Origin of the sequence: Pseudomonas spelaei (assembly GCF_009724245.1) — a bacterium.
GTDB classification, from domain to species: domain Bacteria; phylum Pseudomonadota; class Gammaproteobacteria; order Pseudomonadales; family Pseudomonadaceae; genus Aquipseudomonas; species Aquipseudomonas spelaei.
In genome coordinates this window covers 115,069-172,739 of record NZ_WNNK01000007.1, presented here as the reverse complement: position 1 = coordinate 172,739, position 57,671 = coordinate 115,069, and the positions used below count along the sequence as shown (strand labels likewise).

General features: G+C 59.7%; 47 protein-coding genes (2 of these 47 only partly in view). 22 read left to right on the top strand and 25 right to left on the bottom strand.

Translation table 11 applies throughout. The annotated features are described in order from the left end of the window. Positions 1-697, bottom strand: partial view of a phosphoadenylyl-sulfate reductase gene (locus GNF76_RS10580; RefSeq protein WP_155583108.1) — the 5' portion only. 38 nt of this gene lie to the left of the window's left edge; only the first 697 of its 735 coding nucleotides appear in the window; the start codon lies at positions 695-697; its stop codon lies off the left edge, out of view. Positions 698-847: 150 nt separating this feature from the next. Here GNF76_RS10580 and thrH point away from each other — a divergent pair, with 150 nt between their 5' ends. Continuing rightward, complete coding sequence (gene thrH, locus GNF76_RS10575) at positions 848-1,465, top strand: bifunctional phosphoserine phosphatase/homoserine phosphotransferase ThrH (protein ID WP_169355697.1); 618 nt, start codon at positions 848-850, stop codon at positions 1,463-1,465. Positions 1,466-1,498: 33 nt separating this feature from the next. On the opposite strand, the gene GNF76_RS10570 is transcribed toward thrH, so the two are convergent. The 6 genes from GNF76_RS10570 to rloA all read right to left on the bottom strand — a co-directional run bounded on the left by GNF76_RS10570 (position 1,499) and on the right by rloA (position 6,936). Continuing rightward, the gene (locus GNF76_RS10570) at positions 1,499-1,858 is read right to left on the bottom strand and encodes a helix-turn-helix domain-containing protein (protein ID WP_155583107.1); all 360 of its coding nucleotides are present in this window, start codon (positions 1,856-1,858) and stop codon (positions 1,499-1,501) included. Further along, positions 1,858-2,160: a type II toxin-antitoxin system HigB family toxin gene (locus tag GNF76_RS10565; RefSeq protein WP_155583106.1), complete on the bottom strand. Its 303-nt coding sequence runs from the start codon at positions 2,158-2,160 to the stop codon at positions 1,858-1,860. The genes GNF76_RS10570 and GNF76_RS10565 overlap by 1 nt, the downstream gene beginning before the upstream one ends. 282 nt (positions 2,161-2,442) lie before the next feature. Further along, complete coding sequence (gene pabB, locus GNF76_RS10560) at positions 2,443-3,786, bottom strand: aminodeoxychorismate synthase component I (protein WP_155583105.1); 1,344 nt, start codon at positions 3,784-3,786, stop codon at positions 2,443-2,445. 89 nt (positions 3,787-3,875) lie between these two features. Next, entirely contained in the window at positions 3,876-4,862 is a 987-nt protein-coding gene (locus GNF76_RS10555) for an alpha-L-glutamate ligase-like protein (protein WP_155583104.1), read from the bottom strand. Beyond that, on the bottom strand, positions 4,862-6,394 hold the full coding sequence (gene rloB / locus GNF76_RS10550; RefSeq protein WP_155583103.1) for an osmotic stress tolerance membrane protein RloB: 1,533 nt from the start codon (positions 6,392-6,394) through the stop codon (positions 4,862-4,864). Before rloB ends, GNF76_RS10555 begins: the two co-directional genes overlap by 1 nt. Positions 6,395-6,399: 5 nt before the next feature. After that, on the bottom strand, positions 6,400-6,936 hold the full coding sequence (gene rloA / locus GNF76_RS10545; RefSeq protein WP_155583102.1) for a retropepsin-like aspartic peptidase RloA: 537 nt from the start codon (positions 6,934-6,936) through the stop codon (positions 6,400-6,402). Between the two features lie 272 nt (positions 6,937-7,208). On the opposite strand from rloA, the gene GNF76_RS10540 reads away from it, so the two are divergent. The 6 genes from GNF76_RS10540 to prpD all read left to right on the top strand — a co-directional run bounded on the left by GNF76_RS10540 (position 7,209) and on the right by prpD (position 15,597). Then, a complete protein-coding gene (locus GNF76_RS10540; RefSeq protein WP_155583101.1) occupies positions 7,209-7,904 on the top strand; it encodes a GntR family transcriptional regulator in 696 nt (231 codons plus the stop codon). 11 nt (positions 7,905-7,915) lie between these two features. Beyond that, on the top strand, positions 7,916-8,809 hold the full coding sequence (gene prpB / locus GNF76_RS10535; protein WP_155583100.1) for a methylisocitrate lyase: 894 nt from the start codon (positions 7,916-7,918) through the stop codon (positions 8,807-8,809). A 40-nt stretch (positions 8,810-8,849) separates the two neighbouring features. Further along, a complete protein-coding gene (prpC, locus tag GNF76_RS10530) occupies positions 8,850-9,977 on the top strand; it encodes a bifunctional 2-methylcitrate synthase/citrate synthase (protein ID WP_155583099.1) in 1,128 nt (375 codons plus the stop codon). A 209-nt stretch (positions 9,978-10,186) separates the two neighbouring features. Continuing rightward, positions 10,187-12,781: a Fe/S-dependent 2-methylisocitrate dehydratase AcnD gene (acnD, locus tag GNF76_RS10525; protein WP_155583098.1), complete on the top strand. Its 2,595-nt coding sequence runs from the start codon at positions 10,187-10,189 to the stop codon at positions 12,779-12,781. Positions 12,782-12,823: 42 nt separating this feature from the next. Continuing rightward, on the top strand, positions 12,824-14,014 hold the full coding sequence (prpF, locus tag GNF76_RS10520; RefSeq protein ID WP_155583097.1) for a 2-methylaconitate cis-trans isomerase PrpF: 1,191 nt from the start codon (positions 12,824-12,826) through the stop codon (positions 14,012-14,014). A gap of 98 nt (positions 14,015-14,112) precedes the next feature. Next, entirely contained in the window at positions 14,113-15,597 is a 1,485-nt protein-coding gene (gene prpD, locus GNF76_RS10515; RefSeq protein WP_155583096.1) for a 2-methylcitrate dehydratase, read from the top strand. A gap of 181 nt (positions 15,598-15,778) precedes the next feature. Here prpD and GNF76_RS10510 read toward each other — a convergent pair whose 3' ends face one another. From GNF76_RS10510 to GNF76_RS10480, 7 genes are all read right to left on the bottom strand, one after another. Next, the gene (locus GNF76_RS10510) at positions 15,779-17,101 is read right to left on the bottom strand and encodes an ABC transporter ATP-binding protein (RefSeq protein ID WP_155583095.1); all 1,323 of its coding nucleotides are present in this window, start codon (positions 17,099-17,101) and stop codon (positions 15,779-15,781) included. A gap of 14 nt (positions 17,102-17,115) precedes the next feature. Next, positions 17,116-18,861 carry an ABC transporter permease gene (locus GNF76_RS10505; protein ID WP_155583094.1) on the bottom strand — a complete coding sequence of 582 codons (1,746 nt, stop codon included), beginning with the start codon at positions 18,859-18,861 and terminating at the stop codon, positions 17,116-17,118. Positions 18,862-19,104: 243 nt separating this feature from the next. Beyond that, positions 19,105-19,833 carry an alanyl-tRNA editing protein gene (locus GNF76_RS10500; protein ID WP_155583093.1) on the bottom strand — a complete coding sequence of 243 codons (729 nt, stop codon included), beginning with the start codon at positions 19,831-19,833 and terminating at the stop codon, positions 19,105-19,107. A gap of 2 nt (positions 19,834-19,835) precedes the next feature. Beyond that, the gene (locus GNF76_RS10495; protein ID WP_155583092.1) at positions 19,836-20,828 is read right to left on the bottom strand and encodes a serine O-acetyltransferase; all 993 of its coding nucleotides are present in this window, start codon (positions 20,826-20,828) and stop codon (positions 19,836-19,838) included. Positions 20,829-20,850: 22 nt separating this feature from the next. Next, positions 20,851-21,765 (bottom strand): PLP-dependent cysteine synthase family protein, encoded by a 915-nt coding sequence (locus tag GNF76_RS10490; RefSeq protein WP_155583199.1) that lies wholly within the window; start codon positions 21,763-21,765, stop codon positions 20,851-20,853. Between the two features lie 24 nt (positions 21,766-21,789). Next, positions 21,790-23,652 carry a molybdopterin-synthase adenylyltransferase MoeB gene (gene moeB, locus GNF76_RS10485; protein WP_155583091.1) on the bottom strand — a complete coding sequence of 621 codons (1,863 nt, stop codon included), beginning with the start codon at positions 23,650-23,652 and terminating at the stop codon, positions 21,790-21,792. A gap of 1 nt (position 23,653) precedes the next feature. Beyond that, the gene (locus GNF76_RS10480; protein WP_178123281.1) at positions 23,654-24,547 is read right to left on the bottom strand and encodes a DMT family transporter; all 894 of its coding nucleotides are present in this window, start codon (positions 24,545-24,547) and stop codon (positions 23,654-23,656) included. Between the two features lie 150 nt (positions 24,548-24,697). Between GNF76_RS10480 and GNF76_RS10475 the strand changes: the two genes are divergently transcribed. Beyond that, on the top strand, positions 24,698-26,122 hold the full coding sequence (locus tag GNF76_RS10475) for an aminotransferase-like domain-containing protein (protein WP_155583089.1): 1,425 nt from the start codon (positions 24,698-24,700) through the stop codon (positions 26,120-26,122). Between the two features lie 126 nt (positions 26,123-26,248). Here GNF76_RS10475 and ppsR read toward each other — a convergent pair whose 3' ends face one another. Next, a complete protein-coding gene (gene ppsR / locus GNF76_RS10470; RefSeq protein ID WP_010176424.1) occupies positions 26,249-27,067 on the bottom strand; it encodes a posphoenolpyruvate synthetase regulatory kinase/phosphorylase PpsR in 819 nt (272 codons plus the stop codon). Positions 27,068-27,245: 178 nt separating this feature from the next. Between ppsR and ppsA the strand changes: the two genes are divergently transcribed. The 8 genes from ppsA to GNF76_RS10430 all read left to right on the top strand — a co-directional run bounded on the left by ppsA (position 27,246) and on the right by GNF76_RS10430 (position 35,390). Continuing rightward, positions 27,246-29,621, top strand: coding sequence for a phosphoenolpyruvate synthase (gene ppsA / locus GNF76_RS10465; RefSeq protein WP_155583088.1), 2,376 nt, complete (start codon positions 27,246-27,248; stop codon positions 29,619-29,621). 100 nt (positions 29,622-29,721) lie between these two features. After that, positions 29,722-30,711 carry an alpha/beta fold hydrolase gene (locus GNF76_RS10460; protein ID WP_155583087.1) on the top strand — a complete coding sequence of 330 codons (990 nt, stop codon included), beginning with the start codon at positions 29,722-29,724 and terminating at the stop codon, positions 30,709-30,711. Between the two features lie 244 nt (positions 30,712-30,955). Continuing rightward, positions 30,956-31,447, top strand: a complete 492-nt coding sequence (gene rraA, locus GNF76_RS10455) for a ribonuclease E activity regulator RraA (protein ID WP_155583086.1) — start codon at positions 30,956-30,958, stop codon at positions 31,445-31,447. A gap of 25 nt (positions 31,448-31,472) precedes the next feature. After that, positions 31,473-32,468: a zinc transporter ZntB gene (locus tag GNF76_RS10450; RefSeq protein WP_155583085.1), complete on the top strand. Its 996-nt coding sequence runs from the start codon at positions 31,473-31,475 to the stop codon at positions 32,466-32,468. Positions 32,469-32,554: 86 nt separating this feature from the next. Next, positions 32,555-32,800, top strand: a complete 246-nt coding sequence (locus GNF76_RS10445; RefSeq protein WP_029298275.1) for a hypothetical protein — start codon at positions 32,555-32,557, stop codon at positions 32,798-32,800. Between the two features lie 2 nt (positions 32,801-32,802). After that, complete coding sequence (locus GNF76_RS10440) at positions 32,803-33,627, top strand: mechanosensitive ion channel family protein (protein ID WP_155583084.1); 825 nt, start codon at positions 32,803-32,805, stop codon at positions 33,625-33,627. Positions 33,628-33,714: 87 nt separating this feature from the next. Beyond that, the gene (sigX, locus tag GNF76_RS10435) at positions 33,715-34,305 is read left to right on the top strand and encodes an RNA polymerase sigma factor SigX (RefSeq protein WP_155583083.1); all 591 of its coding nucleotides are present in this window, start codon (positions 33,715-33,717) and stop codon (positions 34,303-34,305) included. A 107-nt stretch (positions 34,306-34,412) separates the two neighbouring features. After that, positions 34,413-35,390, top strand: a complete 978-nt coding sequence (locus tag GNF76_RS10430; protein WP_155583082.1) for an OmpA family protein — start codon at positions 34,413-34,415, stop codon at positions 35,388-35,390. A 59-nt stretch (positions 35,391-35,449) separates the two neighbouring features. Here GNF76_RS10430 and cobA read toward each other — a convergent pair whose 3' ends face one another. The 8 genes from cobA to GNF76_RS10390 all read right to left on the bottom strand — a co-directional run bounded on the left by cobA (position 35,450) and on the right by GNF76_RS10390 (position 46,863). Continuing rightward, complete coding sequence (cobA, locus tag GNF76_RS10425; RefSeq protein ID WP_155583081.1) at positions 35,450-36,193, bottom strand: uroporphyrinogen-III C-methyltransferase; 744 nt, start codon at positions 36,191-36,193, stop codon at positions 35,450-35,452. Between the two features lie 11 nt (positions 36,194-36,204). Next, positions 36,205-38,919: a nitrate reductase gene (locus GNF76_RS10420; protein WP_155583080.1), complete on the bottom strand. Its 2,715-nt coding sequence runs from the start codon at positions 38,917-38,919 to the stop codon at positions 36,205-36,207. Then, a complete protein-coding gene (nirD, locus tag GNF76_RS10415) occupies positions 38,919-39,236 on the bottom strand; it encodes a nitrite reductase small subunit NirD (protein ID WP_155583079.1) in 318 nt (105 codons plus the stop codon). The genes GNF76_RS10420 and nirD overlap by 1 nt, the downstream gene beginning before the upstream one ends. Beyond that, positions 39,233-41,686, bottom strand: a complete 2,454-nt coding sequence (gene nirB / locus GNF76_RS10410; RefSeq protein WP_155583078.1) for a nitrite reductase large subunit NirB — start codon at positions 41,684-41,686, stop codon at positions 39,233-39,235. The genes nirD and nirB overlap by 4 nt, the downstream gene beginning before the upstream one ends. Before the next feature lie 232 nt (positions 41,687-41,918). After that, complete coding sequence (locus GNF76_RS10405) at positions 41,919-43,589, bottom strand: bifunctional protein-serine/threonine kinase/phosphatase (protein ID WP_155583077.1); 1,671 nt, start codon at positions 43,587-43,589, stop codon at positions 41,919-41,921. After that, positions 43,589-44,800 carry a nitrate/nitrite transporter gene (locus GNF76_RS10400; RefSeq protein WP_155583076.1) on the bottom strand — a complete coding sequence of 404 codons (1,212 nt, stop codon included), beginning with the start codon at positions 44,798-44,800 and terminating at the stop codon, positions 43,589-43,591. The genes GNF76_RS10405 and GNF76_RS10400 overlap by 1 nt, the downstream gene beginning before the upstream one ends. 245 nt (positions 44,801-45,045) lie before the next feature. Further along, a complete protein-coding gene (locus tag GNF76_RS10395; RefSeq protein ID WP_155583075.1) occupies positions 45,046-45,621 on the bottom strand; it encodes an ANTAR domain-containing response regulator in 576 nt (191 codons plus the stop codon). A 15-nt stretch (positions 45,622-45,636) separates the two neighbouring features. Continuing rightward, the gene (locus GNF76_RS10390) at positions 45,637-46,863 is read right to left on the bottom strand and encodes a CmpA/NrtA family ABC transporter substrate-binding protein (RefSeq protein WP_155583074.1); all 1,227 of its coding nucleotides are present in this window, start codon (positions 46,861-46,863) and stop codon (positions 45,637-45,639) included. Between the two features lie 321 nt (positions 46,864-47,184). Here GNF76_RS10390 and sctC point away from each other — a divergent pair, with 321 nt between their 5' ends. The 4 genes from sctC to GNF76_RS10370 all read left to right on the top strand — a co-directional run bounded on the left by sctC (position 47,185) and on the right by GNF76_RS10370 (position 50,750). Beyond that, a complete protein-coding gene (sctC, locus tag GNF76_RS10385) occupies positions 47,185-48,603 on the top strand; it encodes a type III secretion system outer membrane ring subunit SctC (RefSeq protein WP_246211894.1) in 1,419 nt (472 codons plus the stop codon). A gap of 157 nt (positions 48,604-48,760) precedes the next feature. Further along, positions 48,761-49,171 carry a winged helix-turn-helix domain-containing protein gene (locus GNF76_RS10380; protein ID WP_155583072.1) on the top strand — a complete coding sequence of 137 codons (411 nt, stop codon included), beginning with the start codon at positions 48,761-48,763 and terminating at the stop codon, positions 49,169-49,171. A gap of 1 nt (position 49,172) precedes the next feature. Next, positions 49,173-49,637 (top strand): transglycosylase SLT domain-containing protein, encoded by a 465-nt coding sequence (locus tag GNF76_RS10375; RefSeq protein ID WP_155583071.1) that lies wholly within the window; start codon positions 49,173-49,175, stop codon positions 49,635-49,637. 90 nt (positions 49,638-49,727) lie between these two features. Next, positions 49,728-50,750: a quinone-dependent dihydroorotate dehydrogenase gene (locus GNF76_RS10370; RefSeq protein ID WP_155583070.1), complete on the top strand. Its 1,023-nt coding sequence runs from the start codon at positions 49,728-49,730 to the stop codon at positions 50,748-50,750. Positions 50,751-50,869: 119 nt separating this feature from the next. Here GNF76_RS10370 and rmf read toward each other — a convergent pair whose 3' ends face one another. Then, entirely contained in the window at positions 50,870-51,085 is a 216-nt protein-coding gene (gene rmf, locus GNF76_RS10365) for a ribosome modulation factor (protein ID WP_002553055.1), read from the bottom strand. Positions 51,086-51,615: 530 nt separating this feature from the next. Between rmf and rlmKL the strand changes: the two genes are divergently transcribed. Together rlmKL and GNF76_RS10355 are read left to right on the top strand one after the other, a co-directional pair. After that, the gene (gene rlmKL, locus GNF76_RS10360) at positions 51,616-53,880 is read left to right on the top strand and encodes a bifunctional 23S rRNA (guanine(2069)-N(7))-methyltransferase RlmK/23S rRNA (guanine(2445)-N(2))-methyltransferase RlmL (protein WP_155583069.1); all 2,265 of its coding nucleotides are present in this window, start codon (positions 51,616-51,618) and stop codon (positions 53,878-53,880) included. 141 nt (positions 53,881-54,021) lie between these two features. After that, positions 54,022-56,421, top strand: coding sequence for a sensor domain-containing diguanylate cyclase (locus GNF76_RS10355; RefSeq protein ID WP_155583068.1), 2,400 nt, complete (start codon positions 54,022-54,024; stop codon positions 56,419-56,421). A 42-nt stretch (positions 56,422-56,463) separates the two neighbouring features. Here GNF76_RS10355 and dacB read toward each other — a convergent pair whose 3' ends face one another. Continuing rightward, on the bottom strand, positions 56,464-57,671 hold the 3' portion of the coding sequence (gene dacB, locus GNF76_RS10350) for a D-alanyl-D-alanine carboxypeptidase/D-alanyl-D-alanine endopeptidase (RefSeq protein ID WP_155583067.1). 253 nt of this gene lie beyond the right edge of the window; the window shows 1,208 of its 1,461 coding nt (coding positions 254-1,461); its start codon lies beyond the right edge, outside the window; its stop codon occupies positions 56,464-56,466.

The window sequence follows — 57,671 nt, the reverse complement described above, 5'->3', positions numbered from 1 at the left end:
ATTCTTTCTGGGTGGCTTCTTCCCACCACCAACGGCCTTCGCGCTCGTGCTGGTTCGGCAGTACCGGGCGGGTGCAAGGCTCACAGCCGATGCTGATAAAACCGCGCTCATGCAGGCTGTTGTACGGCAACTCCAGCATGCGGATGTAACCCCAGATCTCTTCGCTGGTCATTTGCGCCAGTGGGTTGAACTTGTACAGGGTGCGTTCCGGCGTGGAGAAGGCCGTATCGACTTCCAGTACCGCCACTTGGCTGCGGGTGCCGGGGCTCTGGTCGCGGCGTTGGCCGGTAGCCCAGGCGTTGACGCTGGACAGTTTGCGGCGCAGCGGCTCGATCTTGCGGATGCCGCAGCACTCGCCATGGCCGTCCTTGTAGAAACTGAACAGGCCTTTTTCCTTGACGAAGGGTTCCAGTGCGCGCTGGTCCGGCGAGATCAGCTCGATGTCGATCTTGTAGAACTCGCGCACCTGCTCGATAAACCGGTAGGTTTCCGGGTGCAGGCGGCCGGTGTCGAGGCTGAACACCTTGACGTTCTTGTTCAGCTTCCAGGCCATGTCCACCAGCACCACGTCCTCGGCACCGCTGAAAGAGATCCACAGGTCGTCGCCAAACTGGCTGAACGCCAGCTTGAGGATGTCCTGGGCGGATTTGTTGGCATAAGTCGCGGCGAGCTCAGCGACGTCGAAGGCTTGGTTCATCAGGACGGTTCCTACAGGTCAGTGGCGCTGAGCGCTCTATAGGGGGGTGATGGTAACAAAATCCGGCCTGCGTTGCGGTGGCTGGAATGAGTCGCTAGAGTTCGGCAGTCCTTTTGCTCGCTCAACTAACAACATTAATGGGAGTGTCTTGTGGAAATTGCCTGTCTCGACCTGGAAGGGGTGCTGGTTCCGGAAATCTGGATCGCCTTCGCTGAAAAAACCGGTATTGAATCCCTGCGCGCCACCACCCGGGACATTCCCGACTACGACGTGCTGATGAAGCAACGCTTGCGGATCCTCGACGAACACGGCCTCACGCTTGGAGACATCCAGGAGGTGATTGCTACCCTCAAGCCGCTGGACGGCGCCATTGAGTTCGTCAACTGGCTGCGCGAACGCTTCCAGGTGGTGATTCTGTCGGACACCTTTTATGAGTTCTCCCAGCCGCTGATGCGCCAGTTGGGCTTCCCGACATTGCTGTGTCATCGGTTGATTACCGATGAGACGAATCGCGTCGTGAGCTATCAACTGCGTCAGAAAGACCCAAAGCGTCAGTCGGTATTGGCCTTCAAGAGCCTGTACTACCGGGTGATTGCAGCCGGGGACTCCTACAACGACACCACCATGCTGGGTGAAGCGGACCAGGGCATTCTGTTCCATGCGCCGGAGAATGTGATCCGCGAGTTCCCGCAGTTTCCGGCGGTGCATACGTTTGAGGATTTGAAGAAAGAGTTCATCAAGGCTTCGAATCGGCCGTTGAGCCTGTGATTCTCGGGTGAACGAAGTCGTGGGCTCCGCTAATCAGCTGGCGCCCGCGAGTAAACTGTCATAAGGAATTCGCAAGCCTTCGTGCAGGCGCTTGATCATCGACAAGCTCAGCTTACGCTTGCGGTTGAGTACTTCGGATACGCGGCCGCTGGTACCAATAAACGGCTCCAGGTCGCGCGCTGTCAGGCCTAGTTGCTCCATACGAAATCGAATCGCCTCAATCGGGTCGGAAGGTGGCATTGGAAAATGCTGCTCTTCGTACTTTTCAATCAGGAGTGCAAGGATTTCCAGCTCATCACCCTCCGATGAGCCGATTTGCGCGCCCCAAAGCTGCTCCACGCGCGCAAGCGCCGCAGCCAGGTCCTCAGGGGTGCGAACAGGTTTGATATTCATCACACGATCTCCGCGTTGATCTGATCGTACTGGGCATGAGTCCCCACGAATCTTATGAAGCCCAGCTGTCTTGGGTAGTCGATTGCCATGACCACTCGATATTTATTACCGCCGACGTTGAACACCACCCTGCTGCCTTTAAGGATGCTGGCTGTTCGCAGCTCAGCCTTCAGGCTCTGAGGTGTTGGGTAAAAAGCCTTTTCCATGTGTCGGTACCACTCAACCAGTGGTGTTTCGGCATCGGCGCAAGCGGGGCTGTTCTCCCAGAATGCCCGTAAGGTTGCCCGCGCAATTATTCGCATCGTGCCAACCTCCCAATATGGGAGATATTAGGCTGCGCTTTACGCGGATGCAATCTCTGAAATAATTTGTGAACAGTAAATAATGAACTCAGTCCGAGTGGCATGAGCAATAAAACGGTTAAGGCAATCAGTAGTCGTTCCATGTGATCCCTCACAAACGGCCCGGTGGAGTATCGGAGCTGGACGCTATCTTCGAGTCCCGACCCCGGTCCACAACCACTCTGATTCAGCTTCTTTCCAGGGTGACATTTGTCTCGCTGAGAGTCAGGTGCGGCCCGGCGTCTACAACCCTTCCAAGGTTTGTAACAACACCCGCACCTTGGTCATCGACTCCTGATATTCCGCCTGCCACTCCGAGTCCGCGACAATCCCGCCACCGCCCCAGCAACACACCTGCCCATCCTTGACCAGCAAGCTGCGAATGGCGATGGAACTGTCCATCTCGCCGCGCACGTCCAGGTACAACAACGAGCCGCAGTACAACCCTCGCCGTGTCGGCTCCAGTTCATCGATGATCTGCATTGCGCGAATCTTCGGCGCGCCGGTGATCGAGCCGCCGGGGAAGCTGCCGGCGATCAGGTCCAGGGCATCTTTGTCATCCGCCAGTTCGCCGGTGACGCTGCTGACCAAGTGGTGCACGTTGGGGTAGCTTTCCAGGCTGAACAACTCCGGCACTTTCACCGAGCCGATGCGGCAGGTGCGGCCCAGGTCATTGCGCAGCAGGTCGACGATCATCAGGTTTTCGGCACGATCCTTGGGGCTGGCCAAGAGTTCGGCGGCGTTGGCCGCATCTTCCGTTGCCGTCGCGCCACGAGGGCGGGTGCCTTTGATCGGACGGGTTTCCACCTGGCGCTGGCTGATTTTGACGAAGCGCTCCGGCGACAGGCTCAACACCGCGCCATCGTCGGGCAGGCTCTGGAACCCTGAAAACGGTGTTGGACAGGCCTCGCGCAGGGCGCAATAGGCGACCCACGGATCGCCGATGCAGGGTGCACGAAAGCGCTGGGCGAAGTTGACCTGGTAGCAGTCGCCGGCCTGGATGTAGTCCTGAATCCGCGCCAGGGCCTGCTGATAGGCTTGTGCAGTCAGATCAGGTGCCATTTTGCCGTGCAGTTTGAACGTCGCGGGAGCGCTCGGTGTTGGATGGCTGAACAGCGTGATCAGGCGTTGCCGTTCGCTTTCCACCAGTTTGGGGTGGAATACCAATTGGCTGGTCTGCGCCTGGTGATCGCTGATCAATGCCCAGGCATACAGGCCGAAGCGTGCATCCGGCAGGCGCAGGTCGTCTACGGCCAGGTGCGGTAGCTGTTCCAGATGCCGACCGAAGTCGTAGCTCAGGTAACCGATCAGGCCGCCGGCAAATGGCAGTTCATAAGGTGCAGGCAGCGCGGCATCACCGAGTAGCGCCAGATTCTCCCGTAACCGCTGTAGAAAATCGCTGCCACTTTCATCCGGCCAGACCGCCAACGTTGCTTCAGGCCAGGCGCTGAGCAGGTCATAACGGCCGCGCTCGGCAGCCGGACGACCACTGTCCAGCAGCACCGCACCGGGGGCGTGGCGAATCGCCGTAAAATACTCGGCAGGGTTTGCCCGGTAGGGCAGCGGGTGAACGGAGCAGGTCGACATGCGGGATGGATCAGCTATTGGCGCGGGGGAGGCGATTGTAGTCCCCTGTAGGATTTGCTCCTAGAGGGGATGTCGGGGATAGGCAGGTGTCAGCCTTCAACAGCGGTAACGTGCCCAAACATTTCCTGTACGAACTTCACGCGTTCTTCCGGCGTTTCCGTCACACCGGCCGCTTTCAGTTCTTCCAGCCGAGCTTCCACCGCATGGGTGCGCAGGGTCAGGCCGCAGTCGTTGGCGATCTGGATATTCAGCCCCGGCCGGGCATTGAGCTCCAGGATCAGCGGGCCTTTCTCCTGGTCCAGCACCATGTCCACACCGATATAACCCAGGCCACACAGTTCAAAGCAGCCGGCGGCGAGTTTCATGAAGCCGTCCCAGTTGGGCAGTTGCACGCCATCCACCGCGTTGGTGGTGTCCGGGTGTTTGGTGATGATGTTGTTCAGCCAGGTGCCGCGCAGGGTCAGGCCGGTGGCCAGGTCCACACCGACGCCGATGGCGCCCTGGTGCAGGTTGGCCTTGCCGCCGGACTGGCGGGTCGGCAAGCGCAGCATGGCCATTACCGGGTAGCCCATCAGCACGATGATGCGGATGTCCGGCACGCCTTCGTAGCTGATGCTTTTGAAAATCTGGTCAGGCACTACGCGGTATTCGATCAACGCCCGGTCACGGTGGCCGCCCAGGGAATACAAACCGGTGAGGATGCTGGAAATCTGGTGCTCGATTTCTTCATGGCTGATGATCTTGCCGGAGACCGTGCGATAGCGCCCTTCAAAGCGGTCGGCTATCACCAGGATGCCATCGCCACCTGCGCCCTGGGCGGGTTTGATCACGAAGTCGTTGCGGCCTCCGATGATTTCGTCGAGCTTGTCGATTTCCTTCTCGGTGGAAATCACCCCGTACATTTGCGGCACATGAATACCGGCAGCGATGGCCCGCTCCTTGGTGATGATCTTGTCATCGACGATCGGATACAGGCTGCGCTTGTTGTACTTGAGCACGTAGTCGGCGTTACGCCGGTTGATGCCCATGATCCCCCGCGCTTCGAGGGCCTTCCAGGTCTTCCAGAAGCCGAACATTATGAGTCAGCCTTGAGGAAGGCCTTGAAACGCACCAGCTCGGTCAGGCGATAGCCGCGATAGCGACCCATGGCCAGCATGAAACCCACCAGGATTAGCAGGATCGCCGGGAAGGTGAAGACGAAGTAGATCAGCTCCGGCACGCTCATGATCAGGTGCGCCAGGGACGCGGCGAACAGCGTACCGATTGCTACTTTCATGGCATGGCCGCCACCGCGCTCTTCCCAGGTGATGGACAGGCGTTCGATGGTCATGGTCAGGATCACCATCGGGAACAGTGCCACCGACAGCCCGCGCTCCAGGCCCAGCTTGTGGCTGAACAGGCTGATGGCGGCGATCAGCACCACCACGAAGGTCAGCACCACCGACAGCCTTGGCAGCATCTGCAGCTTCAAGTGTTCCAGGTACGAGCGCAGCGATAAGCCGAGCGCCGTAATAATGGTGAACAACACGATCCCGAAGCCCAGTTGCGTCTCGCGGAACGCCAGGGCAATCAGCACCGGCGTAAAGGTGCCCAGGGTCTGCAGGCCGATCAGGTTGCGCAGGATCAGGATCACCAGCACGCCAATCGGGATCATCACCATGATCATGAAGGTCTGCTGGGTTTGCAGCGGCAGGCCGTACAGCGAGTATTCGAGGAAGTTGGCGTCGGTGTTCTCGTCGGTCAGCTTGGCCAGGCGAATGGCGTTCATTTCGCTGTTGTTCAGGCTGAAAGTCACCATGGCCTTCTTGCCGCCGTCGACGGTGATCAGGTTTTCATCGCCGGTCCACCACAGCAGGCGGTCGGACGGCAGGCCCTGTTCGCCGGTGTCCGGGTTGAAGTACAGCCAGTCGTTGCCATTGAAGCTGCGCAACCACAGTTCCGGGGTTTGCGGCTGGTCGGCCACCAGGCGGATGGTGTGGACCTTTTCCACTGGCACGTGGGCGATGGACAGCAGCAACTCGACGATCTTCGCCTTGTGCGGCGTCGACGGGTCTCCCGCCAGCAGCAGCTTGACGTTGTCGTCGTTGAGGTTGTTGGTGCGCTTGATGGCTTCGCTGATAAAGGTCTCGACGTCTGCCGAATGCTGGCGGATCGGCGCGAGCAGGGCTTCGGCGGCGATTTTTTCCGGGCCGTCCACGGCAATGCTGTCGCGGAAGGTCGGGCCCTTGAGCTTGGCCTTTTCGCCGCTGTAGCGCTTGGTCAACACCAGGCGGTAGTAGAGCGTCTGGTTGCCCTTGGCACGGCGCGCCGACCAGGTGACCTTGCGGTTGCCATCGATGCGGTTGACGCTCACCCCGTAGTTATTGGAGATAAAGCTTTCATTAAGGCTGACGAAGTCGCGGCTCAGGGGCGGCACGAACATCTGGATTTTTACCGGGTCCTTGGCGCTGGCGACGAACTCGACTTTGGCGTCGATGTTCCACAGGTCGTCCGTGGCGTCTTCGGTGACGGGAATCCCCAGCACGAAAATCTGATAGGCGGTGACCGAAATGCCCAGCACCACCAGAATGGTGATCAGGATTTTCAGGTGCAGATTAAGAGAGCGCATTGAAATTACTCAGCGGTATGAGCGTCAGTGGCGCAGGCAGGTTTGCCCGCCGCGTATTTGAGACTGGGGTCGACCAGCGCATCAAAGCGTTTCAAGGCTTCGGAGCCAATCAGCAGCGGGTATTGGAAAGTGCTGCGGTCAGTCAAGTTCACTTCGATGCTGCGTAAAGCGGTACCCATGCAGATGTCGAGGGCAATCACCGGGCGCGCGGTGTACTGCTTGCCCGCATCGGCGTCGTAGTCGTCGGCGCGGCGCTTGATCTTGCTGACGCGCTCCAGGGGGCGTTCGATGGGGTGAGAATGTGCGGTGTCGATGGCCAGGTAGAAACGCACCCAGGATTCGCCGTTACGCTTGAAGCGCTTGATGTCTCGGGCGCTCAGCGATGCCGTTTTGGCGCCGGTGTCGAGTTTGGCGGGCACTTGCAGGTCAATGCCGGCCAAATGGGCGTATTCGTTGAGGCCATACACGGTCTTCTCGGCAGCGAAGCCAAGACCGGGCAGCAACGATAGGCAAAACAATAGGGAGAAGGGCTTGAGTCTCATAAATCCTGACGCGGTGCAGTGCGATGTTCAATTCAAGGCGACTGGCATTGCTGCGCAAGCTCCCTCGTGCGCCTTTTCATCCAATGATGTCAGGCAAAAGCGGCGGGCATTCTAACATGAAGGTTTTCTGACGCCAGCGCTGGCAGGCGGCCATGACCTCTGGCGGTATACGGGTGGTTATTAGACGATTGTCGACAATATGTATTTATTCTTTGACTATTAAGGGCTGATTGGCTAGTTTTTGCGACATTGCTTTTAAAGGTGTCGACAATATGCTGGATCAATCGGAAGCCCCGGTGGCGACATCGGATGAATCCAAGACCATGTCGGAGAACGTCTTTCGCCGCATTCAGGCCGCCATCGTCAAGGGCGAAATCGCCCCCGGCAGCAAGATTTCCGAGCCGGAACTGGCCCGCACCTATGGCATCAGCCGTGGCCCGCTGCGCGAGGCGATCCATCGCCTGGAAGGCCAGCGCCTGCTGGTGCGCATCCCTCACGTTGGCGCGCGGGTTGTTTCCCTCAGCCATGCCGAACTGATTGAGCTTTACGAAATTCGCGAATCCCTGGAAGGCATGGCCTGTCGCCTGGCCGCCGAGCGCATGACCGATGAAGAAATCGAGGAACTGCGCCAGGTGCTGCACACCCATGAGCGCGATGCCGCGTTCCAGGCCGGCGTCGGCTACTACCAGCAGGAAGGCGACTTCGATTTTCATTACCGGATCATTCAAGGCGCCGGCAACCGCACCTTGACCCAAATGTTGTGCGGCGAGCTGTATCAACTGGTGCGCATGTACCGCATCCAGTTTTCCGCCACGCCCAATCGTCCACGCCAGGCCTTTGCCGAACATCACCGGATTCTCGACGCGATTGCCGATCGCGACGGAGAACTGGCCGAGTTGTTGATGCGCCGCCATATCGGCGCTTCCAAACGCAATATCGCGCGTCACTTTCCAGAGTGCGCCCCCTAGAGAGGTGAGTCATGAGTTCCAATAACAACAGCACTCCAGGCCAGCGTTTCCGTGACGCGGTCGCCAGCGAACAGCCGTTGCAGGTGGTTGGCGCGATCAACGCCAACCACGCCCTGCTGGCCAAACGCGCCGGCTTCAAGGCGATTTACCTGTCCGGTGGCGGGGTGGCCGCAGGCTCCCTGGGCGTGCCGGACCTGGGCATTACCGGCCTGGATGACGTACTGACCGACGTACGCCGCATCACGGACGTGTGCGACCTGCCGCTGTTGGTGGACGTGGACACCGGTTTCGGCTCCTCGGCGTTCAACGTGGCGCGCACCGTCAAGTCGATGATCAAGTTCGGCGCCGCCGCGATCCATATTGAAGACCAGGTGGGTGCCAAGCGTTGCGGCCATCGTCCTAATAAAGAAATCGTGTCGCAGCAGGAAATGGTCGACCGCATCAAGGCGGCCGTCGATGCCCGCACCGATGACAGCTTCGTGATCATGGCCCGCACCGACGCCCTGGCCGTCGAAGGCCTGGAATCGGCCCTGGAACGTGCCGCCGCCTGCATTGAGGCTGGCGCCGACATGGTGTTCCCGGAAGCCATCACCGAGCTGGAGATGTACAAGCTGTTTGCTGCCCGCGTGAAGGCACCGATCCTCGCCAACATCACCGAATTTGGCTCCACACCTCTGTACACCGTCGATCAACTGAAATCTGCCGATGTTTCTATCGTGCTGTACCCGCTCTCGGCCTTCCGCGCCATGAACAAGGCTGCCGAAAACGTCTACACCGCGATCCGTCGCGACGGTACCCAACAGAATGTGATCGACACCATGCAAACCCGCATGGAGTTGTACGATCGTATCGACTACCACACTTTCGAGCAGAAGCTCGACGCGCTGTTCGCCGCCAAGAAGTAAGGCGCGCGGCTCCCAAATAAATTCAAGATTGGAGAAGACAATGGCCGAAGCAAAAGTACTGAGTGGAGCTGGCCTGCGTGGCCAGGTAGCCGGGCAGACCGCACTGTCCACCGTGGGCCAGGCCGGTGCCGGCCTGACCTATCGCGGTTATGACGTGCGCGAGCTGGCTGCCGATGCGCAGTTTGAAGAGGTTGCCTACCTGCTGCTCTACGGCGAACTGCCGACTCAATCCGAGCTGGCGGCCTACACCGCCAAGCTGAGCAAGCTGCGTGACCTGCCCCAAGCGCTGAAAGAGGTGCTGGAACGCATCCCCGCCGACGCCCACCCGATGGACGTGATGCGCACCGGTTGCTCGTTCCTGGGCAATATCGAACCGGAGAAGGATTTCTCCGCCCAGCACGACGTCACCGACCGCCTGCTGGCCGCGTTCCCGGCGATCATGTGCTACTGGTATCGCTTCAGCCATGACGGTAAACGCATCAACTGCGTGACCGACGAAGCTTCCATCGGCGGCCACTTTCTGCACCTGTTGCACGACAAGAAACCGAGTGAATTGCACGTCAAGGTGATGAACGTCTCGTTGATCCTCTATGCCGAGCATGAATTCAACGCTTCGACCTTCACCGCACGGGTGTGTGCTTCTACCCTGTCGGACCTGTATTCCTGTGTCACTGCGGCCATCGGTTCCCTGCGCGGCCCGTTGCATGGCGGCGCCAACGAAGCGGCAATGGAGATGATCGAGCGTTTCTCGTCACCGGAAGACGCGGTGAAGGGCACCCTCGGCATGCTCGAGCGCAAGGACAAGATCATGGGCTTCGGTCACGCGATCTATAAGGACAGCGACCCGCGTAATGAAGTGATCAAGGGCTGGTCGAAAAAACTCGCGGACGAAGTGGGCGACAAAGTGTTGTTCGCGGTCTCCGAAGCGATCGACAAGACCATGTGGGAGCAGAAGAAGTTGTTCCCCAACGCCGACTTCTACCATGCCTCGGCGTACCACTTCATGGGCATCCCGACCAAGCTGTTCACACCGATTTTCGTCTGCTCGCGCCTGACTGGCTGGGCGGCGCATGTGTTCGAGCAGCGTGCCAACAACCGCATCATCCGTCCGAGCGCCGAGTACGTCGGCGTTGAACAGCGCAAGTTCGTGCCAATCGAACGTCGCTGAGCAGTGGGAATCTGAGGCGCCGGCTTTCATGTTTGAAACCGGATCAATGTGGGAGCCGGGCTTGCCCGCGATAGCGGTATCACTGTCGACAAAAGTGTTGAAAGTGACTCAGTCATCGCGGGCAAGCCCGGCTCCCACAGGGACCGTGTTCATTCAGGCCAATGCCGCAGGTTTTTGCCGTACACCTTACCGTGATCGAGTCCCAGTCCATGAACACTGAACACCGCAAACCCCTGCCCGGCAGCCGACTGGATTTCTACGACGCCCGTGCGGCTGTCGATGCAATCACTCCCGGCGCCTACGCGACCTTGCCGTACACCTCCCGCGTGCTGGCAGAAAACCTGGTGCGCCGCTGCGACCCGGCGACCCTCAATGCGTCCCTGAGCCAACTGATCGAACGCAAGCGCGACCTCGACTTCCCCTGGTTCCCGGCGCGCGTGGTGTGCCACGACATCCTCGGCCAGACCGCCCTGGTGGACCTTGCCGGGCTGCGCGACGCCATTGCCCTGCAAGGCGGCGACCCGGCCCAGGTCAACCCGGTGGTGCCGACCCAACTGATTGTCGACCACTCCCTGGCCGTGGAAAGCGGCGGGTTTGATCCGGATGCGTTCGAGAAAAACCGCGCCATCGAAGACCGCCGCAACGAAGACCGTTTCCACTTTATCGAGTGGACCAAAAAGGCCTTCAAGAACGTCGACGTGATCCCGCCGGGCAACGGCATCATGCACCAGATCAACCTGGAGAAAATGTCTCCGGTGATTCAGGTACGTGACGGCGTGGCGTTCCCTGATACCTGCGTCGGCACCGACAGCCACACCCCACACGTTGACGCCCTGGGCGTGATCGCCATTGGCGTCGGTGGCCTGGAAGCCGAGAGTGTGATGCTCGGCCGCGCCTCGTGGATGCGCCTGCCGGAAAGCGTCGGCGTGGAGCTGACGGGCAAGCTGCAGCCGGGCATCACCGCCACCGATATGGTGCTGGCGTTGACCGAGTTCCTGCGCCAGCAAAAAGTTGTCGGCGCGTGGCTGGAGTTCTTCGGTGAAGGTGCTTCAAACCTGACCCTTGGCGACCGTGCGACCATCTCCAATATGGCCCCGGAATACGGTGCCACGGCGGCGATGTTCTACATCGACCCGCAGACCATCGCGTACCTGAAACTCACTGGCCGTGAAGACGAGCAAGTGGCGTTGGTGGAGCAATACGCCCGCCACACCGGCTTGTGGGCCGATGACCTCAAGGGCGCGCAATACGAGCGTGGCCTGACCTTCGATTTGTCCTCGGTGGTGCGCAACATGGCCGGCCCGAGCAACCCGCACGCCCGTGTCGCCACCAGCGATCTGGCGGCCAAGGGCATTTCTGGCCAGTGGGATGATGTGCCAGGGCAAATGCCTGACGGTGCCGTGATCATCGCCGCCATCACCAGTTGCACCAACACCAGTAACCCACGCAACGTGATTGCCGCCGGCCTGCTGGCGCGCAACGCCAACAAACTGGGGTTGACCCGCAAGCCGTGGGTCAAGTCGTCCCTGGCGCCGGGTTCGAAAACCGTGGCCATGTACCTGGACGAAGCCGGGTTGACCACGGAGCTGGAGCAATTGGGCTTTGGTGTCGTGGCGTTTGCCTGCACCACGTGCAACGGCATGTCCGGCGCGCTCGACCCGGTGATCCAGCAAGAAATCATCGACCGTGACCTGTACGCCACCGCCGTGTTGTCGGGCAACCGCAACTTTGATGGGCGTATTCACCCGTACGCCAAGCAAGCGTTCCTTGCGTCGCCGCCGCTGGTGGTTGCCTATGCGATTGCCGGCACCATCCGTTTCGACATCGAAAAAGACGTGCTGGGACTGGATGCGAATGGCAAGGAAATTCGCCTGAAGGACATCTGGCCGAGCGACGAAGAAATCGACGCAGTGGTCAAGGCGTCGGTCAAGCCGGAGCAGTTCCGCAAGGTCTACATCCCGATGTTCGCCATCCATGAAGACACCGGCCCGAAAGTCGAGCCGCTGTACGACTGGCGTCCACAGAGCACCTACATTCGCCGTCCGCCGTACTGGGAAGGTGCGCTGGCCGGAGCGCGGCCGCTCAAGGGCATGCGCCCGCTGGCGGTGCTGCCGGACAACATCACCACGGACCACTTGTCGCCCTCCAACGCAATCATGTTGGACAGCGCCGCCGGCGAATACCTGGCGAAAATGGGCTTGCCGGAAGTCGACTTCAACTCCTATGCGACGCACCGTGGCGACCACCTGACCGCCCAACGCGCCACCTTCGCCAACCCGAAACTGTTCAACGAAATGGTCGTGGAAAACGGCAAGGTCAAGCAGGGTTCGCTGACGCGTCTTGAGCCGGAAGGCCAGGTCACGCGGATGTGGGAAGCCATCGAAACCTACATGGAGCGCAAGCAGCCGCTGATCATCATTGCCGGCGCCGACTACGGCCAGGGTTCGTCCCGGGACTGGGCAGCCAAAGGCGTGCGTCTGGCGGGTGTGGAAGCGATTGCCGCCGAAGGCTTCGAGCGTATTCACCGCACCAACCTGGTGGGCATGGGCGTGTTGCCACTGGAGTTCCTGCCGGGCACCGACCGCAAGACCCTGAAGATTGACGGCAGTGAAACCTACGACGTGATCGGTGAGCGCACCCCGCGTGCGGCGCTGACCCTGGTGATCAACCGCAAGAATGGCGAACGTGTCGAAGTGCCGGTGACCTGTCGCCTGGACACCGCCGAAGAAGTGTCGATCTACGAGGCGGGCGGCGTATTGCAACGTTTTGCCCAGGACTTCCTGGAATCGGCAGTGACCGCCTGATAACTGTGGCCGGGGCGTGCGCCCCGGCCCATGAGGAAAACCATGGCACACGTACCTCAGATCAAGATTCCCGCCACTTACATGCGTGGCGGTACCAGCAAAGGCGTGTTTTTCAGCCTCAAGGATTTGCCCGAGTCGGCCCAGGTTCCGGGTGCCGTGCGGGATGCCTTGCTGCTGCGGGTGATTGGCAGCCCCGATCCCTATGACAAGCAAATCGACGGCATGGGCGGCGCTACGTCCAGCACCAGCAAAACCGTGATCCTGGCCAAAAGCACCCGCGCCGATCACGACGTTGACTACCTGTTTGGCCAAGTCTCCATCGACAAGCCGTTCGTGGACTGGAGCGGCAACTGCGGCAACTTGTCGGCGGCGGTGGGGTCCTTCGCTATCAGCAACGGCTTGGTGGATGCAGCGCGTATCCCGCAAAACGGCATCGCTGTGGTGCGGGTCTGGCAGGCCAATATCGGCAAGACCATCATCGCCCACGTGCCGATCACCGACGGTGCGGTACAGGAAACCGGCGACTTCGAACTGGACGGCGTGACCTTTCCGGCCGCTGAAGTGCAGTTGGAATTCATGGACCCGGCGGCGGAAGAAGAGGGCGGTGGTGGTTCGATGTTCCCCACCGGCAACCTGGTGGATGACCTGGAAGTACCCGGTGTGGGTACCTTCAAGGCAACGCTGATCAACGCCGGGATTCCTACCATTTTCATCAACGCCCAGGACCTGGGTTACACCGGCACCGAGTTGCAAGGCGCGATCAACAGTGATCCGAAAGCCTTGGCAATGTTTGAAACCATCCGCGCTCACGGTGCGTTGCGCATGGGGTTGATCAAACACCTGGACGAAGCGGCCCAGCGCCAGCACACACCCAAGGTCGCGTTTGTGGCTCGGCCTGCGGATTACGTGGCGTCCAGCGGTAAGGCGATCAAGGCGGCAGATGTCGACCTGTTGGTGCGGGCGTTGTCCATGGGCAAGCTGCACCACGCAATGATGGGCACGGCGGCGGTGGCGATCGGCACGGCAGCGGCGATTTCCGGAACGCTGGTGAACCTGGCGGCCGGTGGTGTGGAGCGCAATGCGGTGCGGTTTGGGCACCCGTCGGGGACGTTGCGGGTGGGTGCCGAGGCGAGCCAGGTGGACGGTGAATGGGTCGTCAAGAAAGCCATCATGAGCCGCAGTGCGCGGGTATTGATGGAAGGTTTTGTGCGTGTCCCGGGCGACGCGTTTTAAGCATTGATCAATCAGGCAGACACCAAGATCTGCCTTTAAAAACACATCAACCCTGACCCTGAGGATGGAACAACCCCTAACCCCTTTGGAGTACTGCCATGAGCGCCAACGTCGACCAAAACAACCGCCCCGACTACGATCAGGTCCTGCAGGACATTGCCGACTACGTTCTGAGTTTCAAGATCGAGTCTCGCGACGCCCTGGACACTGCCCGCAACTGCTTGATGGACACCCTCGGTTGCGGCCTGCTGGCCCTGCGTTTCCCGGAGTGCACCAAGCACCTGGGGCCGATCGTCGAGGGCACGGTGGTGCCGTTCGGTGCTCGAGTGCCGGGGACTTCATTTCGCCTGGACCCGATCAAGGCGGCGTGGGACATCGGTTGCATCGTCCGTTGGCTCGACTACAACGACACCTGGCTCGCCGCCGAATGGGGTCATCCTTCCGATAACCTCGGCGGGATTCTTGCGGTCGCCGACCACCTCTCGCAAAAGCGCGTGGCCAATGGCGATGCGCCGCTGACCGTCCGTGCGGTGCTGGACGCGATGATCATGGCCCACGAGATCCAGGGCGTGATCGCCCTGGAAAACTCCTTCAACCGCGTCGGCCTCGACCATGTGCTGTTGGTGAAAGTCGCTTCCACAGCCGTCACCGCCAAGCTGATGGGCGCCAACCGTGAGCAACTGTTGTCGGCGCTGTCTCAGGCATTTGTCGATGGCCAGGCCCTGCGCACTTATCGCCATGCGCCGAATGCCGGGTCGCGCAAGTCGTGGGCGGCGGGTGATGCGTCCAGCCGAGGTGTGCGCCTGGCGGACATTGCCATGCGTGGCGAGATGGGCATTCCCGGTGTATTGAGCGCGCCTCAGTGGGGGTTCTACGATGTGCTGTTCAGCCACACCAACAAGGACCTGGCGCTCAAGCCCGAAGACAAGCGTACCTTCAGCCTGCCTCAGCCCTACGGCACTTACGTGATGGAAAACGTGCTGTTCAAGATCAGCTTCCCCGCCGAGTTCCACGCGCAAACGGCCTGCGAGGCGGCGGTGACTCTGCACCCTCAAGTGAAGAACCGTCTGCATGAGATCGACAAGATCGTCATCACCACCCACGAGTCGGCGATTCGTATCATCTCCAAGGTGGGCCAACTGGCCAATGCGGCCGACCGTGATCACTGCATCCAGTACATGACCGCCGTGCCCCTGGCGTTCGGCAATCTGGTGGCGGAGCAGTACGAAGATGAGTTCCATGCCGCCCACCCGATCATCGATGAGCTGCGCGATAAAATGGTCATCGTCGAAGAGCCGCGCTACAGCCGCGAATATCTGGAAGCCGACAAGCGTTCCATTGCCAACGCGGTGCAGGTATTTTTCAAGGACGGCTCCAGCACCGAGCAGGTGGTGGTGGAGTACCCGATTGGCCACCGTCGCCGTCGGGGGGATGGCATTCCGTTGCTGGAAGACAAGTTCAAGGCCAACCTGGCGACGCGTTTTACGGCCCAGCGCAGTGCCGAGATCTTTGCCTTGTGCAAGGACCCTGCACGGCTTGAGGCGACGCCGGTGAATCGGTTTGTGGATCTGTTTGTGGTCTAGACAACCCACATAGCGACCTGCCGAAACGCGGTTAATGTGGGAGCTGGCTTGCCTGCGATGACGGTGAGGCCCCAGGGTGGTCCTGCGGACACGCATCGCAGCCTCGTGCCTCGACAGCGGCTACAACCGCTATCGCAGGCAAGCCAGCTCCCACACTTAAGATGTGTGTTCGCTTCAGGGCTTACATGCTGCCTTCGACGTCATCCAGGCTGAAGGTCTCGGTATGGTCGTCGTAGGAGAAAATTTCCGCATACCGTCCCCAGGCCACCACCACTTCCAGGGTTTTCTCCACGAACGCTTCGGTCAGCGAGTCTTCCAGTTCCTGCTCGAAACGTACCCGCGGCGCGCGGTGGCCGTGGCGCTCCAGCAGCACCTGGCGGATACGTGCGGCCAGCGGCACGTGGCGGACCAGATGCTCGGCAAACAGGGTTTTGCGTTCCTGGGTGCCGTAGTCGGCGAACAGTTTGCCGGCCTCGGTGAGGGTGATGTCGGCGCCCTTGAGTTCGGCGAATCCCAGGTGTTCCAGAATCTCGGCGACCGGGAACAGATCGTCCACTTCCAACAGGCGTCGCTCCGCCACGGTCGGCAGGCCGGCGTGGCCGTTGTAGGGCTCGGCGGCCAGGGTTTCGATCAGGCCGGCCATCAGGTTGGTGGAGACTTCCGGCAGCGGGCTGCTCATTTTCAGTTCGGGCTTGCCGGTGCTGGCGTCGGCGCTACGGCGGTCGGTCATCAGGGCGTAGATGTCATCGACCATTTGCCTGAAGGTCGGGTCCAGCCGGTTGCGCGGGTGGGGGAACGGCACTTTGATTTCGGCCACGACCCGCCCGGGGTTCGATGACAAGACCAGAATGCGGTCGCACATCAGCACCGCTTCTTCGATGTTGTGGGTCACGATCAGGATGGATTTGATCGGCAGCTGCTTGCCACTCCACAAGTCCAGGAGGTCGTTGCGCAAGGTTTCGGCGGTCAATACGTCGAGGGCGGAAAAGGGCTCGTCCATCAAGAGCAGGGTCGGGTTGACCACCAGGCCGCGGGCAAAGCCCACGCGTTGGCGCATCCCGCCGGACAGTTCACGGGGGTAGGCGTTTTCAAAACCATCCAGGCCGATCAGGTCGATGGCCGCCAGGGCGCGCTTGCGGGAGGCCTTGCGCTCGACCTGCAGGGCTTGCAGGCCGGCTTCAACGTTTTCGAGGACGGTGAGCCAAGGGAACAGGGCAAAGGTCTGGAATACCATGGCCACGCCTTCGGCAGGGCCGGTCAGTTGCGCACCGTTGTAGCGGACCTCGCCCGATGATGGCTGTATCAGGCCGGCAATGATCCGCAGCAGGGTGGATTTGCCTGAGCCTGAGCGGCCCAGCATGCCGACGATCTCGCCTTCATGCAGGCTCAAATCAACACCACTGAGTACTTGCAACTCGTCTTTACCCTTGCCAAACACCCGGCTCACGTTCTTGAGCGAGTAGATTTCCGGGGTTGGGGCAGTGTGTTCGGTATAGGTATTCATCAAATCGAATCCCATTAATTCAGACGGAGTTTGTTTTCGGCCATGGCGTACATCGGCCGCCAGACCAAGCGATTGAAGGCCACCACAAAGATCGACATCACCACCACGCCGAGGGCGATTTTCGGAAAGTCACCGGCGGCGGTGGTTTCGGCGATATAGGCCCCCAGGCCGTGGGCGACGACTTTGTCCTGGCCCCAGGACACGAATTCGGAAACGATACTGGCGTTCCACGCCCCGCCCGAGGCCGTGATGGCACCGGTTACGTAGTACGGGAAGATGCCCGGCAACATTACCTTGCGCCACCACAGCCAGCCGCGAATGCGGAAGTTGGCGGCGGCTTCCTTGAAGTCATTGGGGAAGGCGCTGGCCCCGGCAATCACGTTGAACAGGATGTACCACTGGGTCCCCAGCACGATCAGCGGGCTGAGCCAGATATCCGGGTTCAGCTTGTAGTGCAGGATGACGATGACAAACACCGGAAACAGCAGGTTGGCGGGGAAGGCCGCGAGAAACTGGGCCAGCGGCTGGATTTTCTCCGCGAGCCGGGGACGCAGGCCGATCATCACGCCCAGGGGCACCCAGATCAGCGAGGCCACCAGGATCAGCCCGGCCACCCGCAGCAAGGTGATCGATCCCAGTACGAACACATGACCGACCTCGGCGAGGGTCACTTCGGTACCGACGTACCGCACAATGTGGTACAGCGCGTAGGCCGTCATCAGTGCAATCAGCGACCCCCAGACCCAGTCAATTACCCGCGATGTGGTCGGGCTGGAGGGTGGCAGGACCTTGAGGGCGGTGCGCGGCAGGTTCAGGCGCATGTTGCCGATGCGGCTGATGGTCCGGGTAATGGGGCGCAGGATGCGCTGGATCAGCCGGGTCCGCTGGATCAGGTTCAGTACCCAGGATTGTGGGGCGGCACCTTGGGAGGCGGTGGTTTCCATGCGGAACTTGTCAGCCCAGGCCACCAGGGGACGGAACAGGAATTGGTCGTAGATCAGGATGACTGCGATCATCGCCAGAATCACGTAGCCCACGGCATGCAGGTCTTTGTGTTGGATGGCCAGGGCCAGGTATGAACCCACGCCTGGCAGGGTGATGGTCTTGTCGCCAACGGTGATGGCTTCGGAAGCCACCACGAAGAACCAGCCACCGGACATGCTCATCATCATGTTCCAGACCAACCCGGGCATGGCGAAGGGCACGTCCAGCTTCCAGAACTTTTGCCAGCCGGACAGCCGCAGGTTGGTGGACACTTCTTGCAGGTCCAGGGGCAACATGCGCAGTGACTGGTAGAAGCTGAACGTCATGTTCCAGGCCTGGCTGGTGAAGATGGCAAATATCGCGGCAAATTCGGCGCCCAGCACTCGTCCGGGAAACAACAGCAGGAAAAACGTCACGGTGAACGAGATGTAGCCCAGTACCGGTACGGATTGCAGGATATCCAACACCGGCACCAGCAGTTTCTCGGCCCGTCGGCTTTTGGCGGCCAGTGTGCCGTAGAGCAGGGTGAATATCAGGGCGGCAACCATCGCGGCGAGCATGCGCAAGGTGGTGCGCATCGCATATTCCGGCAGGTTGGCCGGATCCAGGGAAATGACTTCGCTCTGCAAAGTGGCGATGGGTGCCCAGGTTTCTCGGGCGCCAATGGAGAAAAACAGCAAAAAGCCGATCACCAAGGGCAGGGCGACCAGATCCCAGCGATTAGGCAGCAGGCGCAGCGTCGTCGCCGGTATGTAATGACGGAACACTTTGTTCATAGGCAGTGATTCCTGCAGCGTTCTGAGGGAGGGCGCGGCTGTGGTGAGCTTAGCTTCTGTCTGTCTGACCCGCCGAGAATGGGCGGGTCCATGGGCGGGGGCACCGAGAATAGGGTCGATACACGCTGGCGGGGATTGTACGTTTCAAAATGTTACAGAAGCATAAAATTCATGTCAGGTTTGAGTAAAAAAATGAGCGCCCGACGGACGCTCATGGGCGTGAGACTGGGCGGGGCGCCCGGTTCACTCAAAGCGCAAGATCACCCGTCGGTTGTGCTTGCTCTTCTTCTCGATCTTCTCGCAAAACACCCGGCCGATTTCTTCCGTGTTGACCACGTGAGTCCCGCCGCAGGGTTGGATGTCGATACCGGCAATTTCAATCACCCTCACGGCGCCCTGAATCACCGGCGGTGCCACCGCCTGGGTACGGGTGATCTGCAGCAAGGTGGAATACTCCGATGCGGGCATCGACAGGGTCTTGACCTCATGGGCCTGCTCGATCAGCGCATTGAGGTCACGGGTGATGCTGTCTTTGTCGAGGGTCATTTCCGGCAAGTCGAAATCCAGGCGACCCTTGTCCGCATTGATACTGCAGCCGGTCACGGGGGCGTCGATGATCGAGCACAACAGGTGCAGGCAGGTGTGCATCTTCATGTGCTGGTAGCGCCGCTCCCAGTCCAGGTTGGCGTCCACTTGCACGCCCGCGCACAGCTGGTCGGGGCAGTGTTCCACCTGGTGCCAGATGATCGAGCGTAATACCGGGTCGCGTACGGTCCCGATCACCTCAACCCGAGTGCCGTCGACGAGGATGAAGTGGCCGGTGTCCCCGGGTTGTCCACCGCCGGTGGGGTAGAACAGGGTATGTTCCAGGGCGATCCCCTGCTCACTGACGGCGATCACCCGGGCACTGAAGGCGTTCTGGTAAGGCGCACTGTCAAACAGCGCCAGGGTTTCCATTGTGTGCACGGACATGTTCAACCTCCGACGATCAGTGGGCTGACTTGCAGCAAATGACGAACCATCGCGCTTAAGCCAGGGGGAGACAGCAGGGTGATTTCAAACTCGGGACCGCAGACTTTCAGGTTGATCGGCAAGCGCGGCGGGTGGCCCGTCGAGGCGACGTGACGCAGGCGAAACTGCAGGTGATGGCGCTCCTTGACCGTGGGTTCGAGCAACACGCCGGCCAAGGGGTGGAAGTCGGCGTCCAGCACCGTCACTTTATGGCTTGAATTGACCTCGCCGACCACGTGCAGCCGTTCGTTGAGAGCGAAGGCGCCAAGGTAGTTGCTGTGATCGGACTCGTCGTTTTTCTGCAGTTGGATCTGGTTGACCACCTTGACCTTGGTGCCTGCCGGCACATCCTGGGTGATCACACAGGCCGGGCTGATGAATACGTTGTCACCGATCTGCACATAGCCCAGCACTCTTGCACCTGCGCCGATTTCAACATTGTTGCCCAGGCGTGGATGACGCTTGCCGTCGGGGTTGTTGGCGATGCCCCGGGCACCCAGGGTCACGCCGCAGAGGATGTAGCAGTCGTTGCCGATCTCGCAGGTTTCGCCGATGACGGTGCCATAGCCGTGATCAAGCACGAAGCGCCGGCCAATCTGCGCGGCCGGATGGATCTCCGCACCAGACAGGATCTTGCCCTGGTTGCTCAGCTTCAGGGCAATGGCGCAAAACGCACTGTTATGTTGCTGGTGGAAACTCCATACCCAATGGGCCAGCCGGTAGAACAGCACCGCTTTGAACGAGGCGTAGGACTCCAGGATCAGCTCGGCGCGCCCGCGGGATGCCGGGTCGCGGTAGGCGTAGGCAATCAGGTCCTCGGCCACGGCCTGCGCAGCTGTCTGGACCAGCGGCGCCAGATGCGCCTGCAGCTCCTGCATCTGCGCGGGCGAAAGGGTGGTGATGAGGTGGGTGAGCAACTCATCGTGCAGCTGTTGCATGTCGATAAAGCCTCCCATGGAGGCACCCCCGCAGTTGTTGTTATTCGAAACAGGGTAAGTAGCTGTCCGCACTGTCGTAGACCATGGTCAGGACGACGGTCTCGGTAGGCAGTTCCGGTGCAAGCTTGGCAATGGCCACCATGTTGGCGGCCGACGACAACCCGAGGCTGATGGCATCGGTGCGCATGATGCGTTTCATCATCTCCAGGCATTCCTCCCGGGAGACCTTGATCATGCCGTCCAGTATCGCCAGGTTGAGGATGCTTGGGATCAAACCGATGGACAGGCCCTGGATATGGTGCGGCGCATGTTGATCACTCAGCAGGTCGCATTCTTCGGGTTCGACGCCCATGACGCGCACGGCTGGCCAGGTGGCCTTTAGGGTTTCTCCAATGCCGGTGATGTGGCCGCCGGTGCCGATGCCGCTGACGAAATAGTCCACCCGCCGTTCGCCAAATGCGCGGATGATTTCCCGGGCGGTGGTGTCACGATGGGTCTGCGGGTTAGCGCCGTTACGCTGTTGGTTGAGCATCACAAAGCTGGGGTTTTCCAGCTGTAGCTCCATGCATTTTTCGCCGTGGGAATTGTTGCCCAGGCGGCTGTCCGACAGCACTACCTTGGCGCCGTACAGGCGCAGCAGCTTCTGCTTCTCAGGGCTGTAGTTGTCCGGGATCACCAGCACCACTTTGTAGCCCAGCACGTTGCCGGCCATCACCAGGCCAATGCCGGTGTTGCCACCGCTGGGCTCGATGATGGTTTGCCCGGAACCACGGATCAGCACGCCACGGCGTTCGGCGTCGAGGATCATCCCCAGGGCAATGCGCGCCTTGTGGCTGCCACCGGGGTTCAGCGACTCCAGCTTGGCGAAGACTTCGATGCCGAGGTCTTCGGAAAATTGTTCAAGGCGCACGATGGGCGTCTGGCCAATGGCGTCGAGTATCGAGTTATGCAACATCAGGTAGGAACCCATGGCCGGTTATCAGTACAAAGGCATGTCGGGTTCGACGTCGCGAACCCAGTGTTTCATGCCACCTTGCAGTACTTTGGTATTGGCGAAGCCGGCCGCCAGCAAGGTGCTGGCGGCTTGCTCGGCCCTGGTCCCGGCGTAGCAGATCAGGTAGTGGGTGTTGTCTCGGCTCAGGCTGTCGAGTTGCCCGTCGAGTTCAGCCAGGGGAATGTGCAGCACCCCGGGCAGCTTGCAGACTTCCAGCTCGCTGGCGTCCCGCACATCCAGCAGGATGTCGGCGCTTCGGTGTTGTTCGAGGAGTTGCTTGAGCACGCGCGGCTTGATGTAGCGCTCTTCGGCCAGGGCCGGGGCGCTGGCGACCGCGTCAGCACACACGGCGGCGGCTGGCTGTTCACTGTGGCGCCGTTCGGAGCAGCATGGGCAGTCGGCACGGCGCTTGAAGCGGATTTCGCTGAACTTCATTGCGAGGGCATCGAAGCGCATCAACCGGCCGGACAGCGGTTCGCCAATCCCGATCAACAGCTTGATCGCCTCGGTGGCCTGGATCATCCCGATCACACCCGGCAGCACGCCGATCACACCGCCGGCACTGCAATTGGGTGCCAGCTCTGCCGGTGGTGCATGGGGGAAAAGGCAGCGATAGCACGGGCCGCCTTTGTAATTGAGGACGCTGATCTGGCCGTCAAAGCGGTAGATGGCACCGTACACCAGGGGTTTATCCAACTGCACGCAAGCATCGTTGACTAGGTAGCGGGTTTCAAAATTGTCGGTGCCGTCGATCACCAGGTCATAAGCGCCCACCAGCTCCAAGGCGTTGTCGGCGTTCAAGGCGGTGTTGTGGGCATTGATCTGGATATGGCTGTTCAGGTCTTGCAGACGCTGTTTGGCAGACTCCACCTTGGACATGCCCAGGGTGCTGTTGCCATGGACGATCTGGCGTTGCAGGTTGCTGCTTTCCACCACGTCGAAGTCCACCAGTCCCAGGGTGCCGATGCCGGCTGCCGCCAGGTACAGGCTGATGGGCGAGCCCAGGCCGCCGGTGCCGATGATCAGCACCTTGGCTTTTTTCAGGTTCAACTGGCCTTCGCGACCCACGCCGGGAAGGGTGATATGGCGCACGTAGCGCTGCACTTCTTCATTGCTCAGTAGGTCGACATCCATGCCGCCCGAGGTGGCGAGCAGGACTTCAATTTTTGCCGATTCGGGCAACGGTTCATCGGCCTCAATCAGCTCTTCCCCGGTAGTAAACAGGAAGTGTTCCTTGAGCTGGTTGTTTTTCTCGTGGAACAGATGCGCACGCAATTGCGGGTAGTGGTCGCAGAGGTTTTCAATGACTTCGCGCAATGTCGATCCGGCACCCTCAAGGGTCGATTCGGGCAGCTTGGCCACACGGACCAGGATGTCGGGGAAAGAGACAGCGTTCATGCACAACTCCATTTGCAGGTCGTTGAAGGGTTTGCGGGCAAAGTTGCTGCCATCCCAGGCAAACAACTTTGAACCTTGGGGCTTGGCCTGGCGAACATCCACCACCAGGTAACTGACGGGGTAGATCGGTTCGCCCATGAACAAGGCTTTGTCCTGGTCCTCGTCGCTGAAATAGGCACCGACGTCAGGATGGGAGTGGTAGATCACCACCACCGGGTTATCACTGCGAAAAGCCTTGTTCATCATCAGCGTATCGGCCACCGCGAAGGTGTAACCGTTGGTTGCGCTGCGGGGGTACATTTCGGGATTCTTGCGGTGCAATTCATTCTGGATGTTGCTGCCCAGGTACACGCTGCCATCCGCGAAGACAAAGCCGCAGCACTCTTCGGGGTAGGTGCGGCTGGCGTGGGCGTAAATCTGGTCCAGGGCGGAAGGTGTGAGGGCGTTCATGTCAGTTTTTCTTGGCCAGGAGCTTTTCGACGGGCAGCTTGGTGATCGCAAAGCCGGCCAGCAGGATCGCCGAGTACAGCATCAGGTCCTTGGAGATTTCCACGCCTTCGTACCAGGCGCCGATGATCACGGCGAACACCGGGAAAATGATAAAAACGAAAGACAGGATGATCGGGCTCAGGCGCTTGAGCAGCATGAAATACACGATAAAGCCGCCGACCGACGCCACCAGCCCCAGGTAGAACAGGGCGCTCCAGGAACGCAGGGTAATGTCTTCAAAGGTTGGGGTTTCAAACCACAGCCCGGCGAGAAACAACATCAAACCGGCGATGCCAATGGGCAGGGTGTTGTAGGTAATGACGCTGATGGCGCTGCCTTTTTGCTTGGTGATGACATAGCACAAGGCATGCATGATCGCTGCGGCGAGAATCGCCAGTACCCCGAAGAACTCGGCATGGTCCAGGTGCAGGCCCTGGCTCTTGATGATCATATAAAGGCTGCCGAAGCCGATGCCGATGCCGACCACCTGGGAGAAGTAGATGCGCTCACGTAAAAACAGCGCGGAAAAAATCAGGATGAACACCGGCATGCAACTGAACAGCAAGGCGGTGAGGCCGGATGAGACATGCATCTCGCCGTAGTTGAGCAGGTAATAGGGAACACTGAAGTAGGAAAGGGTCACGAACACGAAGAACCAGCGACTCTCCCGAGGAAACAGAATCGGTTCACGGCGCACCATGGCGAAACACAGGAACAGTGGGAACGCGATCAGGAAGCGCAGGCCGGCAGAGGTCAGCGGCGGCACGCTTTCCACCGCAATCTTGATCCCCAGCCAGGTGGTTCCCCAGCTCAGGCAGACAATCAGAAACATCACACTGGTGATCAGGCCAGCCAGCCACTGTTTGCGTGTTTTTGTTTTTTCAGTGTTTTCTAAGACGGCGGACATTGGCATCGTGACATTGCTTCCCTGATACGGAATTGACCTCTATATTGAGATCCTTAATCCGGTGATTGAACCCGTTAAAGCACACTATTTGGGCGAATGATGACTGTCAAAACAAATATTGACATGGTGTCAATTATGCGTGAGGGGCTGTCCAGCGGTCAGGGCGTCAAGTACAAACGCCTGTCCGACGTCATGGAGCGGGGCATCCTTGAAGGCTTGATTGAACCGGGACGAAAACTGCCGCCCCATCGGGTGCTTTCCGACAATCTGGGCGTCACCATCGGCACCATCAGCCGGGCCTACGGCGAACTGGAACGCCTTGGGCTGGTGGTGGCGCGGGTCGGTGACGGTACATTCGTGCGCAAGCGTGGGATGGAGCGCCAGCGGGATGAGGGCTTCCGTAACTTCAGTGAGGAGCCGCGGCAGTACTTCGACATGAGCCGCAACATGCACATCCCGGGGCAGGAGACGACATTCCTGGCGCAGAGCTTTCAAACCCTGGCCAACAACGCCAAGTTCCTGCAGGACATCAGCGCGTATACCCCGGATGCCGGTTTGCCCCGTTACCGCGCTGCCGGCGCCCAATGGCTGACCCAGCGCGACTTCTATCCGATTCCCGAGCAGGTGATTTGCGTGAATGGCGGCCAGCACGGGCTGCTGTGCGCAATGATGGCGTTGTTGCGGGCCGGGGACACCGTGGTCACGGAACAACTGACCTACCCAGGGTTGATCACCGCCGCGCGCATGCTCGGCATACGCCTGATCGGTCTGGAGATGGATGAGGAAGGGTTGCTGCCGAGTGCGGTGGATGAGGTCTGCCGTAATCACCGGGTGTCGGCGTTGTACTGCACGCCGACGATCCAGAATCCGACGACGGCGGTGCTGTCGGCTGCTCGCCGTGAAGCGCTGGTCAAGGTTTGCCGGGAACACAACTTGTTGATCCTCGAAGACGAGGCCCACGGCGTATTGGTGGAAGACCGGCCGCCGCCCCTGAGCCATTTCGCCCCGGAACGCACCATTCTGATCAGCAGCCTGAGCAAGGCGGTGTCGGCAGGCTTGCGTGTGGGTTACGTGCATGCGCCGCCAGCGCTGGTCAGCCGCATCTCCGCAGCCCTGCGTTCTACCTGCTGGATGGCGACGCCGGTGACCCTTGAGCTGGCCACCCAATGGATCGAAAACGGCACGGCGGAGTATTTGCTGCACCAGCAAATCAACGAGATCAGCCGACGCAAGGCACTGGTCGAAGGCCTGTTGGCCGGCCTTGAATACCGCACCCACCTCAACAGCCCACATTTCTGGATCGAAGTTCCGGAGCCTTGGCGGGCGTCGGAAATCGAGGCAGAACTGAAGCAGAACAATTACTTGATCGCGACTGCGGAGGCGTTTGCTGTCGGGCAAACCGCAGTGCCGCAGTTTATTCGGGCGAGTATCTGCAATACATCAGGGGATGATCAGTTGTTGCGGGAGGGGTTTGATGCGCTGGCGACGGCGTTGGGGCAGGGCGGGGGGCGCTTTCATTTATAAGGCGGGACCGAGTTATCGTTCATCGCAGCGGTGCGGCGACCCGACAAGCCAGCTCCCACAGTTCACCGAGTTCGACGAAACGACGCGGTGAGTGTGGGAGCTGGCTTGTCGGGTCAGACAATAAAGTTACTTGAAGCGCCGTTCGACGCCTTTCTCCACCAGAATCTTCGCCGAAATCTCTTCCACCGAAAAATGCGTGGAATTGATGTGCGCAATATTCTCGCGACGGAACAGATTTTCCACTTCCCGCACTTCAAACTCGCACTGGGCATAGCTGGAGTAGCGGCTATTGGGCTTGCGCTCGTTACGAATGGCGGTGAGGCGGTCCGGGTCGATGGTCAGGCCGAACAGCTTGTGCTGGTGGGCGCGCAGGGCGGCCGGCAGCGTCAGGTGCTCCATGTCGTCTTCGGTCAGCGGGTAGTTGGCCGCGCGAATGCCGAATTGCATGGCCATATAAAGGCAGGTCGGGGTCTTGCCGCAGCGGGACACACCCACCAGGATCAGGTCGGCCTTGTCGTAGTAGTGAGTGCGGGCGCCGTCGTCATTGTCGAGGGCGAAGTTCACCGCCTCGATCCGCTCCATATAGTTGGAGTTGTGGCCAATGGAATGGGACTTGCCTACCGAGTAGGAGGAATGTTCACTCAACTCCTGTTCCAAAGGCGCCAGGAAGGTCGAGAAGATGTCGATCATGAAACCATTCGAAGTTGCGAGGATCTCACGAATGTCTTGATTGACGATGGTGTCGAAAATGATCGGACGAAAACCGTCTTTTTCGGCGGCCAGATTGATTTGTTGTACCATGGCTCGCGCTTTATCCACGCTATCGATATAGGGTCGCGTGAATTTGCTGAAGGTAATGTTTTCGAACTGCGCCAACAGGCTTTGACCCAGGGTTTCGGCAGTAATGCCGGTGCCGTCGGAGATAAAGAAAGCAGATCGTTTCATTTGAGCCTTGGGCCTTAAGCTGATGACGAATCTTGGATATGATAGGCGCGATTTTGCCGTCCCGCAGTGGGCTGCATTCTCACTTATTTTCCAGGTCCAGGCCACAAGCGCAGGTGTTTGCTCCTACTGAGCGGCCGGCGTCCTGAGCTTTTCCAACACAGTTAGTGGAGAGATCACCTTGGTAGAGTACGTAGTTTCCCTCGATAAGCTCGGCGTCCATGATGTAGAGCATGTGGGGGGCAAGAACGCATCCCTGGGCGAGATGATCAGTAATCTTGCGGGCGCAGGTGTCTCGGTGCCCGGTGGCTTCGCCACTACGGCCCAGGCTTACCGTGATTTCCTCGAGTTGAGCGGCCTCAACGATCAGATTCACGCGGCCCTCGATGCGCTGGACGTCGATGACGTCAATGCCCTGGCCAAGACTGGCGCCCAGATCCGTCAATGGATCATGGAAGCCGAGTTCCCCGAGAAGCTCAACGCCGAGATCCGCACCGCGTTCGCCACGCTGTCGGCCGGTAACCCGGACATGGCCGTCGCCGTGCGTTCGTCGGCTACCGCCGAAGACCTGCCCGACGCTTCCTTCGCCGGCCAGCAAGAAACCTTCCTGAACATCCGCGGCGTGGAAAACGTCATTCGCGCGGCCAAGGAAGTATTTGCCTCACTCTTTAATGACCGTGCCATTTCCTACCGTGTACACCAGGGTTTCGACCATAAGCTGGTGGCCCTGTCTGCCGGTGTACAGCGCATGGTGCGTTCGGAAACCGGCACCGCCGGCGTCATGTTCACCCTGGACACCGAGTCGGGCTTCCGTGACGTGGTGTTTATCACCGGCGCCTACGGTCTCGGGGAAACTGTCGTACAAGGCGCGGTCAACCCGGACGAATTCTACGTCCACAAGCACACCCTTGAGGCCGGTCGCCCGGCGATCCTGCGCCGCAACCTGGGCAGCAAGGCCATCAAGATGATCTACGGCGACGAAGCCAAGGCCGGTCGCTCGGTGAAAACCGTTGATGTCGACAAGGCCGAACGCGCGCGTTTCTGCCTGAGCGATGCTGAAGTCAGCGAACTGGCCAAACAGGCGATGATCATCGAGAAGCACTACAAGTGCCCGATGGACATCGAATGGGCCAAAGATGGCGACGACGGCAAGCTGTACATCGTTCAGGCCCGCCCTGAAACCGTGAAGAGCCGCACGTCGGCCAACGTCATGGAACGCTACCTGTTGAAAGAAACCGGCACCGTGCTGGTGGAAGGCCGTGCCATTGGCCAGCGCATCGGCGCCGGCAAGGTGCGGATCATCAAGGACGTGTCCGAGATGGACAAGGTCCAGCCAGGTGACGTACTGGTCTCCGACATGACCGACCCGGATTGGGAACCGGTGATGAAGCGCGCCAGCGCCATTGTCACCAACCGCGGCGGGCGTACCTGCCATGCGGCGATCATCGCTCGCGAGTTGGGGATTCCTGCGGTCGTCGGTTGCGGCAACGCCACCCAACTGTTGAAAGACGGCCAGGGCGTGACCGTTTCCTGCGCTGAAGGCGACACTGGCTTCATCTTTGAAGGTGAGCTGGGCTTCGACATCAAGCAAAACTCCATTGACGCCATGCCGGACCTGCCGTTCAAGATCATGATGAACGTCGGTAACCCGGACCGCGCCTTCGATTTCGCCCAGTTGCCGAACGCCGGTGTGGGTCTGGCCCGCCTGGAATTCATCATCAACCGGATGATCGGCGTGCATCCCAAGGCGCTGTTGAACTACGACGGGTTGCCGCTGGATATTAAGGAAAGCGTCGACAAGCGCATCGCGGGCTACAACGACCCGGTGGGCTTCTACGTCGAGAAGCTGGTGGAAGGCATCAGTACCCTGGCGGCGGCGTTCTACCCGAAAAAGGTCATCGTGCGCCTGTCGGACTTCAAGTCCAACGAATACGCCAACCTGATCGGCGGCAAGCTCTACGAGCCGGAAGAAGAAAACCCGATGCTGGGCTTCCGTGGTGCCTCGCGTTACATCAGTGAAGCCTTCCGTGACTGCTTCGAGCTCGAATGCCGTGCTCTCAAGCGCGTGCGCAATGAGATGGGCCTGACCAACGTCGAAATCATGGTGCCGTTCGTACGCACCCTGGGCGAGGCAAGCCAGGTCGTTGACCTGCTGGCCGAAAACGGCCTGTCCCGTGGGGAAAACGGCCTGCGCGTCATCATGATGTGTGAACTGCCGTCCAACGCCATCCTGGCCGAAGAGTTCCTGGAATTCTTCGACGGCTTCTCCATCGGCTCCAACGACCTGACCCAACTGACCCTGGGCCTGGACCGCGACTCGGGGATCATCGCTCACCTGTTCGACGAGCGTAATCCTGCGGTCAAGAAGCTGCTGGCCAATGCCATTCAGGCGTGTAACAAGGCCGGTAAGTACATTGGTATCTGCGGCCAAGGCCCTTCCGATCACCCGGACCTGGCCAAATGGCTGATGGAACAGGGCATCGAAAGCGTCTCGTTGAACCCGGACTCCGTGCTGGAAACCTGGTTCTTCCTGGCGGAAGGTCAAGCCTCGGTTTAAGTCGTCACCTGCCGGCCAGCCACCGCGGCTGGCCGGCATTTCTCATTCTGTACAGGGCGGAACTCCATCAGGACGCCGCCCTTTTTTGTGCAAGAGCATTATGCAAAGCAGCAGCAACCTGTTTCCCGTCGCCTTGATCAGCGCTGAGCGTCGTGGCGACCTGAGTGAAGATGTTTATCGACTTAAACCCGGCAACAGCCCAGATGGCACCGTCGAGCTGGCCGTGACCCGTCTGGGTCAGGCCGATGTCCCGGAAAACCGGGGCGTGCCGGTGGTGTTGTTACATGGCAGCTTCTCCAACCGACGGTTTTGGTACTCGCCCAAGGGCATCGGCCTGGGCGCCTCACTGGCGCGGCAGGGGTTCGACGTGTGGATCCCGGAAATGCGTGGGCATGGCTTGTCCAGGCGTAATCAGGATTACGCCAAAAACCGCGTGGCTGACTATGCGCAGTACGATTTGCCGGCCATTGCTGCGTTTGTTCGTGAGCAGAGTGGTCAGATACCTCACTGGGTCGGTCATTCCCTCGGTGGTATTACCCTGGCGGCTGCATTGGGAGGGCAGTACCTGGGCGCTCCGGCAGTGGCCTCGGTGGCATTGTTCGGCTGCCAAGTCAGCCGAACCTGGTGGCCATTGAAGATTCCTCCGGTGGAGTGGGGTGGTCGATTTATCTTGAAACGCTTTTCCCAGTTGTCCGGTTCCAGGCTCAAGCGCGGCCCGGAAGACGAACCCATCGGCCTGGCCCTGGAAACCATGCGCTGGCACGGTTTGTTCGGGCGTTTTGGCGATGCCGAGAGTGATTGGTGGAAGGGCCTGGCGGGGGTAGATGTACCCATTCTGGCGGTGAGCGCCGCCGGCGATCATCAGGACCCGGATTGGGCCTGCCGTAAATTGTTCGAACAAATAGGTTCCGAGCACCGTCAGTACCTCTGTCTGGGGCGCAAGCAAGGATTTACCGGTGATTTCGGGCATGTGGAGATGTTGGTCAGCAAGGCCGCCCAGACCGAAGTGTGGCCGTTGGTGCAGCGGTGGCTGAAGGATCCGTTGACACCGTTGATGGGGGCTCAGCCTCAGGTGCTCGCGGCGGTTTGAGGGGAAGGCTCTAACAAGGGCGTTTCGCTTGCCTGTGGTTGCGGCTAAGATATGACGCAACGAGCTGTTCTGGTCATATTCAGTCGTGCAGTAGCTATTGCGTTGCGCTCGGGCGAGTCTGATCATTGCCGGCCACAACGAGCGTGCGTTAAAGGACCGTCGTTGCGATGCGTTTCCCTGAGTTAAAGAGCTGATGTAAACAGTGGGTTGTTCAACACCTTCTTTCACCTACAGGAGTTTCCCGATGAACCATTACGTTACCCCCGATCTGTGTGATGCCTACCCGGAACTGGTGCAGGTGGTTGAGCCGATGTTCAGCAATTTCGGCGGCCGGGACTCCTTTGGTGGCGAGATCGTTACCATCAAGTGCTTCGAAGACAACTCTTTGGTCAAGGAACAGGCCGAGCTCAACGGTGCCGGCAAGGTGCTGGTGGTCGACGGTGGCGGTTCCCTGCGCAGAGCGTTGCTGGGCGACATCATCGCCGAGAAAGCCGCGAAAAATGGCTGGGAAGGGCTGGTGATCTACGGTTGCATCCGTGACGTCGACGTCATTGCCCAAACCGACCTTGGGGTGCAGGCCCTGGCCAGCCACCCGATGAAGACCGACAAACGTGGTATCGGCGATTTGAACGTGGCGGTGACCTTTGCCGGCGTGACGTTCCGCCCGGGTGAGTATGTCTATGCCGACAATAACGGTGTGATTGTCTCCCCCAGCCCGCTGAAAATGCCTGAATAAACAGCAGTAGCCGACAGGGGTGAGGATGTTCGAGGAAGAAAACGCGCAATGGGGGTTGGTACATGCCCTGGTGCTGGATGGCAAAGGCGGTGCGCGTTCGATTGCCCGGACCGAGCTTGATGAGTTGCAACTGCAGCCCCAGGAAAGCCTGTGGTTGCATTGGGATCGCAGCCATCCCCAGACTCAGACCTGGCTGCGCAAATCCAGTGGTTTGAGTGAGTTTGCCTGTGATTTGCTGCTGGAAGAGAACACGCGTCCGCGCTTGTTGCCGCTACCAGACGCAGAGCTGTTGCTGTTCTTGCGCGGAATCAACCTGAATCCCGGGGCTGAGCCAGAAGACATGGTGTCGGTGCGGATTTTCGCCTCGGCTTCGCGGGTCATTTCGTTGCGTTTGCGACCGTTGCGCGCCACCGATGAGCTGCTGGTGCAACTGGCGGATGGCAAAGGGCCTAAAACCGCGTCGGAGCTTATCCTTTATATGGCGCAGTACCTGACCAACAAGGTTCAGGATCTGGTCAGTGATCTTTCTGAAATCGTCGATGCCGAAGAAGAAAAACTGGATGCCGACGAACGGTATACTCCGGAACATGGCAGCATTTTGCAGATCCGTCGGCGGGCTGCCGGGTTGAAGCGTTTCTTGTCGCCCCAGCGGGACATCTTCGGTCAGTTGACCCGGATCAAGTTGCCTTGGTTCGTCGATGACGATGCTGACTATTGGAATGAATTGAACAACAGCCTGACGCGTTATCTGGAAGAGCTGGAATTGACCCGAGAGCGCGTGGGGCTTGTGCTTGAGACCGAAGACCGACGCTTGAGCGTGCGTATGAACCGCACCATGTACCGCTTCGGGATCATCACCGGGATCTTCCTGCCAATGAGTTTCCTGACTGGGCTGCTGGGCATCAACGTGGGGGGAATTCCGTTCTCTTCCAACCCTTATGGGTTCTTGATTGCCTGCCTGATGATGGTCACGGTGGCAGTGGGGCAGTGGTGGTTGTTCCGACGTTTACGCTGGGTTTGACCTGAATATGACCTGAACGTAGTAAGAGGTCATGTGACCTGAAGAATTTTACCCTCGTCTTTTAAAATACTTGCGAGAGGTCCTTTATGCACGATCCGTTCGAACAGTCTTTGCGTGACATGCTGAATGCCTCGCCGTCCAACCGGGACGACGATGCTTGCCTGGGTCGCGTACTGAAAACCGCCAACCGTCAGGTAGGGGCGGGAGATCTGTTCGGTTTGCTCGGTCGTTGGTTGCCGGCGTTGATGATGGCCCTGAACAATGGTTCGGCCCATGTATCCCCGGTTTCCCGTCGTAAACCTATTGCTCGCACTGCTGATAAGGCTGATTGAATATGGAACTTGATCTCTGGACGCAGAGTCTGGTAACTGCAATGACTGCACTGTGGACCAAGGTGGCGAATTTCATTCCCAACCTGTTTGGCGCTCTGGTGGTGGTCCTGTTGGGTTTTGTCGTGGCCAAGCTGCTCGACACCCTGCTGTCCAAGTTACTCGCCAAATTGGGCCTTGATCGCTTGATGGGAGGTACCGGTCTCACCAAGTTGCTGGGCCGGGCCGGGTTGCAAGTACCGATCTCCACACTGATCGGAAAGATTGTTTATTGGTTCGTTTTGCTGATTTTTTTGGTTTCTGCAGCCGAATCACTTGGACTTGAGCGAGTTTCAGCTACTCTCGACATGTTGGCGCTGTATTTGCCGAAGGTATTCGGCGGCGCGCTGGTATTGCTGGTGGGGGTTTTGCTGGCGCAGCTGGCCAATGGGCTGGTGCGCGGTGCGGCTGAAGGAGTGGGGCTGGATTACGCCAGTGGCCTGGGGCGAATCGCTCAGGGGCTGGTGATCATCATCAGTATTTCGGTCGCGATCAGCCAGTTGGAGGTCAAGACTGACCTCCTCAACCATGTAATTGTGATTGTTTTGATTACCGTTGGTCTGGCTGTTGCGCTGGCCATGGGGTTGGGAAGCCGGGATATTGCCGGTCAGATTCTTGCGGGAATCTATGTGCGTGAGTTGTACCAGGTTGGGCAACACGTGCGTGTGGGCGAGGTCGAAGGGCAGATTGAAGAGATCGGCACAGTCAAGACGACAGTGCTGACCGATGATGGCGAACTGGTTTCGCTGTCCAATCGGATTCTGCTGGAACAGCATGTGAGTAGCCGCTAATCCGGCAAACCCTGCTAATGTACGCCGCCGCAATCCTGGGTGACCAGGCTGTGGCGGACATTGACCTGACTGTCGGCACGACTTGTTTTGAATAAAGCCCAAACGCTGTCCACGCGCTATGACCCCCGTGAGCTCTCTGATGAGGAGTTGGTCGCGCGCTCGCACACGGAGCTGTTTCACGTAACACGCGCGTACGAAGAATTGATGCGCAGGTATCAACGCACCTTGTTCAACGTTTGTTCAAGATATTTGGGGAACGATCGGGATGCGGATGATGTCTGTCAGGAAGTGATGCTCAAGGTGCTGTACGGCCTGAAGAACTTCGAGGGCAAATCGAAGTTCAAAACCTGGCTATACAGCATCACGTACAATGAGTGCATCACGCAGTATCGGAAGGAACGGCGAAAGCGTCGCTTGATGGATGCTTTGAGTCTGGATCCCCTCGAGGAAGCGTCTGAAGAAAAGACGCCGACACCTGAGGAGAAGGGCGGACTTGATCGCTGGTTGGTGCATGTGAATCCGATTGACCGGGAAATTCTGGTGCTACGATTTGTCGCAGAATTGGAATTTCAGGAAATCGCTGACATTATGCATATGGGTTTGAGTGCTACAAAAATGCGTTACAAACGTGCTCTTGATAAATTGCGTGAGAAATTTGCGGGCAGTACTGAAACTTAGTTCGGTGCAAATATCTCTTACGTGTAGGCAAGTTCTGTTAGACTTGTCGCCGAGTTGTCCCCCGGTATGTGGGACTGCTTTACAATCACCAGATGGGGATTTAACGGATGAAACTGAAAAACACCTTGGGCTTGGCCATTGGTTCTCTTATTGCCGCTACTTCTTTCGGCGTTCTGGCACAAGGCCAAGGCGCAGTTGAAGGCGAGCTGTTCTACAAGAAGCAGTACAACGATAGCGTCAAAAATATCGAAGACGGCTTCAACCCAGGCGCTCGCATTGGTTATTTCCTGACCGACGACCTCGAGCTGAACCTCAGCTACGACAAAACCAACCACACCCGTTCGAACAACGGTACTGGTAACCAGAAGATTGGCGGCGATACCGGTAGCCTGGTTGCTACCTATCACTTCGGTCAGGCTGGCGTAGACTCCCTGCGTCCATACGTAGAAGGTGGTTTCGGTCACCAGAGCCGTGGCAACGTCAAAGCTGACGGCCACAGCGGTCGCGATCAGTCGACTCTGGCTATCGCTGGTGCCGGTGTGAAGTACTACTTCACCAACAACCTGTACGCTCGTGCCGGTGTTGAAGCTGACTACGCACTGGACAACGGCAAGTGGGACTACGCTGCACTGGTTGGTCTGGGCGTGAACTTCGGCGGTAACGCTGGCGCAGTAGCACCAGCTCCTGCCCCAGCTCCAGAGCCAGTTCCAGAGCCAGAAGCTCCGGTTGCTCAGGTTGTTCGTGTTGAGTTGGACGTTAAGTTCGACTTCGACAAGTCGGTTGTTAAGCCTAACAGCTACGGCGACGTGAAAAACCTGGCCGACTTCATGGCTCAGTACCCAGCTACCAACGTAGAAGTTGCTGGTCACACTGACTCCATCGGTCCAGACGCCTACAACCAGAAGCTGTCCCAGCGTCGTGCTGACGCTGTTAAGAAAGTTCTGGAAAAAGACGGCGTAGCTGCTAACCGCATCACTGCTGTTGGTTACGGCGAATCCCGCCCAGTTGCTGACAACGCAACTGAAGCAGGTCGTGCTGTTAACCGTCGCGTAGAAGCCTCGGTTGAAGCTCAAGCAGCTCAGTAATTACTGAGTTGTAGAAAAAGCCCGGCTTAGGCCGGGCTTTTTTTTGCCTGGATTTTGCCTCAGGCGCTTTCCATCGCGAGTGGTTTCGCCGCCTTTGCGATCGTAGCAACGCGTCCAATCACCAGTATTGCCGGGCTCTTCAAGGCAAAGCTTCGCGCATCGTCCTCCATGCGGGAAAGGTCACTGCGACACTCCCGCTGCTCAGGCAATGAGGCATTTTCAATCATCGCCACCGGCATGTCGGTGGCCATGCCCGCTTCCAGTAGCTGCTGCCGGATCTCTCCCAGCTTCGCCACACCCATGTAGACCACCAGTGTCGTACCGCCCTCTGCCAGCGCGCGCCAATTGAGGCTGCTGTCGTCTTGCGTGTGAGCGGTGACCAAGGTGACGCCACGGCTGATTCCCCGCAACGTCAACGGGATATCGCAGTTGGTCGCCCCTGAAAGTCCTGCCGTAATGCCGTTGACCAGTTCTACCTCGATCCCTCTATCCCTTAGCCACAAGGCTTCCTCGCCACCACGGCCAAAAATGCACGGATCGCCTCCTTTAAGCCGCACCACACACTTGCCCTGGCGGGCATATCGCAGCATCAGGCGATGGATAAAGTCCTGCGGCGTGGAGCGACACCCGCCACGTTTGCCGACAGTCACCATTCGAGCCTGCGGGCAATGCTCAAGCACCGCCGGGTTGACCAGATCGTCAATCAGCACCACATCCGCCTCCCGCAACGCTCTTACCGCCTTGAGGGTCAGCAGTTCCGGATCGCCGGGGCCTGCGCCCACCAGCCAGACTTTTGCGTTCATCGTTATTCCCCTCACAGACTGATTGCGATTGGCTGAGGACTGCTGGCCAGTAGACGTTTGATTTCCGGCACACAGGAGCCGCATTGCGTGCCGCAGCCCAGTTCCTGTTTCAGCCCATTCAGGTCCAGGCCCCGGGTGATACCCGCGCAGACGGCGCTTTCGCTGACGTTCTTGCAGTTACACAAAGTCTTGTTGCTGGCCGTCCCGGCAGCGTTGCCCGGCGGCGCGCTCAATGGCGCCAACAGCCAGCGGCGTAGTTGTTCGTCGGTCCGGCCTTCCAGCCACAGGCTTTGCAGCCAGTGTCGGGCGAGGGTTTCTCCAGCCAAACGGATGGCAGTGATACGCCCCTTCTCGACTTTCACCCGCTTGCCGATGGAGCGGCGGGGATCGTCGTAGGCCATGACCGGGCCGTCGTTCAGTCCCAGCAGTTGGTCGATACGCTGGAGTACTTGCAAGTCAGGCGCTTCGCCATGGGCCGCGCGAATCAGCAGCGCTGGTCGCTCCCGCCCGGCCAGACTCAAGCTGACGTAGGCAAAGCCCTCGCACAGCGGCCGTAATGCTTCAAAATGTTGCTGCACATCGCCCTCGATCAACGCAAACAGTTGCCAGGGCAATTGCACCGCTTCCAGTCGTACGCCGCTGTGCTTGAGTTCGGGCTGTTTCGACAAGGGGTCGAACGCCGGCTGGGTGAGGGCATTGACGCCGCCCTTGAGGAAGCGATCGCCCCAATGCATAGGCAGAAATGCCTGGCCAGGCCGCACGCTGTCGTCGCTGGTCACGGCCACAATCACGTTGCCGCGACGGCTTTTCAGGCTGACCAGATCACCCTCTTTGAAGCGATGACGGCGCAGTTCATCCGGGTGCAGGCCCAACAAAGCTTCGCTGACATGGCCGAATAGCTGCGCGGCGGTACCTGTGCGGCTCATACCGTGCCATTGGTCCCGCAGGCGGCCGGTGATGAGGGTCAGGGGGAAGCGTGCGTCCCGTTGCTCCTTGGCGGCCCGGTAGGGGTCGGCAATAAAACGTGCGCGGCCATTCCTGGTAGGAAAGACGCCATCGGTGTACAGCCGCGTAGTCCCTGCTTTCGCGTTGTCCGGGAAAGGCCATTGCTGCGGTCCGATTCGGTCGAGCAGGGCGTGACTGATACCCGACAAATCCAAGTCACGCCCGCGGGTCAGCTGTTTGTATTCATCAAAGATTTGCGCCGGTTGCTCAAAGGCAAAAAGGCCTGGTTTTCCGGGACGCAAACGTCGTTCCAGGCGCTGGGCGAAATCCACGGTGATTGCCCAGTCCGGACGTGCTTCACCTGGTGGGACAATGGCGCGGCGTACATGGGAAATCCGTCGCTCGGAGTTGGTGACGCTGCCTTCTTTCTCACCCCAACTGGCGGCCGGCAACAACAGGTCGGCGAAGGCGGCGGTTTCGGTGGTGCGAAAAGCTTCCTGCAACACCACGAAGGGGCACGCCGCCAAGGCTTGGCGAACAGTATTCTGGTCCGGCAGTGATTGCGCGGGGTTGGTACAGGCGATCCACAGCGCCTTGATCTTGCCAGCCCGCATTTGCTCGAAGAGTTCGATGGCGGTCAGCCCGGTATTGGCTGGCAATTGTTCGACGCCCCAGTAGGCGGCCACTTCTGCTCTATGTTCCGGGTTGGCCGCTTCACGGTGGCCAGGCAGCAAATTCGACAAACTACCGGTTTCCCGGCCTCCCATGGCATTCGGCTGGCCTGTCAGGGAAAACGGCCCGCAGCCTGGTCGGCCAAGGGTGCCGGTGGCCAGGTGCAGGTTGATCAGCGCACTGTTCTTCGCACTGCCGGCAGTGGACTGGTTGAGCCCCATGCACCACAGCGACAGAAAACTGGGTGAGGTGCCGATCCATTGTGCGCATTGGCGCAGTTGCTCGACGTTGATCCCGCACAGCTGCGACACCATTTGCGGGGTGTAGTCGTGCACCAGCTTCTTCAGCTCGGCCAAACCTTCGGTATGCGCCTGGATAAAGTCGCGATCGATCCAGTCTTCCCACAGCAGCAGGTGCAAAATCCCATGAAACAGCGCGACGTCCGTACCTGGCAGAATGGCCAGGTGCAGGTCCGCCAAGTCGCAGGTGTCAGTGCGCCTTGGATCAACCACGATCACTTTCATCTGTGGACGGAGGGCTTTGGCCTCCTCCAGGCGTCGGAACAAAACTGGATGGGCGTAGGCCATATTACTGCCGACGATCAGGACACAGTCGCTCGACTCCAGGTCTTCATAGCTACACGGCGGTGCATCAGCCCCCAGGCTGCGCTTGTAGCCCACCACCGCCGATGACATGCAGAGCCTGGAGTTACTGTCGATATTGTTGGTACCCACCAGCGCCCGGGCCAACTTGTTAAAACTGTAGTAGTCCTCGGTCAGCAGTTGCCCTGAGATGTAGAAGGCCACGCTGTCCGGCCCGTGTTCGGTAATGGTGTCGGCGAATACGTTGGCCGCGTGTTCCAGTGCGGTATCCCAATCGGTGCGGCTGCGGGCGAGGTCCTTGCCCAGTCGCAGTTCCGGGTACAACGCCCGGGCCGTGAGGTCTCCGGTCAGGTGCAGGCTGGAACCCTTGCTGCACAGTTTGCCGAAGTTGGCGGGGTGCGTTGGATCACCGCTGACACCGAGAATCCGCTCGCCGTCATGCTCAATCAGTACGCCGCAACCCACCCCGCAGTAGCAGCAGGTCGAGGCGGTGGTCTGGCGGTTCATCAACCGGCGTCCCGCAGGGCCAGCAGGACTCGACCGTTTTCAACTCGGGCGTGATGATGATGAGCGCAACCGATATCCGGTGCCTGGGCTTCACCGGAGGCCAGGTCGATCTGCCAGTTATGCAATGGGCAGGCAACCCGCTTGCCGTAGATCAAACCTTGGGACAATGGTCCGCCCTTGTGAGGGCAGCGGTCATCCAGGGCGAACACTTCGTCATCGCTGGTACGAAAAATCGCGATTTCGCCTTTAGGGCCGCTGATGATGCGCGAGCCGAGGGCATTGATTTCATCCAGGGCGCAGATATCCAGCCAGTTCATGCCACGACCTCCAGCTGTTTGACGGGGATGGTGTCGAACTCTTTTTTCAGCAGCGGTTGCTCCAGGCGTTCTTTCCACGGGTCCTGTTCGAACGACAGGGAGAATTGCAGGCGCTCGTTGAGCGCCCGGCGCCGTTCCGGGTCCTCCAGCACGGCTTTCTTGATGTGCTCCATGCCCACCCGTTGCAGGTAGTGCACGGTGCGCTCCAGGTAGAAGGCCTCTTCCCGATAAAGCTGTAGGAAGGCACCGTTGTATTCGCGCACTTCTTCAGCGGTTTTCAGCTTGACGAAGAACTCGGCGACCTCGGTCTTGATCCCGCCGTTACCACCGATGTACATCTCCCAGCCGGAATCGACGCCGATGATTCCCACGTCCTTGATCCCCGCTTCCGAGCAATTGCGCGGGCAACCTGAGACCGCCAGCTTGACCTTGTGGGGCGACCACATATTGAACAGGTCATGCTCCAGCTCGATGCCCAGTTGCGTGGAATTCTGCGTGCCAAAACGGCAGAACTCGCTGCCCACGCAGGTCTTCACCGTGCGGATGGATTTGCCGTAGGCATGGCCGGACGGCATGTCGAGATCTTTCCAGACGCCTGGCAAGTCCTGTTTCTTGATCCCCAGCAAATCAATGCGCTGACCGCCGGTGACCTTGACCATAGGCACGTTGTATTTGTCCGCCACATCAGCGATACGGCGCAGCTCTGAAGGATTGGTCACACCACCCCACATCCGTGGGACTACCGAGTAGGTGCCGTCTTTCTGAATATTGGCGTGGGCCCGTTCGTTGATTAGTCGCGATTGCGGGTCATCCTTGGCTTCGCCAGGCCAAGTGGAGATCAGGTAGTAATTCAGTGCCGGACGGCAGGTCGCGCAGCCGTTGGGGGTGCGCCAGTTGAGGTAACTCATGGTGCCGGCGATGGTCAGTAAATGCTGGTCGCGAATGGCTTGGCGAATTTGCCCATGGTTGAGGTCGCTGCAGCCGCAGATGGCCTTTTCGCTTTTCGGTTTGACGTCAGCAGCACCGCCCACGGTGTTGATCAGGATCTGCTCCACCAGCCCGGCGCAGGAGCCGCAGGAACTGGCGGCCTTGGTGTGTTTCTTGACCTCATCGACGCTGAACAGGCCCTGTTCCTGAATCGCCTTGACGATGGTGCCTTTGCATACGCCATTGCAGCCGCAGACTTCGGCGCTGTCGGCCATGCTCATGGCTTTGTCCTGGCCCTGATGGCCTACGTCGCCCAAAGCGTTTTCACCAAACATCAAATGATCGCGGATCTCGCCAATGGCGTGGTTCTCGCGGATCTGTCGGAAATACCAGCCACCGTCTGCGGTGTCACCGTACAGACAGGCGCCGACGAGAATATCGTCCTTGATCACCAGCTTCTTGTAGACGCCACCGATGGGGTCGGAAAGGGTGATGGTTTCCGTGCCTTCGCCGCCCATGAAGTCGCCGGCGGAGAACAGGTCGATACCGGTCACTTTCAGCTTGGTCGAAGTCACCGAGCCTTGATAGCGGGCAAAGCCCAATTGTGCGAGGTGATTGGCGCAGACCTTGGCCTGTTCGAACAGCGGTGCGACCAGGCCATAGGCAATCCCGCGATGGCTGGCGCATTCGCCGATGGCATAAATACGCGGGTCGTAGGTTTGCAGCGTGTCGTTGACCAGAATCCCACGGTTGCACGGGATGCCGGACTTTTCCGCCAGTTCGGTGTTGGGACGAATACCGGCGGCCATCACCACCAGGTCGGCGGGGATCACGTCGCCATTCTTGAATTGCACCGAGCCGACGCGACCGTTGCCCGCGTCATGCAGGGCCTGGGTCTGTTCCTGTAGGCGGAACACCAGACCACGGTTTTCCAGTTCGGTTTGCAGGAGTTGGCCGCTGGTCTTGTCCAGTTGCCGTTCCAGCAGCCATTCGCCGATGTGCACCACGGTCACGTGCATGCCCCGCAGCATCAGGCCGTTGGCGGCTTCCAGGCCCAGCAGGCCACCACCGATCACCACCGCGTGCTTGTGGGTCCTGGCAGTGTCGATCATGGCCTGTGTGTCGGCGATATCGCGGTAGCCGATCACGCCCTGCAAGGTGTTGCCGGGAATCGGCAGGATAAACGGTGTCGACCCGGTGGCGATCAGCAGGCGATCGTACTCGGCTTCGCTGCCGTCTTCGGCGATGACTTTGCGTTTGCCCCGATCGATCTGCACCACTTTGCGGTTGAGCAGCAGCTGGATGTTGTTATCCAGGTACCAGCTCAAGTCGTTGAGCACGATCTCTTCGAACGTCTGCTCGCCGGCCAGCACCGGTGATAGCAGGATGCGGTTGTAGTTGGTGTGGGGCTCGGCGCCAAAGACGGTGATGTCGTACAGCTCGCTGCTCAGCTTGAGTAATTCTTCAAGGGTGCGAACCCCGGCCATGCCGTTGCCGATCATCACCAGTTTGAGTTTCTTCATGTCGTTCTCCGCAGTGGCTCGACAAATCGTGCGTAAACAAAAAAGGCGTCCCCGCTAGTTACCTAGCGAGGACGCCTTTGTCCTGGTCCCGTTCTCTCGGGAAGCTCGACCTTCGACGTTGAAGGGGCGGCTATATGTGTGTTGATGAAAGAACTAATGCAGTGGTTGTGCCAAGTGAGGTGATGCCCGGGTTTGTTGGCCATGTGGCGAAAGGTTCGGGAGATTTCGCCCCTTAGCGGTGCAACAGCCAGTACAGCAGCACCAGATTGATCAACATCGATGCCACTGCCAGGGTCCGCCAGACCTTGAGCGGTTCTCGTTCGAGCAGCGGCTTGGGGTGCAGGCTCAACTCACGACGCTCGGCCTGTTCCAGTACCAGCAACCATTCCTCGGCGGTTTCATAACGATGTTCAGGCTGGGCGGCTACTGCCCGTTCCAGGCTCTGTTGCAGCCAGTCGGGCAAGTCAGGCCGATATCGACTGGCGCTGACAGGTAGGGTGAACCTGGGTCGTTGGAAAGCCTCGATTTCGCCGTAGGGATAGTGCCCGGTCAGCAGGTAATACAAGGTCACGCCGATGCTATACAGATCCTGCTGCGGTGTAGGAGGTTCTCCATTGAAGGCCTCGGGGGCGATGAAACTCGGGGTACCCGGCAACAAGTGGGCACGGTCTTCGGAAAGTCCCGGGCAGTAGGCGAGGCCGAAATCCAGGACCCGCAGCTCACCATCGTCTCCCAGCAGCAGGTTCTCGGGTTTGATATCGCGGTGCAGGATTTGCCTGCGGTGCAACAACCCCACCGCACGCAGTAAACGTTCGGCCAGGAACTGCCATTGCGCCAGGGGTAATGGGCCATGTCGCTTGAACCGTTCGGCAAGGGTCTGGCCCGCATATTCGCGCATCACGTAGTACAAATGCTGACGGCTGCTAGCAGGGTGGACTTCAGGAAACGCTCGCCCGGCGACCCGGCGCAGAAACCATTCCTCCGACAACAGGGCCTGGGCGGCCTGGGTGTCATCGTCGTGGTTGGTCGGCAAGGTCTTCAGCAGCCAGGGCTGTTGCTGGGCATCGCGTACGCGGTAAAGCAGGGACTGCCGACTTTGCCCCAGCACGGCTTCTACCTGCCAGCCCTCAAAGCGCTGCCCGGCTTTCAAGGCGGGCGGCAAGGGCCATTGGCGCAACTGTACCAGGGCATCGCCGAGGGTGGCGGCGCCGAGTTGGTCGATGCGCACCAGCAGGGCGCTGGCATTGTCTTGGCTGCCCGCCAGATGCGCGGCACTGACCAGCGTGTTCACGGCGAGGTCCAGGTCTGCCTGTTCCCGCAGGATGGCGCTGATGCTGTGATCGCCCAACGTCGCCCAGACACCATCACTGAGCAGCAAAAAACACTCGCCCTCACGCAGCTCACCGTCGAGAAAATCCACCACCAGATGCTGATCCAGACCCAGGGCACGCTTGAGCACATGCTGCATACCCGGTTGTTCCCAGACATGTTCTTCACTGATGCGCTGCAAGTCGCCGTCCAGCCAACGGTAGACCCGGCAGTCGCCGACATGGGCCAGGGTGAAGCGCTGCCCGCGAAACACCAGTGCACTGAGGGTGGTCAGCAGCGGCAGGCCGCCACCGTTGGCTTGCAGCCAGCGGTTCTGTGCCAGCAGCAAGCGATCCAGGGCCTGGGCCACGCCCCAGGTTTGCGGCGTGGCATAGTAGTCCAGCGCCAGGGCTTGCAAGGTCGAGCGGGCAGCGAGGCCGCCATCGGCGCATTGGCTGACACCGTCGGCGATCGCACACAAATAGCCTTTGCTGGCAGCCAACTCAGGGGCGGGGGTCACCAGGCGCAAGGCGTCCTGGTTTTCCGCTCGCGGGCCAGTGGCACTGGCCTGGGCGACACTCAGCTGCAGGCTCATCAGACCCGTGCAGCGGTGACAGCCGCCGAGCCCCATGTGGTTCTCCAGCGTCGCTTGACCCCATGCAAGCCGAACCAGGCCAGTACGCCGAGGCTGGCAAACAGCCAAAGTGCGAGCTGATAGCTGCCGGTGCTTTGCTTGATCGCGCCCATGCCCGCCGCCAGCGCGAAACCGCCGATGCCACCTGCCATGCCGATCAGACCGGTCATTACACCGATCTCCCGACGAAAGCGTTGGGGCACCAGTTGGAAGACCGCACCGTTACCGGCACCCAGGCCAAGCATGGTGCAGACGAAAAGCGCCAGGGCAGCGTAGGAACTTGGCAGGTTGAATCCCACTGCCGCAATGCAGATCGCCGCGACGCTGTACATGCCGAGCAAGGTGCGAATACCACCGAACCGGTCAGCCAGCGCGCCGCCCAGCGGCCGCATCAAGCTGCCACCAAACACGCAGGCGGCGGTGTAGTAACCGGCGATGACCGGGCTCAAACCGTATTGGTCATTGAAGTAGCCGGGCAGGGCGCTGGCCAGGCCGATAAAACCACCGAAGGTCACGCTATAGAAGAACATGAACCACCAGCTGTCACGGTCGCCGAGGGCCTTGAAGTAGTCGGCCATGGACTTGGCTTTTGGCCTCTCAGGCGCGTTGCGGGCCAGCCAGGTGAAAACGATCAGGGTCAGGATCAGCGGAATCAAGGCGAAGCCGAACACATTGCTCCAGCCAAACGCGGCCGCGAGCACCGGCGCCAGAAGGGCTGCAAACACCGTCCCGGAGTTGCCGGCACCGGCAATGCCCATGGCCTTGCCCTGGTGCTCGGCGGGGTACCACTGGGACGCCAGGGGCAGGGCGACGGCAAAGGAGGCGCCGGCCATGCCGAGGAACATCCCCAGCAGCAACGCTTGTTCATAACTGTGAATGCCCAGTTTCCAGGCGACGAACAAGGCCACAATGACAATGACCTGGCCAATCAGCCCGGCGGTCTTGGGTGACAGCTTGTCTGCCAGCATGCCCATCAGAAACCGCAGGACGGCGCCCGCGAGGATCGGTGTTGCCACCACCAGGCCGCGCTGCTGGGTGGTCAGGTGCAGGTCGGCGGCGATCTGTACTGCTAACGGGCCGAGCAGGTACCAGACCATGAAACTCAGGTCGAAATACAGGAATGCGGCAAACAAGGTCGGGGTGTGACCGGATTTCCAAAAGCTTGATTTCATCACGCACCTCAGCGGTAAGGGAGCTGGTAAGAAGGCCTTGTGATGGAACGGCTGGCTAAGGCCGCCCCACCGACCCCAAGCTATGGGGCCAAAACGAAAAAACGCCGCCACCGGGTTCGCGAGGACAAACCGGGTGTGCGACGTCTTTGTCGTGGAGGGGCAACCGCCGTTGGCTACCTGTGGTGATTGTGTAGCAAGACCTGAGCCAATATCGGGTGTACCTCGGCAGCGGCTACACGGGCTTTTCAGCCCAGCAACTCGCTCATGGCAATAATCTGCTCTGCCACCTGGATCAGCTTCTGCTGCCGGCTCATGGCCTGGCGGCGCATTAGGGTGTAGGCCTCTTCCTCATTGCAGTCCTTCATTTTCATTAATAGGCCCTTGGCCAGCTCGATGCGCTTGCGCTCTGCCAACTGCTGGTCCCGGGCCTGCAACTGTGCGCGCAGGGCCTGGTCGCTTTCGAAGCGGGCCATGGCTACGTCGAGGATCGGTTGCAGGCGCTGGGCCTGGATGCCTTCGACAATGTAGGCACTGACCCCGGATTTGATTGCCTGGCGCATCACCACCGGGTCGTGCTCATCGGTAAACATTACTATGGGCCGTGGCTGGTCGCGGCTGACCAGCACCACCTGCTCCATCACATCGCGTCCCGGTGACTCGGTATCGATCAGGATCACGTCCGGGCGCACTGTTTCGACCCGTGCCGGCAAGTCGATGGTCAGCCCGGATTCGTCGATGACCTCAAACCCGGCCTCGGTCAGCGCTGCCTTGAGGCGCCCGACTTTGCGCGGGGTGTCGTTGATCAGCAGGATTCGCAACATAAGGTCAGACTCCTGTCAGCGCCGGGCGAGTTGCGCGGCAGTGTCGGCCATGGCATGCAGGCGGAAGCTGCGGGCATAACCGGCCGGGTCCGAACCGTCCCAGAGCTTTCCGTCGATCAACTGGCTGCTGCGCATCTCCTGGCCCCAGGCGGCGACGCCCACGGCGGTTGCCGCCTCGCGATAGACCTCCAGTTGCTGCACCCGACGGGCGACGCCGAGGTAGTCCGGGTCTTCGCGCAACAAGCCCCAGCGGCGGAACTGGGTCATGAACCACATGCCGTCGGACAGATAAGGCAGATTGACCTCGCCGTCGCCATGAAAGCGTAGGGCATGAGGGTCTTGCCAGTGGTTGCCCAGGCCGTCGTCATAGTCCCCCAACAGACGCGGCTCGATGCAATCGAGTGGGGCATCAAGGTAGTCCCGGGCGCTGAGCAGTTGCGCCGTGGAGCGACGGTTTTCAGGGCTTTCTTCGATAAAACGACTGGCCTCCAGAATTGCCATCACCAGCACGCGGGCGGTGTTGGGGTATTGCTCGACAAAGGCTTGAGTGCAGCCGAGCACTTTTTCCGGATGATCCGGCCAGATGGTCTGGGTGGTGGTCAGGGTGAAGCCCTGGTTTTGCTTCACTGCACTGGCGCACCATGGCTCGCCGACGCAAAACCCATCAATTCTTCCGGCTTGCAGGTGCGCGACCATTTGCGGCGGTGGCACCACCACACTCTCAACATCGTGCAACGGGTGGATGCCCTGGCTGGCCAGCCAGTAATACAGCCACATGGCGTGAGTGCCTGTGGGAAAGGTCTGAGCGAAGGTGAGTTTTGTTCGGCTTTGGTGCACGTGGCGATCCAGCGCCTCAGGACTGGTCACCCCCTGCTGCTGCAGGCCGTGCGACAGGTTGATGCTTTGGCCATTTTGGTTCAGGCCCATCAGTACCGCCATGTCGGTGGGGGCGACACCGCCAATGCCCAGATGCACGGCGTAGATCAGCCCATACAGACTGTGGGCGGCATCCAATTCGCCGCTGACCAGTTTGTCCCGCAAATTGGCCCAGGACGACTGACGCTTGAGGTTCAGGGTCAAGCCATAGGGCTGGGCGAAGCCCTGGGTGGCCGCGACCACCAACGAGGCGCAGTCGGTCAAGGCCATGAAGCCCAGGTCAAGACTGCTCTTTTCCGGGGCATCACTGCCGTTGACCCAGGCCAGGGGATTGCTCGCCTGGGTATTGCCCGCCGAATCACTCATCAATGCCTACCTTTTTCAGCAAAAAAGCGTCGTTCCTTCAAGTGGCTATGCAAGCCGCTGGAGGGTAACGACGCCTTTGTCCTTGAGCCTGCTCCGTCGTTGGAGAGGGCTGTGATAAACAAGTCAAAGCAAGGCACATGCCACGGGCGTCGAGTACTGGGTGCAACGTCAACTTTTAATCAGGATTGAAAGCTCAGTGGCTTTCACTATGGCCGCTTCTTCATGCCAGGCCACGCAGGAAAACCCGTCGTGTACCGTGATCAACTTGCAGCGATTTACCGCCACGTGTCCTTGCGACGTTGTTGGCTCTGTTGGCTGCTGATGCTGGGCAGCACACCGGTCCTCGGCGAGGTTTATCAGGCCCGGGATGAAAACCTGCACACGTTCTTTACCGCGTTGTCGGTGTCATTGGGTCAGCCCATTGTTGTCAGCCCGGCGATTGCTCGCAAGCACATCTCCGGAACGTTCGATTTCGGCTCGGCACAGCGGACTTTGGAGGCTACGGCGCTCCAGCAAGGCTTGATCTGGTACAGCGACGGGCAGGTGCTCCACCTCTATGACGCCAGTGAGGCGAAAAGCTCGGTGGTTGCGTTACGCCACATCTCGGTCGACATGCTGCGCGGGTTCATGCGGCGTTCAGGGCTCAGCGAGGCGCGCTATCCCTTGCGCGAGGGCGGGACGCGAATGTTTTATGTTTCGGGGCCTGCGAACTATGTCGATCAGGTATTACGCCTGGCTCAGCTTATGGATCGGCAGCGTGAAGAGTTGCGCATGGGAACACAGAAAATCGGGGTGGTGCAGGTACTCAACACGCATGTCGCCGACCGTCAGTACGCCATGGGAGACCAGCAGGTCAACGTACCGGGCATGGCCTCGATGATCGAAAAACTGTTGGCTGGCGAACAGAAGAAGACCTCCCCGTTACCGTCAGGGCTGCTGGCCGATAAGAACATCGCGGTAATGGCGTATCCCGACACGAACAGCCTGTTGATCAAGGGGAAACCGGAGCAGGTACGCTTTATCGAGAGCCTCGTGGCAGAGCTGGATGTGCCCAAGCGGTTGGTGGAAGTGTCGCTGTGGCTGGTAGACGTGGACCGCGATGAGCTCAAGAAAATAGGCATGCAAGTGCGCCAGAAGTCTAAGTCCGAGGACGTGGCGCCCTTTGCTACTCGGGCTCTGGCACCCCTTGAAGATAACGCGTTCATGAACCGAATCACGGCATTGGAGCGGCGGCGCCTGGCGAAAGTGGTGACGCTGCCCGTCATCCTGACTCAGGAGAATGTCCCGGCGGTCTTTCATGACAACCAGACCTTCTATCTACCTCGGCCGGGGACTGACAGCGATGAGTGGCAGCCGGTTACTTACGGTACTCAGGTCAGTGTTCTACCGCGCTTTGCCGAGGCCAATGAAATCGAGATGTTGCTCACCATCGAGGATGGTCGCCAGTTGGGCAAGCCCCGCCATGGAGATAAACCGTTGGCAGCGGTGGGGCATATCGGGATCAATACCGTGGTGCGCGTGACCCAGGGTGATCGGTTGTGGGTCGGTGATTTTCCGCGCGCTGCCAATGGTGCAGCGCGTGGCGCGGCGTTCGGGCTGATAGCCAATGGTGTGCGTTTGTTTGTGATCCAGGCCAAGGCTGTGGGAGATATCAGTATCGGGCCAGGGCATTCGCCACCCTTGGCGCCATCCCAGTATCAGCGTGTGAAGCGCGCGTTTCTTCGTTCAACCGAACTGTGAGGAAACGTCTTACACGTCTTGTCCAGTAACTCTCCAGGTTATGGGCTTTTGCCTACGGTAGAACGTCGGGGCGATTTCTATAGTTGCTGAATGTCTGGCAGACCCGTGCTGAGCACCGGGGAGCCTCGAATATCGGTTGGTAAGTACAGAGGTTTGAATGGACGATGTAGCTGAGGGTATGGCACCTGCGTCCGTGATTTTCGGCCGCTGGACGTTGCATGGCGATGGCAGGCTGACAGGCGCTTGTGCGGATATTCAGTTACCTCCCAAGGAGTGTCAGGTGTTGCGCTTGCTGCTTGCATCGGCCGGTGTGCTGGTGACCAAGGATCATTTGCTGGAACGGGCCTGGCCCTCTGGCGAAGTCGCCGAGGAGTCACTGACCCGCTGTATCTATTCACTGCGTAAACACCTGAGGGACGACAAGGGGTTTATCAAGACAATCTATGGCAGGGGCTACCGCTTTACCTGCCCGGTAGACGTGGCGTGTGTGGCTGATCGCGTACCTGCGACATCCCCTATGGTTCACGTCTGTTCGACCTGTGGGCAGGTGAGCCGTTGGGAGTCCTGAATTGAGAAGGGCCTGGTGCAAAGGGTGGCTGGTGATAACCCTGGTCGTGGCCAGCGAAGCCAAGGCATATTGCTGGGCCGAGGTGGCCAGCCAATATGACCTCGAGCCGGAGCTGTTACAGGCCATAGCGGCCGTGGAGTCTGGCTATCGAGCCGACGCCATGAATTACAGCAACAACAATGGCACCCGTGATATCGGGTTGATGCAGATCAACAGCATTCATCTGCCACGGTTGCTCAAGGAGGGGATTACTGAACAGCGGTTGCTGAATGAGCCTTGCTTGTCAGTGGCCGTGGGAGCATCGATTCTTGCCGACTTTATCAAGCGGTTTGGCTACAACTGGACAGCGGTGGGTTCTTACAATGTGGGTGCCGGCTCAGGGCCGCAACGTGACGCATTGCGTGTCCGCTATGCACAAAAAATCTGGGCGCGGTATGAAGAGTTGATGGCGTTGCGTAACGGATGATCGGATTGTCTGTGCGCCGTGCTTCGCCTGGACCCTTCACCCGGCTATAATCGCGGCCACTTTTCGCCGCCACCCGAGTCAAACCCGCCCATGTATACCCTGGCCCGCCAGCTGTTGTTCAAACTCTCTCCGGAAACCTCCCACGATCTGTCCCTGGACCTGATCGGCGCAGGTGGCCGCCTGGGGCTCAATGGCCTGGTATGCAAGGCTCCGGTCCAGATGCCGGTGTCAGTGATGGGGCTCGACTTTCCCAATCCGGTAGGGCTGGCCGCCGGTTTGGACAAGAACGGTGCGGCTATCGACGGCTTTGCGCAGTTGGGTTTCGGCTTTGTCGAAATCGGCACCGTCACGCCTCGACCGCAACCGGGCAATCCAAAGCCGCGGATTTTTCGTCTGCCGGAAGCCGAAGCCATCATCAATCGGATGGGCTTCAACAACCTGGGGCTCGATCACATGCTGTCGCGGGTTCAGGCGGCGAAGTACAACGGTATTCTGGGCATCAATATTGGCAAGAACTTCGACACGCCGGTGGAGCGTGCCGTGGATGATTACCTGATCTGCCTGGACAAGGTCTACGCTCACGCCAGCTATGTCACGGTCAATGTCAGCTCGCCCAATACCCCGGGCCTGCGCAGCCTGCAGTTCGGTGACTCCCTCAAGCAACTGCTCGAAGCCTTGCGCCAACGCCGGGAAGAGTTGGCCGTGCGTCACGGCAAGCGGGTTCCGCTGGCAATCAAGATTGCTCCGGACATGAGCGATGAAGAAACCGTACTGGTTGCCCAGGCCCTGATGGCTTCAGGAATGGATGCGGTCATTGCCACCAATACCACCTTGAGCCGTGCTGGTGTGGAAGGCCTGGCCCACGCTGATGAGGCGGGTGGTCTTTCCGGTGCGCCATTGCGCGAGCAGAACACCCATATCGTCAGGGTTCTGGCCGCTGAGTTGGCAGGGCGTTTGCCGATCATTGCCGTGGGTGGCATCACTGAAGGTAAGCACGCAGCCGAGAAAATCGCTGCCGGGGCCAGCCTGGTGCAGTTGTATTCCGGCTTTATCTACAAGGGCCCGGCGTTGATTCGCCAGTCGGTGGATGCCATAGCCGCCTTGCCAAAATAAAGGTGGCATAAAAAAGGGCTCCTCGAAGGAGCCCCTGGGCCGAAGCCCGCCGCCCGGATGGGGCGTGCGTGGTTAAGTCGTTACGTATTCGTGATGGTGTCGGAATTAAATGCCCTTGATTAGCCGACGGCGTGAAGTTCGTTGAGTCTGTGGATTCCCGCAGTGCCAGTCATACCGTCCCAGTTGTCGCCGCGTCCTTCTCGCCAGCCGTTGATCCAGGCTTGGCGTACCGACGGTAGAGTAAATGGGCAAAGCTCACGGGATTTGCCATGAACGCCATATTGATATCCGCGTAAAAATGCTCTTTCCAACGGATCACGCTTAAGTCTTCTCATAGGGTGTTTCCCTCACTTGTTGACTGTCTTGATATCCTTCGGCCTCGTCCGAGGCCGGGCAGAGTTTTTCTGCCGTTGGTGCGCTCGCTGCCGGCGTGGCGAGCACTGTGTCGGCGCCGTTACGACGCCAACCTGTGTTGAGTTCTAACCAATAGGTCACATGGATTCAATGATCGTTTTGTCATAAGGACGTAACGATAATGCTGGTATAGCCATAAGCTGGGGTGGCTTTTCGCCCCTTTTATTGGGCAAAGCCAGCTATGATGTGCCCTGCAAAGAGGATGAGTTAAATCCTTTAGTGAGAATGCCCGCCCGTTGCAGTCGGTTATTATTCGACGAAGGGTCTGAATATTTCTTTTTGTTGCATCAACTACACGATCTGCCCCGTCAACAAAGGCTCAAAGGGCCAGCAGCCGGGGTGGAACGGCACATTCGTGCCACACGAGCGCTCTTCAAGAAAAGCGCTTGATTGAAAACCGAGCCGGCGATGCGTTGCCCGTTCACTTATTGCTGAAAAGCCTGGAATTCCCATGTCGGATCGTTACGAACTCTTCCTCACTTGCCCCAAGGGCCTCGAAGGCCTGCTGATCGAGGAGGCCGTCGGGCTTGGCCTTGAGGAAGCACGCGAGCACACCTCGGCCGTGCGCGGCCTGGCTGACATGGAAACCGCCTATCGCCTGTGCCTTTGGTCGCGCTTGGCCAACCGTGTGTTGCTGGTGCTCAAGCGCTTCCCGATGAAGGACGCCGAAGACCTCTACCACGGCGTGCTGGACATCGAGTGGGCAGACCACATGGTTGCCGACGGCACCCTGGCGGTGGAATTCAGCGGCCATGGTTCGGGCATCGACAACACTCACTTCGGCGCGCTGAAGGTCAAGGATGCGATTGTCGACAAGCTGCGCACCCCGACCGGCGAACGCCCGTCCATCGACAAGATCAACCCGGACCTGCGCATTCACCTGCGCCTGGACCGTGGCGAGGCGATCCTGTCCCTCGACCTCTCCGGCCACAGCCTGCACCAGCGCGGTTACCGCCTGCAGCAGGGCGCCGCACCACTCAAGGAAAACCTGGCTGCGGCAATCCTGATTCGCTCCGGCTGGCCGCGCCTTGCCGCTGAAGGCGGCGCGCTCACGGACCCAATGTGTGGCGTCGGTACCTTCCTGGTGGAAGGCGCGATGATCGCCGCTGATATGGCCCCCAACCTCAACCGCGAGCAGTGGGGCTTCACCGCTTGGCTGGGCCACGTTCCGGCTCTGTGGAAGAAGCTTCACACTGAGGCCAGCGAACGTGCCGCTATCGGTATGGCCAAGCCGCCGTTGTGGGTTCGTGGTTATGAGGCCGATCCACGGTTGATTCAGCCAGCTCGCAATAACATCGAGCGTGCTGGTCTGAGCCACTGGATCAAGGTGTATCAGGGCGAAGTCGGCACCTTCGAACCGCGCCCGGACCAGAACCAGAAAGGCCTGGTGATCTGCAACCCACCTTATGGTGAGCGTCTGGGTGATGAAGCCAGTCTGTTGTACCTCTACCAGAACCTCGGTGAGCGCTTGCGCCAGGCCTGTCTGGGTTGGGAGGCGGCGGTATTCACCGGTGCCCCGGACCTGGGCAAGCGCATGGGCATCCGCAGCCACAAACAGTATTCGTTCTGGAACGGCGCTTTGCCGTGCAAGTTGCTGCTGATCAAGGTCACGCCGGATCAGTTCGTCACGGGCGAGCGTCGTACCCCTGAGCAGCGTCAGGCAGAACGTGAGCAAGCGGCCTACGACCAGGCCCCGACTGAGCCGCAAGAGCGTCAGTACAACAAGAACGGTAACCCGATCAAGCCGGCACCGGCTCCGGTGGTCGAGCAGGCACGCTTGAGCGAAGGCGGGCAGATGTTCGCCAACCGTTTGCAGAAAAACCTGAAGCTGTTGGGCAAGTGGGCCAAGCGTGAAGGCGTCGATTGCTACCGCGTCTACGATGCCGACATGCCGGAATATTCCATGGCCATCGACCTGTACCACGATTGGGTCCACGTCCAGGAATACGCCGCACCTAAATCCATCGATCCGGAAAAAGCCTCGGCGCGCATGTTCGACGCCCTGGCAGCGATTCCCCAGGCGCTGGGCATCGACAAGAGCCGCGTGGTGGTCAAGCGCCGCGAGCGTCAGAGCGGCACCAAGCAGTACGAGCGTCAGAGCGCCCAGGGCAAGTTCACCGAGGTCAGCGAGGGCGGCGTGAAGCTGCTGGTCAACCTGACGGATTATCTGGATACCGGCCTGTTCCTCGATCACCGCCCAATGCGCATGCGCATCCAGAAAGAAGCAGCCGGCAAGCGTTTCCTCAATCTGTATTGCTACACCGCCACCGCCAGTGTGCACGCAGCCAAGGGTGGCGCGCGCAGCACCACCAGCGTCGACTTGTCGAAAACCTACCTTGACTGGGCACGCCGCAACTTCTCCCTCAACGGTTTCTCGGATAAAAACCGTTTGGAGCAGGGTGACGTGATGGCGTGGCTGGAAGCGAGTCGCGATGAGTTCGACATGATCTTCATCGACCCGCCGACTTTCTCCAACTCCAAGCGCATGGAAGGCATCTTCGACGTGCAGCGTGACCACGTACAGCTGCTTGACCTGGCCATGGCCCGCCTGGCACCGGGCGGTGTGTTGTACTTCTCCAACAACTTCCGCAAGTTCCAGCTGGAAGACAACCTCAGCCAGCGTTATGCGGTTGAGGAAATCAGCGATAAAACCATCGACCCGGATTTTGCGCGCAATGCCAAGATCCATCGGGCCTGGAAAATCACCGCCCGCTGATCGGCACCCCTCTGAAGCCGCGAGCCTGGAATATTCCGGGCTCGCGGCTTTTTTTGCGCTGGTCAAACCGACCCCCTGTGGCTATAACTTAGGGTCCAGCCAAAGTGACGTCCCGGCACACTGGCGCTTTGAGTGTTGCCTATGTCGCTGCATGCCGTGCGCCCGAAAATCCTTGGCTTTATCAATGAGCAGGCGTCGGCGTGGCTGGTGGCATTGGCGGTGTTTCTGGCAGGCGTGGCGCTGACGGTCATTGCTGCGTGGGCAGCCTCCGATCTCTATCAACAGCAGGTTCGCCAGCGGTTTCAGTTGCTGGTCAACGAACGCTACAGCCGTCTTCAGGAGCGTTTCGAAGACCAGGAGCAACGCCTGGGCAGCTTGCGGCGTTTTTTCGTCAACTCCCACTTGGTTTCCCACACAGAGTTCGATGGTTTCGCACAGCCCTTGCTGCTGCGTACTCGCGCCTATGCGTGGGCGCCGCGAATTTTTCGTGATCAACGCAAGGCATTTGAACAACAGGCGACCGTCCAGCGTGGTTTTCCGTTCGCCATTCGTGAGTTGAATGAGACGGGTGAGCTGGTGCCAGCCACTGAGCGCGATGAGTATGTGCCGGTGCTGTACAGCCAGACTCAAAGTCTCCTTGGGTCACCCCTGGGGTTTGACCTGTTGGCCCAGCCCCTGCGTCGCTCGACGCTCGAACGGGCGCAAAAAACAGGCAAGATGGCGGTTTCTCAACCCATGCAATTGGTCGGCGTGGAGCCGGCCTATGCCATGGGCGTCTTGCTGGTGGCGCCGGTCAGTCACGCAGCCACTGCGCAAACGCCCCAAAGCGAGCCCTACGGTTACGTGATGGCAGTGATCAGCATGCGTCAGTTAGTGGCCGACGGTTTACCCAAGCCGGACCGGGATAACCTTGTGGTACAGATTGTCGACACCTCCGATACGCAGCAACGGGTGCTCTACGAGTCCAGCAACGCCTTGGCCCGGAGCAGCCTGGAGGCGACACGTCGATTGACCCTGGGTGATCACGTCTATGCCTTGACGCTGCGCCCCAGCCAGGTGTTCGAGAGTGTCAATCACTCTTCGGTGATCGGCATCCTGAGCATGGGCAGCCTGCTTAGCTTGTTGCTCAGCGCCTTGCTCTACGTGTTGGTCAGCCAACGCCAGCGCGCCCTGAAGCTGGTGGAGCAGCGCACCGGTCAGTTGCGCCAACGGGAGCAGGAGCTGCGCAGCGCCCACGGCCAATTGCGCAGTGTGCTGAACGCCGCTACCCAGGTGGCGATCATTGCCACCGACTTGCGTGGGGTCATCAATACCTTCAATGCAGGGGCTGAGCAGATGCTGGGTTTTGAGGCCGATCAGGCAGTGGGCCACTTGACCCTCGAAAGCCTGCACCTGGCCCCCGAGCTTGAAGCGCGAGCCGCGCAGTTGAGCCAGGCACTCGGCAAGCCCATCGCGCCGAGTCAGGCGATGTTGGTGGAAGGCGGTGACCCTGTACATGAGGCCCGGGAGTGGACCCTGGTGCGCAAGGACGGCAGCCAGTTAACGGTGAATATGCTGGCGACGACGTTGCTGGATGACCATGGCCTGTGGATTGGTCACCTGGCGATCTGCCTGGATGTCACCGAGCAAAAACGTGCCTATGAGGCGCTGGCAGCGCGGGATCGATTGTTGAAAAAACTCAGTGCCCATGTTCCCGGCGGCATCTTTCAGTTCACGCTGGAGCCCCAGGACAACTGGCGATTTATCTACGCCAGCGATGGCATTCGTGACATCTATGAACTTGAACCCGGGCTGTTGCAGCTGGATGCGAAACAAGTTTTTGAACGCATTCATCCCCAGGACGTCGAACGGGTCCGCGCGTCTATCCGCTTGTCAGCGTTGCGATTGAGTCACTGGCGTGAAGAGTACCGCGTGCAATTGCCTCAACGAGGGCTGCGCTGGGTCCGTGGCGAGGCCACACCGGAAGAGCTGCCGGGCGGCGGTACGTTATGGCATGGCTATGTGTCTGATATTTCCGACCTGAAGCGGGTCGAGGAAGAGCTACGGGCACTGTCCATCACTGACTCCCTGACGGGGATTCATAACCGACGCTACTTCCAGGACCGCCTGCGGACCGAGATGATCAGGGTTAAGCGGACCTCGGGAGCGTTGGCGGTGATCATGTTCGATATTGATCACTTCAAGCGCATCAATGACCAGCATGGGCACGCAGTGGGTGATGGCGTGTTGCAAGAGGTGTGTCGGCGGATCGGCCAGCGTTTGCGTCGCACTGATGTGTTCTGCCGCCTGGGGGGCGAGGAGTTTATGGTGTTGTGCCCCAACACTGACGGTGCTCAGGCTCGCAGCCTGGCGTTGGAGCTGTGGCAAGCGTTGCGCAGCGCGCCAATGGAGCGCGTGGGTACCGTGACAGCCAGCTTCGGGGTTGCCAGTTGGCGGGTCGATGAAGGCGAAGACAGTTTGTTGCTGCGCGCGGATTCGGGGGTGTATGCGGCCAAGCAGGCAGGCAGGGATCGGGTGCAGGAGGAACGGTTACCGGCTTGATGACAGCCTTGCAGGAGCCAGGCCCCTGCAAGGCTACAGGACTTACAGAACCGGGGCAGCCACTGCCAGCTTTGGCTGGCGATACAGGTCCAGTAGCACCTGGTCCAGCACCGATGAGGCGCCCCACGGCTTCGGATCGTTGAGAATCGCCACTACTGCCCAGGTGTTGCCGTTGTTGTCGCGGCTGAAGCCGGCAATCGCCCGGACCGTGTTCAGGGTACCGGTCTTGACATGAGCTTCACCGCGCAACGCTGTGGTTTTCAGGCGTTTGCGCATGGTGCCGTCCATCCCGGAGATCGGTAGCGAACTGATGTATTCAGCCGCATACGGGCTTCTCCAGGCTGCTTGTAGCATGGCCGCCATCTCCCGGGCGCTGACACGCTCGGCACGGGACAGGCCGGAACCATTCTCCATCACCAGATGCGGCGCGGTGATGCCTTTTTTCGCCAGCCACTGACGCACGACACGCTGGGCAGCCTTGGCATCGTCGCCATCGGCATCGGTGCGGTATTGCGCGCCGAGGCTGAGGAACAGCTGCTGGGCCATGGTGTTGTTACTGTATTTGTTGATATCGCGGATGATCTCCGCCAGGTCCGGGGAGAACGCACGGGCCAGGACCTTGGCGTCCTTGGGCACCGGGGCCTGGATGTCGCGGCCCTGGATGCTGCCGCCCAGTTCTTTCCAGATCGCTCGCACCGCTCCGGCGGTGTAGGTGGCGTGGTCCAGCAAGGACAGATAGGTCTGAGAGCTGCAGCCATCACCCAATTGACCATTGACGGTCACCGTGACACTGCCATCGGCGGCGGTCACTGGGTTGTAGCGAACGTCACCCGTGCACTGTTTGCTGTTGACCACCTTGACCTGATTGTCGATATGAATGCTGGCAATCGGTGGCTCCACCGAAATCAACACCTTGCCCGAGTCGTTGCGGGCCACAAAGCGCAAGGCCTTGAGGTTGACCAACAGAGCATCCGGCTTGACCAGGAAGGGTTTGTTGGCGTCGTTGCCGTCGTCGTTGAATTCCGGTAATTGCGGCTGGACGAAGAAATTGCGGTCCAGGACCAGGTCGCCGGTGACTTGCTGCACGCCATTGGCCCGCAGGTCACGCATCAGCAGCCAGAGTTTTTCCATGTTCAGCTTGGGGTCGCCACCGCCCTTGAGGTACAGATTACCGCGCAGCACGCCGCCACTCAGGGTGCCGTCGGTGTAGAACTCGGTTTTCCACTGGTGGTTGGGGCCGAGCATTTCCA

What these genes read in the sequence shown, in the direction of transcription:
- GNF76_RS10405 (WP_155583077.1), bottom strand. Translation starts at nt 43,589, where the DNA reads ATGAGCCTGCAGCTGAGTGTCGCCCAGGCCAGTGCCACTGGCCCGCGA.
- prpF (WP_155583097.1), top strand. Translation starts at nt 12,824, where the DNA reads ATGGCACACGTACCTCAGATCAAGATTCCCGCCACTTACATGCGTGGC.
- GNF76_RS10510 (WP_155583095.1), bottom strand. Translation starts at nt 17,101, where the DNA reads ATGAATACCTATACCGAACACACTGCCCCAACCCCGGAAATCTACTCG.
- GNF76_RS10440 (WP_155583084.1), top strand. Translation starts at nt 32,803, where the DNA reads ATGGAACTTGATCTCTGGACGCAGAGTCTGGTAACTGCAATGACTGCA.
- GNF76_RS10495 (WP_155583092.1), bottom strand. Translation starts at nt 20,828, where the DNA reads ATGGGAGGCTTTATCGACATGCAACAGCTGCACGATGAGTTGCTCACC.
- nirB (WP_155583078.1), bottom strand. Translation starts at nt 41,686, where the DNA reads ATGAAGAAACTCAAACTGGTGATGATCGGCAACGGCATGGCCGGGGTT.
- GNF76_RS10500 (WP_155583093.1), bottom strand. Translation starts at nt 19,833, where the DNA reads ATGTCCGTGCACACAATGGAAACCCTGGCGCTGTTTGACAGTGCGCCT.
- prpD (WP_155583096.1), top strand. Translation starts at nt 14,113, where the DNA reads ATGAGCGCCAACGTCGACCAAAACAACCGCCCCGACTACGATCAGGTC.
- GNF76_RS10555 (WP_155583104.1), bottom strand. Translation starts at nt 4,862, where the DNA reads ATGTTCGGCTTCTGGAAGACCTGGAAGGCCCTCGAAGCGCGGGGGATC.
- GNF76_RS10395 (WP_155583075.1), bottom strand. Translation starts at nt 45,621, where the DNA reads ATGTTGCGAATCCTGCTGATCAACGACACCCCGCGCAAAGTCGGGCGC.
- GNF76_RS10445 (WP_029298275.1), top strand. Translation starts at nt 32,555, where the DNA reads ATGCACGATCCGTTCGAACAGTCTTTGCGTGACATGCTGAATGCCTCG.
- GNF76_RS10430 (WP_155583082.1), top strand. Translation starts at nt 34,413, where the DNA reads ATGAAACTGAAAAACACCTTGGGCTTGGCCATTGGTTCTCTTATTGCC.
- GNF76_RS10460 (WP_155583087.1), top strand. Translation starts at nt 29,722, where the DNA reads ATGCAAAGCAGCAGCAACCTGTTTCCCGTCGCCTTGATCAGCGCTGAG.
- GNF76_RS10490 (WP_155583199.1), bottom strand. Translation starts at nt 21,765, where the DNA reads ATGTTGCATAACTCGATACTCGACGCCATTGGCCAGACGCCCATCGTG.
- cobA (WP_155583081.1), bottom strand. Translation starts at nt 36,193, where the DNA reads ATGAACGCAAAAGTCTGGCTGGTGGGCGCAGGCCCCGGCGATCCGGAA.
- sctC (WP_246211894.1), top strand. Translation starts at nt 47,185, where the DNA reads ATGCTGGGCAGCACACCGGTCCTCGGCGAGGTTTATCAGGCCCGGGAT.
- rmf (WP_002553055.1), bottom strand. Translation starts at nt 51,085, where the DNA reads ATGAGAAGACTTAAGCGTGATCCGTTGGAAAGAGCATTTTTACGCGGA.
- GNF76_RS10505 (WP_155583094.1), bottom strand. Translation starts at nt 18,861, where the DNA reads ATGAACAAAGTGTTCCGTCATTACATACCGGCGACGACGCTGCGCCTG.
- GNF76_RS10565 (WP_155583106.1), bottom strand. Translation starts at nt 2,160, where the DNA reads ATGCGAATAATTGCGCGGGCAACCTTACGGGCATTCTGGGAGAACAGC.
- rloB (WP_155583103.1), bottom strand. Translation starts at nt 6,394, where the DNA reads ATGCGCTCTCTTAATCTGCACCTGAAAATCCTGATCACCATTCTGGTG.
- nirD (WP_155583079.1), bottom strand. Translation starts at nt 39,236, where the DNA reads ATGAACTGGCTGGATATCTGCGCCCTGGATGAAATCAATGCCCTCGGC.
- GNF76_RS10380 (WP_155583072.1), top strand. Translation starts at nt 48,761, where the DNA reads ATGGACGATGTAGCTGAGGGTATGGCACCTGCGTCCGTGATTTTCGGC.
- GNF76_RS10355 (WP_155583068.1), top strand. Translation starts at nt 54,022, where the DNA reads ATGTCGCTGCATGCCGTGCGCCCGAAAATCCTTGGCTTTATCAATGAG.
- acnD (WP_155583098.1), top strand. Translation starts at nt 10,187, where the DNA reads ATGAACACTGAACACCGCAAACCCCTGCCCGGCAGCCGACTGGATTTC.
- GNF76_RS10450 (WP_155583085.1), top strand. Translation starts at nt 31,473, where the DNA reads ATGTTCGAGGAAGAAAACGCGCAATGGGGGTTGGTACATGCCCTGGTG.
- GNF76_RS10475 (WP_155583089.1), top strand. Translation starts at nt 24,698, where the DNA reads ATGACTGTCAAAACAAATATTGACATGGTGTCAATTATGCGTGAGGGG.
- prpC (WP_155583099.1), top strand. Translation starts at nt 8,850, where the DNA reads ATGGCCGAAGCAAAAGTACTGAGTGGAGCTGGCCTGCGTGGCCAGGTA.
- ppsR (WP_010176424.1), bottom strand. Translation starts at nt 27,067, where the DNA reads ATGAAACGATCTGCTTTCTTTATCTCCGACGGCACCGGCATTACTGCC.
- rraA (WP_155583086.1), top strand. Translation starts at nt 30,956, where the DNA reads ATGAACCATTACGTTACCCCCGATCTGTGTGATGCCTACCCGGAACTG.
- GNF76_RS10540 (WP_155583101.1), top strand. Translation starts at nt 7,209, where the DNA reads ATGCTGGATCAATCGGAAGCCCCGGTGGCGACATCGGATGAATCCAAG.
- pabB (WP_155583105.1), bottom strand. Translation starts at nt 3,786, where the DNA reads ATGTCGACCTGCTCCGTTCACCCGCTGCCCTACCGGGCAAACCCTGCC.
- GNF76_RS10570 (WP_155583107.1), bottom strand. Translation starts at nt 1,858, where the DNA reads ATGAATATCAAACCTGTTCGCACCCCTGAGGACCTGGCTGCGGCGCTT.
- GNF76_RS10400 (WP_155583076.1), bottom strand. Translation starts at nt 44,800, where the DNA reads ATGAAATCAAGCTTTTGGAAATCCGGTCACACCCCGACCTTGTTTGCC.
- rloA (WP_155583102.1), bottom strand. Translation starts at nt 6,936, where the DNA reads ATGAGACTCAAGCCCTTCTCCCTATTGTTTTGCCTATCGTTGCTGCCC.
- GNF76_RS10370 (WP_155583070.1), top strand. Translation starts at nt 49,728, where the DNA reads ATGTATACCCTGGCCCGCCAGCTGTTGTTCAAACTCTCTCCGGAAACC.
- rlmKL (WP_155583069.1), top strand. Translation starts at nt 51,616, where the DNA reads ATGTCGGATCGTTACGAACTCTTCCTCACTTGCCCCAAGGGCCTCGAA.
- moeB (WP_155583091.1), bottom strand. Translation starts at nt 23,652, where the DNA reads ATGAACGCCCTCACACCTTCCGCCCTGGACCAGATTTACGCCCACGCC.
- GNF76_RS10420 (WP_155583080.1), bottom strand. Translation starts at nt 38,919, where the DNA reads ATGAACCGCCAGACCACCGCCTCGACCTGCTGCTACTGCGGGGTGGGT.
- prpB (WP_155583100.1), top strand. Translation starts at nt 7,916, where the DNA reads ATGAGTTCCAATAACAACAGCACTCCAGGCCAGCGTTTCCGTGACGCG.
- GNF76_RS10390 (WP_155583074.1), bottom strand. Translation starts at nt 46,863, where the DNA reads ATGAGTGATTCGGCGGGCAATACCCAGGCGAGCAATCCCCTGGCCTGG.